This window comes from Streptoalloteichus hindustanus (genome assembly GCF_900129375.1).
Lineage (GTDB): Bacteria > Actinomycetota > Actinomycetes > Mycobacteriales > Pseudonocardiaceae > Streptoalloteichus > Streptoalloteichus hindustanus.
Map to the genome: position 1 here is coordinate 55,676 of NZ_FQVN01000005.1, position 57,671 is coordinate 113,346.

Here is a 57,671-nt window from a genome sequence, read left to right on the forward strand (position 1 = left end):
GTCAGGGGGTGACCGGCTCCCGCGTCGAAGCGCGTGCCACGAGGTCGCCGAGGACCATGCCGAGTGTCATCGCGCCCACCCCTCCCGTGCGGAACCGTCGTCGGACTCTCGCACAGCCGCGGCGAGGCGGGCAAACGAGTCTCCCGAACACCACTCCGCGCGCCGCTGGTCGTGACGCACGCCTCCCCGGCACAACGACGACCGGGACGCGGCCGTCCCAGGGTCGTGAGTTCGCTCCGCTTCGCAGCGCTCCAGCTGCTGCGCTTCGCCTGGGTGCAGGCCCGGTGCTGCGCGTTCGCCGTGACGCTGTTCGCCGGCCTCGCGGTGTCCACAGTGGTCGATCTGCCGATCGCGCGGTACGACGCGCTGCTGGCGTACGGGCTGCTGGCCACCCTGACCTTCCGGCTCCTGGGCCTGGAGACCACCAGGGAGGTCCTGCTGGTCGCGGTGTTCCACCTGATCGGTCTGGTCTTCGAGCTCGTCAAGGTGCGCCTGGGCTCGTGGGTCTACCCGGAGGACGCGCTGACCAAGATCGGGGGAGTGCCGCTGTACAGCGGGTTCCTCTACGCCGCCGTGGGGAGTTACGTCTGCCGGGCGTGGCGGCTGCACGAGCTCCGGGTGTTCGGCTACCGCCCGCTCGCGACCGCGCTCGTGGCCGCCGCGATCTACGTCAACTTCGTCACCCACCACTGGCTGCCCGACCTGCGGTGGCCGCTCGCCGTGGCGTTGGCGGCCGTGATCTGGCGCTCCCACGTGCACTTCACGGTCGGCCGGCACCGCTACCGGATGCCGCTCACGATGTCGTTCGTGCTCATCGGTTTCTTCCTGTGGGTGGCGGAGAACGTGGCCACCTTCTTCGGCGCGTGGCGGTACCCGCACCAGATGGAGGTGTGGCGGCTGGTGCACCCGTCGAAGTTCGGCGCGTGGGCGCTGCTCGTCAGCGTCGCGTTCGTGGTGGTCGCGAGCTGGCAGGCCCGGCGGGGCCGGCTGCGGCCGGAGCCGGGCGAGGTCCCCGCCCTGGTGTGGTGGCCGGGCGGCGGGTCGGGGGCGGACCGCGTCGCGGCGCCCCGCTCAGGGCAGCAGGTGGGCGGTGTAACCCGCTGAGGCGATCGCGGCGATCACCTGCTCGGGTGTGGTGCGGGTGGTGTCCAGCAGCAGGGTGGTGCGGCCCCGGCGCGCCGAGGTGCGCGGGTCGGTCACGCCGGGCAGGTCCTCCAGCACGTCGTCGATGAGCAACGCGCAACTGCCGCACCGCATGTCGGTGATCATGAACGTGTGGGTGCTGGGCACGGTTCTCCCGTCCGCCGCTCGGTGTGCTGGCCTCGGTCCGCCGGCGCGGCCGCGCCGTTGCCCCGTGGGGCAGACCCGCTGCCCGTACGGGCACCGGATCGCCCCGGCGGACCCCGGCCCCGCCGTCCGTCTCCGATCATGACGGAGTCCTCCTCCCGCCGGGGCGGTCGAGGGGGACAACAGGACGTGTCGCGTGGTCTCGACATGGGGAGAGCAGCGGTGGGAGACGTGGCGGAGCTCCGAGTGGCGCCAGGGGCGCCAGCGACGCCGGCGTCGCCGGCGACGGTCACGGCCCGCGTCGCGCTGGCGCAGGCCGTCGCGCAGGTCGACGCGCTCAAGCGGGACGTCGACGCCGGTCGGCTCTCGTTGGACCCCACGGCCGGCGAGCAGCTCAGGACCGCGTTGCGGGAGCAGGTCGACATCGCCGACGCCTGGCTGGCGCGGGCGCGCGGCATGGGGCGGCGGATTCCCCTGGGCGACAACCCGGTCGGCGCGGCCATGGCCGAGAAGTTCGAACGCCGCGCCGAGGGGCGGGACGACTCGTGCGTCGCGGTGCTGGAGCAGTACCGCGCCGTCCTGGAGGACGCGCACGACGCCGTGGCCGACGCGATGCGGCACTACCGCGAGACCGAGGACGGGCACGTCCGGACCTTCTCCAGGCTCGAAGGGTGAGGCGCCCCCGGTGCCTGTCGGCGACGGCCGAGCGGAGCACCGGGCGGCGGCAGGACCGGGTCAACTGGGCTGGGTCAACTGGGCTGGGTCAACTGGACTGGGTCGGACAGGCTGGGGCGACAGGGTTCGGGCCGCGGGCGGCGCGGCGGCTGTCGCGGGACGTCGCAGGACTGAGGGAATCGGGTGAGGGTGGGCGTGGAGCCGCAGACCGAGGCGGGCGCGAAGCCGGAGGGCGTGCTGGCCGTGGCACCGTGGGCCACGGTGGACCTGGTGCTGACGGAGAGCCCGAACTGGGCGGCCATGTCGCACCGCGAGCTGTACGACGCGGTGCACCGGGGCAACGACCCCGGGCAGGCGTACTCGCTCGCGCAGGAGTGGACCGACCTGGCCACCGAGATGCTGTCGTCCAGCCAACTCCTCGCCCAGCGGATCAGCGGCACCGAGGCCGGCTGGCAGGGTCCGGCGGCCGACGCGGCCCGGCAGGCGACGCTGCGGCTGGCCACCTGGAGCGAGAGCGCGGGGCAGACGGCGCACCAGATGGGCGCCAAGGTCGCGAACCAGGCGCAGATCGTCGAGCAGGCCAGGGCGTCGATGCCGGAGCCGGTGGACTTCGACTACGACCGGGAGCTCGCGCGGTTCGCGCCCCAGGCCGGTGGCGACCTCGCCGGGTTCCAGGCGATGACGCAGGACCTGCGGGCCCGACAGGTCGCGTCCCAGTCGGCGCACCAGCACGCGGTCGACGTGATGGTGGCGATGGAGCAGCAGTCCCGGACGGTCGACGCCACCACGCCGTTGTTCGCGCCACCGCCGGACGCCGCGCAGCGGGACCGCCAGCCCCTGGCGGAGGCGCAGGGCGCCCACCAGGGGGCTCCGGCCGGGTCCAGGGTGGAGACCGGCGGTGTCAGTCTCATGAGCGCCGCGCAGCCCGCCACCGTGCCCGGGGCCACCACGGGGTACACCCCCACGGAGGCGCGGCACCTGGTGGCCGGTGCTCCCGCCGTCCCAGGCGTCCCGGCGCTCGGTGGCGGGGCCCCGGACTTCGGCGGGCAGACCCAGACCACGCCGCAGTTCACCTCCACGCCGAAGGAGCAGCCCGGCGGCTGGTCCGGTGGCTGGTCCGGGGGTGGCGGCGGCTCCGGCCAGGACCACTACCGCCCGTCCACCACGACACCCCAGTACACGCCGGGCCCGTCGGTTCCAGCCAAACCCACCGGTCAGGACTCGCCGTACCGGCCAAGAACCGGCCAGCCCGACCCCCGCGTTCCTGGTCCCAGCACCTACGTCCCTGGCCCCGGCTCGTGGCCGGGTTCGGGGAACCCGGGGAACAACCCGCCCTCCCCGGGCGTGCCGAACGCCCTGCCTGGCGGCAAACCCGGCGGCACGCCCACGCCGTGGCAGCCCAAGGGCGGCTTCGGCCCGACCGGCACGCCGACTCCTCCGGTGGCCGGGCCGGGCACGGGGCCGACGCCCGGGCGGCCGAACGTCCCCGCGTGGTCGCCCGAGGCCGCGGCGCGCGCCGCAGGCGGCTTCGGCGGCGGCGGTGGTGGTGCCGGCGGCTTCGGCGGTGGCGGCGGTGGCGCGGCCGGGTTCAAGTCCGGTGCCGGCATCGGTGGCGGGTGGGGCGGCCCGCCCGCCGAGAGCGGACCGCGCGGCTCCACGCCGGTCGGCCCCGGGGGCAGCACCGGGATCGGCGCCCAGGGCGGCCGCCCGGCCGGTTTCGGCCCGATGGGCTCGGGTCCGACGACCGGACCGGCGTCCACCCCGGGCACCCCGATGGGCGGTGGCATGGGCGCGGGCGGGCACGGCGCGCGCGGCGAGGGCGACAAGGAGCGCCGCGCTCCCGGCTACCTCAAGGACGACGACATCTTCGACACCGACGCCGACCGCCTGCCGCCCTCGGTGATCGGCGTGACCTTCAAGAAGCGGAACTACCACGAGAAGCCGCGGGACAATGGCTGACCACGACTACCTCCTCAGCCGACACGCCTGGGACGTGCTCTGGCGGGACCGGGAACTCGGCCCGATGCCGTACCCGGTCGACGTGCCCAGCCACGGGCGCACCGCCACCGAGCGCGCCGAGCTGCGCGACGAGGTGCACGCCGACCTCGCCGACCGCGGTCTGCTGCGGCGGGGCCGGCTCGACGCCGACCTCGACGACCTGCTCCGCGTCCTGTCCACGGCGGACGTCCTGGTCGACGTGGTCGGCCACGTCGGGCGGCCGCTGCGGGCGGTGGCCGCCAGCGACGGCCGGACGGCGGCGCTGGCCGTGCTCGACGGCGACGAGGTGGGCCTGTCCGCGATCCGGCCCACCGCGCTGGCCGGCGCCGTGGTCGACCTCGTGCCGGCCCGGCCCGCCGGCCCCGGCGCGGCGATGACCGTGCCGCTGGCCGCGCTGGCGCGGGCCGTGCGCCAGGACGACGTGGACCTCGACGACCCGTTCGCCGACCCCGACGAGGACGAGCGGCAGGCGCTGGTGCGCGCCGGGGTTCCGGCGGGGCGGGCCGAGGAGCTGCTGGACCTGGCCGGCTCCCGGATCGCCGGCGGCCAGGTCGGGGTCAGCCGGGCCGAGCGGCACGGCGGCGGCCCCCGCCGGCACGGGCCGTTGGTGAGCTGGTTCGACACCGACCGGGGGCGCTACCTGGCGGTGCCGGACGGCGACTGGCTCAGCATCGCCCCCATCGACAACCCGCGGTTGGCCGCCCGCGTCGACGACCTGCTCGTCGACGCGCGGGACTGAAGGCAGGAGAGGACCTCTCGTGGAAACCCAGCAGTGGCTGACCGACTTCGAGGCCACCGTGGCCGACCTGCGTCGGAAGTCGCAGGAGCTGGAGGAGAACATCGGGGCCGCGGCCACGACCGTCAGCTCGCCGGACGGCTCGGTGACCGTCACGGTCGCGCCCAACGGCGGTCTCCAGCAGCTCGCGCTCGGGCACCGCGCCTGCGAGCTCGGTCCGGCCCGGCTCACCGCGCTCATCATGGAGACCGTCCACAAGGGACAGCGGATGGCCGCGCACAAGGTCGCGGAGGCCTTCGCCCCGCTGGGCGCCGGCACCGAGGCGATGGGCATGCTGACCAGCCACCTGCCCGAGCTGGACGAGGCCGAGGAGCGGGAGCTCGACGCGCAGCAGGCCGCCAGGGCCGCTGGCGCCCCCGTCTCGCCGCCCGCGGCGGCTCCCGCCCCGCCGGCCTCCGCGCCCGTGCCGCCCAGCCCGGCCGCGCCGCCCGTGCGGCCCGCCGCGCCCGGTCCCGGTTCCCCACAGGGGCCTGGTTTCCCGCAGACCACTTTCGAGGGGCAGGGCGGGGGTGCGGCCGGGCGTGCCCGGCCGCACCCCCAAACGAAGCCCCAGGACGACGATGACGATGACGTCGACCTGTGGTGACTCGCTGGCCGGGGCACGGCGCGCCCGGCGCGGCGCGCGACCGCCGGTCCGCGTCGTCCACCCCCTCCGTCCACAGTGGACGATGAACCGCTCGGGAGCCGACGGCTCCCTGCCGCGGTCTCCTCGTCCACTGTGGACGAGCAAGCGAGTGCTCCGCGCGACGGCGTTGTGGTCGGGGTGAGCGACCAGTCGACGACAAGCGGTCGTCGCCGCACCGCGTCCCGGTCGTGCTTCCGGCTACTCGGCCGTGCGGAGCGCGTCGGGCAGTGCCGACCGGCCGGGTACGCCGAGCTTGCGGTACACGCTGGTCAGGTGCATCTCGACCGCCCGCAGGCTGACCACCAGCTCGGCGGCGATGTCCTGGTTCGTCGCGCCGGCGGCGGCGCGCTCCGCCACCAGCCGCTCGGTCCGCGTCAGCCCGGCCAGCCCGCTCTGCCGGGGACCGCGCGGCCGGCCGCCGGCCGCCACCAGCGCGGCCCGCGCCCGCTCCGCCAGCGGGGTGGCGCCCAACCGGGCCGCCAGGTCCATGGCCGTGCGCAACATCTCGCGCGCCGGCCGCAGGCGGCCCTGCTCGGCGTGCCACCTGCCCAGGTCCAGGGTCGCCACCGCCACGTCCAACTGGGCGCCGGCCCGCTCGAACAACCCGATCGCCTCGGTGAGCAGCTCCTCCCGGCGCTCGTCCGGCCCCGTGTGGGCCAGCGACCACAACGCCCGCCCCACCGGCCGGGGACTGCCCCAGCGCCGGGCGGCGACCAGGTCCGCCTCGGCCACCTCCCTGGCCCGCTCGCGCTGACCCGCGGCCAGCAGCACCGGCACGGCCGCCGCGCGCCAGTCGTTGGCGGCCGGGTTCTGCCGGTCCCACAGCTCGCCCAGCCGGCCGGCGTCGGTGATGTCCCGCAGCGCCCCGTCGAGATCGCCGCGCGCGGCCTTCACCCGGCCCCGCGCGATGAAGTACGCCTCGCACGCCCACGTCTCGCTGACGCTGTCCTCGGTCAGCGGCGTGCTCGCGTGCGCCCACGCCTCGTCCACCCGGCCCTGGTCGAGCAGCGCGTCCACCAGCGGGCGCAGCGGGATGGCCACCGCCGGCCCCCACTGGTCGGCGGGGACGAGCTCGAACGCCGTGCGCACGCTGCGCTCGGCCTCGGCCAGCCGGCCCCGCCAGTGCAGGCTGGAGGCGTGGGCGACGTGCAGCAACGCCTCGGTGAACCCGCCGCCCTGCGCCCGCGCCTCGGCCAGCAGCTCCCGCAGCCAGCCGTCGGCCTCCTCGTGCTCGTCGGCGCAGACCAGGGCGGCCACCGCGGAGACGAGCACGGCCATCGGCCCGCTGGTGGGCACGCCGCCGGCCAACGCCGTGCGGGCCAGCTCCAGTACCACGTCCGCGCTGTGCGAGTGCAGGTAGAAGGCGGCCGCGATGCCGGCGAGCACCCGCTCCCCGCTCAGCCGGTCGGTGCGGGGCACGGCCGCCGCCGACGGCGGCGTGTAGCGGCTGCCCATCCACCGCCACTGGAGCTCCAGCGCGGCCTCGTCGTCGTACTCGGCCCAGTCCTGGTCCTGCGGCGACCCGTGCAGCCGGGCCCGGCGCAGGTGCCACAGCCCGCGCCGGAAGTCGCCGAGCGCGGTCATCGAGTCCGTGTCGAACCGGGCCACGGCCAGCTCGGCGAGCAGCACCGCCGAGGTGTGCTCGCCGCCGGACTCGGCGAGCGCGCGCTCCAGGAAGGCCACCGCCGCCGTCGAGTCGCCCCGCGCCATCGCCGTGTTCGCGGCCTGACGCAGCTGCCGCACCGCCCACGTGGAACCGGTGACCGGGCCGCGCAGCAACTGGGCGGCCACGCTCTCCGCGTCGTCGCACTGCCGCGCGAGCACGCGGGTGGCGCGGGCGAACAGCTCGGCGCGCGACGCCGCGTCGAGGTCGGCGAGCACCGCGTCCCGCAGGACGGGGTCGGTGAAGGTCGGCGGCGTGGTCGAGTGCAGCAGGCCGGCGCCGTGCAGCGCGTCGACGGCCCGCGCCGCCGCCGACCGGCTGACCTCGGCGACCGCCGCGACGTCCTCGGTCGTGATCGGGGCGCGCAGGGTCGCCAGGGCGGCCAGCGCGGACGCGACGGCGCTCGCCGCGGCCGGCGCCCGGCGCTTCCACCACTCGACAGCCCCGTGAACCAACTCGTCCGGCGGTCCGCCGTCGCCGGACGGGTGGCTGGTCAACCGGTCGGCGACCTGCTGGACCAGCAGGGGGTTCCCGCCGGTGCGCCGGGTGAGAGGGCCAGCCAGCTGGCGGGCCGTTGGGGCGTCCCAACGGCCCGCCAGCGCCTCCGCCACCTCGTCCTCGCCCAGCGCCGCCAGTCGCACCGTCCGGCTGCTGCGGGCCACCAGGTCGGACAGCGGGCGGTTGCCCAGGTCGAACGGGGTGCGCAGGGCGCACACCAGCAGCAGGGGCAACGCCTCGGACAGGGCGGCGAGCTCGGCCAGCCAGCCCAGCGAGCCGGGATCGGCGTGCTGGACGTCGTCGACGCACAACACCACCGGGCCCGCCTTGGTGAGCTCGACCACCGCCGCCGACGGCGACCAGTCGGACGCGTCCGCCGGGGCCTGCCGACCGGTGTCGGTCAGCAGGAACTGCCGGGGCACCACGAACGGCGTGCTCTCGTCGGCCACCGTCGGCTGACTGCGCCGCACGGTCAGCCCGTCGGCCAGCCAACTCCGACGCGCCGCCGAGAGCAGCGCCGACCGGCCCACCCCGGTCGGGCCCGTCACCAGCACGAACTGGCCGGCCCCCCAGCGCGCCTGCGCGCCGGCCTCCGCGAGGAGGCGTGACTCGTCGAGTCGTCCAGCGAGAGGTTTGTGTCCTGCCGAGCCCTCGCCGAGCGCCACGGCTCACCCTTCCCACGGTTGAAACACGAACGAGAGGGCAGGTTACCTCACCTCTGGTTACTCCTTGATCACCGAAGCACTGTGGTTCGGACCAAGCGCCGAAAGACTTCGGTACCGGTGACCGGGCGGTCCGCCTAACGTCGGTGTCGGCCGACGAACCCCGCCGCACCCCGGCGCCCCCAGAGCACGTCCGGCCTTGCCCCAACGCCGAAACCCCGCAGCCCACGGGGTCTCCTCGGCGTGCCAGAACGCCGCCCGGCGCGCCGGGCGGACGGGTGATGAGGAGTGACAGTGGGAGAGGTCTGCACGAGGCACGTCGCGGTGGCGGTCCACGCCTTCGACCCGATCAGCTACGTCGGGATCACCGGACTGTTCCGCGACCGACCCGAGATCCGCCTGGTCACCGACAACGACGTCCCCGACGCGGAGGTGATCGTGGTGGTCGCCGCGGGGGTCGACTCCGAGGTGTTGGCGCAACTGCGCAACCTGGCCCGTCGCACCACAGCGCGTCTGCTGCTGGTCGTCGACGAACTCCGCGAGTCGGACCTGCTCTCCGTGGTGGAGTGCGGTCTGGCCGGGGTGATCCCGCGTTCCGAGGCCACCGCGCAGCGGCTGGCCTCCTCCGTCCTGGCCGCCGCCCAGGGCCGGGGCCAGCTCCCGGACGACCTGCTCGGGGCGTTGCTGCGCCAGGTCAACCGGCTCCAGCGGGAGGTGCTGACCCCGCGCGGGCTGACCGTGTCCGGGCTGGACCCCCGCGAGGTCGACGTGCTGCGCCTGCTGGCCGAGGGGTTCGGCACGGCCGACATCGCCGAGAAGCTGGCCTACTCGGAGCGGACCGTGAAGAACATCGTCCACAACGTCCTCAACCGGCTGGGGCTGCGCAACCGGCCGCACGCCGTCGCCTGGGCCGTCCGGGAGGGGCTGATCTGATCACCCGGGTCCGCTCCCACCCCGCTCCGGTCACCGCGCTTCGATCACTCCCCGTGCCCGTCGCTGGGCCGAACGCGCGCATGCCGCCCGAAGGGGTGCGGAGGCCGGGGCGCGCCGCCGATGGGGACGTGTGGCCGCGCCAGGGACGCGGCCCAGAGCCGAGGACGAGGAGGCGGGGACGTGCCCAAGGTGCTGATCCTGACCGGTGACGCCGCCGAGGTGCTGGAGGTCATGTACCCCTACCAGCGGTTGCTGGAGGAGGGCTACGAGGTGGACGTCGCGGCGCCCACGAGGAAGCGGCTGCAGTTCGTGGTGCACGACTTCGTGGAGGGTTTCGACACCTACACCGAGAAGCCCGGCCACACCTGGCCGGCGGACCTCGCCTTCGCCGAGGTCGACCCCACCGCCTACGCGGCGGCGGTCGTGCCGGGCGGTCGGGCGCCGGAGTACATCCGCAACGACGCGGACTGCCAGCGACTGCTCCGGCACTTCATGACGGAGCAGAAGCCGGTGGCGCACCTGTGCCACGGCGTGCTGACGCTGACCGCGGCGGGGCTGCTGTCCGGGCGGCGCACGGCGGCGTACCCGGCGCTGGAGCCGGACGTCCGCCAGGCGGGCGCGGAGTTCGTGGACGGCGCGGCGGTGGTGGACGGCCTGATGGTGTCGGCCCGTGCCTGGCCCGACCACCCCGCGTGGATGCGGGAGTTCATGTCGGTCCTGCGGGCCAAGGCGCCGGTGAGTTGAGCTGTGAGCTGAGTCGCGGTCCGGGCCGGTGGACGCGGGGTTCCGCGTTCACCGGCCGGGCCCTTTTGGTCCACAGTGGACACAACATGGGTCCTCTCCGGATTCGAAGTCCGAGCGCCTGCGCGGGTGGACCGAGGCGTTGTGCGGGTTGCTGATCACCAGTTCGCGAGGGGGGCGAGCCCCTCGCCGCGCGGGAGACTTCACCTTGCCGGCAACGTGATTGCGATTTCCAGGTGGTCCAGTCCGCCTTGGCGCAAAACGACTTCCGCGTTCTGAGCCCAGGTGCCACGATCGCTCCGTGTCCACACGACTTGATCTTCTGCGGTGGCAGTTCGACCTGACCTGGTCGCTGGCGGAACTCCACCTGGACCGACTGGAACCGGCCGACTTCCGGTGGGAACCCGCGGCGCACTGCTGGACGGTGCGCCACGAGGCCGACGGCACGTGGGTGCCGGACTGGATGGAGACCGAGCCGGAGCCCGTCCCGGTGCCCACCATCGCCTGGATCACCTGGCACATCGGCTGGTGGTGGACCGTGGCCATCGACCACGTCGCGGGACGACCGCCGCGGGACCGCACCGAGATCGGGTGGCCCGGCGACGGGGAACCCGCGGTCGACTGGCTGCGCGGCCTCCGCGGCGAGTGGCTGGCGTACCTGGACCGGATCACCGACGCCGACCTGGCCGCGCCGGCGCCGTTCCCCTGGCCGGACAGCCTTGAGTACACCGTGGCCCAGATGATCGCCTGGGTGAACGCCGAACTCATGAAGAACGTCGCCGAGATCGGCCAACTCCGGCTGCTGCGGGCCGCGACCGCCGACTGACGAGACCCCGGCCGGGCCAGGAGTCCCGCGTTCGTGTTGCCCCGCCCGGCTCCGTCCGCAGGATGGGACGGGGAGGTGGTCGCGTGCCGAAGGTGCTGGAGGCGGCCGGGTGGGGGCTGGTCGCGGGCTTGGCGCGTGATCGGCGCGTTGGTCGGATACCTCGTCCGGGTCCCGGCCGCCGCGGTCGCCAGTGTGATGGCCTTCGGCAGCGGCGTGTTGCTGTCCGCCGTGTCGTTCGACCTGATCGCCGAGGCGCACGAGCGGGGCGGGCTGGGGCCGACGGCGGTCGGCGCGATCGCGGGGGCGGTGCTCTACACGGCGGCGAACGTGGCGCTGGCCCGGCGGGGAGCCCGGCACCGCAAGCGGTCGGGCGGCCAGCAGCCCTCGGAGGCGGGCCGGCCCGGCTCCGGCGCGGCGATCGCGCTCGGCGCGCTCCTCGACGGCATCCCCGAGTCAGTGGTCATCGGGGCCAGCCTGCTCGACGGCGGCGCCGTCAGCGCGGTGACCGTCGCCGCCGTCTTCGTGAGCAACGTGCCCGAGGGGCTGTCCAGCGCGGCCGGAATGCGCCGGGGCGGGCGCAGCGCTCGCTATGTCTTCACGTTGTGGGCAGGGATCGCGGTGATCAGTGGCCTCGCGGCGATGCTGGGGTACGCCGCGCTCGGCGACTCCTCCCCGGCCCTGCTCGCCGGGATCACCGCCCTGGCCGCCGGCGCGGTGCTGGCCATGATCGCCGACACCATGATCCCCGAGGCGTTCGAGGACGCCCACCTGTGGATCGGGCTCATCACCGTGCTCGGGTTCCTGGCCGCCTTCGCGTTGTCGCAGCTCTGACCGCCCATCCCCACCCGAACCACCGCCCGTCGCGCCGTTTCTGGGGCCGTGCGGGGGAATGCCGTCGGCTCCCGGTATCCGGGACGGGTGGCGGGGTCTCCTCCTCTTCGCCAGGATGTTCCGGCCGGGACGGCCGCCGGGCTCCCCGCTCCGGACGCGCGGCACCGTCCCCCGGGCGACCAGAGGGGGCACGACGTGTCCGATCACCCGCTGTGGATCGACGGAGTTCTCCCGGCGTGCGGCGAACGGCCCCCGTCGGCGCGCGAGTTGCCGGACCGGTCGTGAGACCGTCCGGCCCCGCCGTCGTCGAGTACCGGAATCCGTGGTTCCGGGTCCGGCGGCAGACCTACGTCGACGCGCTGGGCCGCCACCACGACTACCACTACGTGGACAAGGCCGACTCGGTGCTCGTCGTGCCGCGCACCGAGGACGGTCAGTACGTCATGGTCGGGTGCGAGCGGCCGACGTTTCCCGGCCACCGGGGTGTGGAGTTCCCGCAGGGCGGGGTGGAGGACGGGGAGACCGTGGAGGCCGCCGCCCTGCGGGAGCTGGCCGAGGAGACCGGGTGGGCCGGCGCGGCGCCGCGCCGGCTCGGCGTGCTCCAGGAGGCCGCCGGCTTCGCCAACGCCAGCGCCCACGTCGTCGCCGTGACGGCTCGGCGTCGGGCCGTGCGACGCGGCGAGGAGGCGTTCGAGGCGGGCCTGCGTCCGCTTCTCGTGTCGGGGGAGGAGATCGGCGCGCTCGTCTCGCGCGGCGCGGTCCGGGACGCGGCGACGCTGGCCGCCTGCTTCCTCCTCCACGTCAGCGCCGGCTGACCCGCGCCAGCTCCCGGTCGGCTGGCCCGCACGTCCGGAGGCTGGTCGTCGCCGGTTTCGGCGCGGATGCCGGCGGCGGGGTCCACTTCCGGGTGACTGCCATTCGGGGCAATGAGCCGAATCGGGCGCTCTTACCTGCGGAAACACGGTCTCCCGGCTGGTGTCTTCGGTTCCCGGAAGGAGCGGACGACAGATTTCGGACGTGCCGTAGACTGCCCCGCATGGTGATCGGCAAGGCCCCCGCCCTCGGCTCGCGGATAGTGCGTGATTTGTTGGAGAAATACCGCGAGCTGATCCGGTTCCTGGTTGTCGGGGGCATCGCCTGCATTGTTGACAACGGGACGTGGTACGCCCTCAAGCTCACCGTCCTGGACACGAGTCCGGTCAAGGCGAAGGGCATCGCCATCGTGGTGGCGACAATCGTGTCCTACGTCCTCAACCGCGAGTGGTCCTTCCGTCGGCGCGGCGGGCGGGAACGGCACCACGAGGCCGCGTTGTTCTTTCTGGTGAGCGGGTTCTCCGCCGTGCTCAACCTGGTGCCGCTGTGGATGTCCCGATATCTGCTGCACCTGCGTGTTCCGGAGGTCGACTGGCTCGCGCAGGAAATCGCGGACTTCGTCAGCGGCTCGGTTGTCGGGACCCTGGTGGCGATGGTCTTCCGGTACTGGGCGCTGCGGAGGTGGGTTTTCCCGCAGGCGAGGGAGCGGACGAGCGGGACGGAGGCGCGCTCGGAGGAGTCGACGGCTGGCCGGGCCGCGACGCGCCGGGTCGAGGTGAGCACGGTGAACGCGGTGAACGCGCAGCGGCGTCAGCCGGGCGTCCAGGTGGGTCAGGTCCGTCGGGAGCGGCGACGGCCGCAGCGGACGACGACCCGGGCGGCGAGGAGGCGCAGGAAGGCAGCGCGCCGCCGGGTGCGGGGTCGCGGGCGATAAGCGGACAAGCCGAGACAAGCGGAGACAAGCGGAGGGAACCGTCGGCGCGCCCGCCGGAGCACGGTACTTCTGCTCGTGTTGCCGAATATGCGCGACGCGCTGCGGATCTCGTTTTGTCCCGTGAGTAGGATGGATCGGTCGACAATTCGGAGAAACACCTCAACGGGTGACGTCTCCGTGTCGCACGTCTACGTATTTCGCTCGTCGGTCCGGGTGTGCGGAGCTACGGTGCCGGAATGACGCCTGAGACAGTCGTTCGGATGTTCGCCGATCCCGGCCGGCTCCGGGTCTTCGCCGCGGTGCTGCTGGGCGCGGACTCGGTGACCAAGGTCCTGGACGCCACCGGTCTGCCGGCGAGGGACGCCTCGGTGGCACTGCGGCGGCTTCGGGAAACGAATCTCGTGCACGAGGAGGGCGGGCGGCTCCTCGTGCGTGAGGAACATTTCCGGGAACTCGCGCGCACGGCGCGGTCCGCCTCTTCGGAAACGGCGGAAGGGCAGGCCGGAGAAAGCGTGGACTCCACGCTCCAGCCCTTTGTCCACGGTGATCGGCTCGTGCGGCTCCCCGCCCAGTTCACCCGGCGGGAGCTCGTGTTGCGGCACGTCGCCGCCCGCTCCTTCCAGGCCGGCGTCGAGTACGACGAACGCGCCGTGAACGACAAGCTCAGGCAGTGGTGCGAGGGCGGCGAGATCGACCACGTGGCGGTCCGCCGCTATCTGGTCGATCTGGGCGTCATGGCCCGAGCGAACGGGCGTTACTGGCGGTCACCCGAGGACTGACGAAGTGTTTCGTCCCCGACACTCGACCGCCCGACCGGGCGGGCGTCGGGGACGAAACTTTCCGCGACCCGTCAGGACCCACGGGAAGTGGGTCGAGCGGACCGTCAATGCCGTTGGTTCATCCGGGAATTCGGGGTTCGACCATCGGTCGCGCGAGCGATCCGCCCGTTCAGCGCACGCAGGTACTCGATCAGTCCGGCGGGTCGTCGCCCCAGCGCGGCGCGATCTCGGCCAGCGGCGCGTGCGGGGTCACGTTCACCGCGTACGTGGGGGCGAACGAGAACAGCTTGTCCCGGACGTAGCTCGCCGTGTCGTCGGCGGGCAGCGCGCGGGGCGTGAACCGGGCGCCCGTCGGCCGCGCTCGCTGATCCGGTCGACTCGGAAGATCCGCCAGTCCGCGCGCTCGGTGTCGTGGACGAGGTACCAGCGCCGGTCGCCCGCGACCAGCCGGTTCGGCTCCACCAGTCGCCTGGTCTCGGCGCCGTCGCGCGCCCGGTAGCCGAACCGCACGCGCTCCCGGTTGGTGATCGCGGCGGCGAGCGCGGGCAGGTGCTCGGGATCGACGTTGGCCGGCTCGCGAACGGGATCATCGGGACGGTGGCCGCGTTGCGGGCGCCCACCCGGTGCTGCAGGCGAGAGGGCAGCACCTGTTCGAGCTTGGCCAGCGCCCGGACCGCCGCCTCCCCGATCCCGCGCGACCAGGCGGTACCCGCCGGCCGTGCCCATCGTCGCCTCCACCGGGTAGCCGAGCTCCCGGAGCCGGTCGACGTCGCGCCGCACGGTGCGCGGGCTGACCTTCAGTCGTTCGGCCAGTTCGCTGCCCGGCCACTCCCGTGGCGTCTGGAGCGTGTCAGCGACCTATGCCGTGTTCTGCCTGGATCGTGTCTGGCGTTCCCGCCGTGAGCACCGAGATCAGGCCCTTCCGCGTCGACGTCCGCCAGTCCGACCTCGACGACCTGAACGACCGCCTGGCGCGGACCCGCTGGGGTGTGCGGTTGCCGGGCGAGGAGTGGAACCGCGGTGTTCCGGTCGACTACCTGCGGGATCTGGCGGAGTACTGGCGGACCGGGTACGACTGGCACCGCCACGAGGCGCGGCTCAACGACTTCCCGCAGTACGTCACCGAGATCGACGGGCTGGACGTCCACTTCCCGCACGTCCGAGCCGGACGCCCTGCCGCTCGTCCTCACCCACGGCTGGCCGAACTCGGCGGTGGAGTTCGTCCGGCTCATCGGGCCGCTGACGGATGTGGGCGGAGTTGATGCGCCGCCTCGGATACGAGCGCTACGGCGTCCACGGTGGGGACGTCGGGCCTACATCACCCCCGAGGCCGCAAAGGCCGTGCCGGAGCACGTGGTCGGCGCGCACGTCACCGGTGGGTTGGGTTTCCCCGACCAGGACGAGATTCCCGGACTGTCCCAAGAGGAGCGAGCGGCCTACGCCGAGATCGAGCGGTGGATGGGACTCGGCGTGGACCACACTCGCTCCTGCGGGTCGCCCCGCGGACGTTCAGCCACGGCTGGCACGACTCGCCGGTCGGCCTGCTGGCCTGGATGGCGCAGAAGTTCCAGGAGTTCACGGTCACGGTGGACCTGCCGGAGAAGGCGATCGACCGAGACCTGATCCTCACAACGTGACCCTGTACTGGCTGACCGGGGCGACGGGCACCTCGTCGTGGTTCATGTACGACAACCCGCGCTTCGCCTGCCCGAAGGGGCAGAAGCTCGTGCCGCGAAAGTCCACTGAGGACGGACGCTTCTTCTTGCCGCGCAAGCGGAAGGCAGTGCTGGTCCCCGCACCCACCGGCGCGGGGATCAGTTCTGCTGGTCGATGTTCGTGAGGACGTCGACGGCGCGGTCGAGCAGCTCGCGGAGCAGGGCGGCCTCCTCGGGCGTGTAGGCGGCCACCAGCCGGCGCTCCACGGCCACTGCCGCGGCGTCGGCCCGCTCCAGCAACGCCTGGCCGGTCGGGGTGAGCCGGGTGACCAGGACCTGCGCGTGGTCGGGCGAGGGGCGCCGCTCCACCAGCTCGCGGGACTCCAGCGTCCTGAGCACGGTGGTCATGGTCTGGGGCGTCACGGCGCAGAAGCGGGCCAGTTTCGCGCCGGAGATGCCCGGCGCGAGGGAGAGCGCGTACATGGCCGCGTACTGCGGCACGGTCAGCCCGAAGGGGCGCAGCGCGCGCGTCTTCTCCGCGATGAGCGCCTGTTCGGCCCGCTTGATGGCGTTGCCGGGACGCCAGGCCACGGCGGCGTTGATCTCCTCCTGGTCGCCCACGGGCCGCCGTCCTCCCTCGTTCCGTCAGGGCTCTGATGTGTCGATGAACACTACCACTCGCGTTTGACGTGAGGTCGGTTCTGTCATCATGCTCTGATTCACATCAGGGTCCTGATGGTTCGCAGAGCTCATTGGCAGAGCTCATTGGCAGAGTTCATTGGCAGAGCTCGTTGGCAGAGTTCGAGAGGACGAGACCATGGCGGAGGCGCGAGCCCCGTTCCCCTCACCCGGCCGCACGTCGTTGGCCGTCGTCTGCTCGGCGGTCCTGGTCATGCCGGTCACCGCCACCGGCGCTGCGGAGGCGATCGCCGCCGTCGGCGCCGACCTGCGGACCGACCTCGCCGCCGCCCAGTGGGTGGTGAACGCCTTCTTCCTGACCTTCGCCGGGCTCATGGCCACCACCGGGGCGCTCGCGGACCGGGTGGGACGGCGGCGGATGTTCACCGCCGGACTGGTGGTGTCCACGGCCGCGATGGTGCTCGCCGCGCTCGCCCCCACCATCGACGTGCTCATCCTGGCCAGGGCGCTCGCCGGGGCCGGCTCGGCCGCGGTGGCCACCGGCGGCAGCGCGCTGCTGGCCGCCGTCTTCCCCGAGGGGCCGGCGCGCGCCAGGGCGTTCGCGATGTACGGCACGTCCCTGGGCATGGGCCTGGCCTTCGGGCCGGTGATCTCCGGCCTGCTGGTCGGCGCGCTGGGCTGGCGGGGGTTGTTCGGCGCGGTCGCCGTCCTGTCGCTGCCGTCCCTGCTGGGCGCCCGCCGGCTCCCCGAGTCGCGGCTGACCGTCACCCACCGGATGGACTGGGGCGGCGCGGTCTGCTTCACCCTGGGCCTGACCGCCTTCGCCCTCGGTGTGGTGGAGGGACCCGCCCTGGGCTGGGCGCACCCCACGGTGCTGGTCGGCTTCGCGCTCTGCGTCGTCCTGCTGGCGGTCTTCGTCGTGATCGAGCGCCGCCACCCGGCGCCCATGGTGGACCTGTCGCTGTTCGCCCAGCCCCGGTTCATGGCGCTGTGCTCGATGCCGTTCGTCCTGGCCTTCGGCTTCGTGGCACTCCTCATCGTGGTGCCGCCCTACCTGATGGCGACCCTCGGCTACAACGCGCACGAGGCCGGGTTGGCGTTGTTGCTGCTCACCGGCCCCACTCTCGTCCTTCCCCCGATCACCGGGGTGCTGGCCCGACGGCTGTCCCAGCGCGGGCTGCTGGTGGTCAGCCTCCTCCTCGTCGCGGCCGGCACCGCCCTGCTGGCGTTGGTGCCCGGCGGCGTCGGACCGGTGGGGCTGGCCGGGCCGCTGCTGCTCGTCGGCTCCGGGTTCGGCGTCTCGCTGGCCGTCCTGGACGGCGCGGCGGTCTCGTCGGTCGACCCGTCGCGGGCCGGGATGGCCGCCGGCCTGTTCAACACCGTGCGGGTCGCCGGAGAGGTGGTGGCCATCGCGGTGCTCGGCGCCCTGCTCGCCGCCCTGACCCAGTCCGACCTGGCGAGCCGGTACGGCGACGCGGCGGCCACCGCCGCCACCTCCCGGCTGCTCCAGGGCGACCTGCCGGGCGCGACGCCCGCCGGCGCCGACCCGGTGGCCTTCGCCTCCGCCGCCACCACCGCCTACACCGGCGCGCTGCACGTCGCGCTCTGGGTCCTGGCCGCCCTGTCCGTGCTCGGCGCGGTCCTCGTCGGCCGGCTCATGATCGAACGCCGCGCAAACACCGGTCCCGATACGGTCCCGCACCAGCGGGCGCACACCGCCTGATGATCGAAAGGAACAACACGATGCCCTCCGTTGAGGTCCCCGTCACCGGCGGCACCAGCACGGTCAACTACCTCGTCACCGGCAGCGGCCCCGGGCTGGTGCTCGTGCACGGCACCGGCGCCAACGCGGAGAGCAACTGGGCTCCCCTCGTCGAGGCCGTCTCCGACCGGTTCACGGTCGTCGCGCCGGACCTGTCCGGCTCCGGGGCCACCACCGACCCCGGCGGGCCGATCCTGGTGCCCGACCTGGTCGCCCAGGTCCTCGGCGCCGCCGACCACGCCGGGCTGGCCGACTTCCACCTCGTCGGCCACTCGCTCGGCGCCGTGGTGGCCACGGCCCTGGCCGGCGCCCGGCCGGAGCGGGTGCGCTCCCTGGTCGCCCACGCGGGCTGGGTCAGAACCGACCCGTGGATGGCCCATCAGTTCGACCTGTGGGCGCGCATGGCCCGCGTCGACCACGAGTTGGTCTCCCGGATGCTCCAGGTGACCGCGATGGGCGACGACACCCTGCGGAGCCGCAGTCACGCCGACTTCGCCGAGGCCACCGCCGGGTTCACCGCGATGCTGGGCGCGTCGAAGAGCGGGTTCATCCGGCAGTCGGAGGCCGACGTCGAGGTGGACATCACCGCGTCGCTGCCGAACATCACCGCGCCGACCCTGGTCTTCTCCAGCGAGGGCGACCGGATCGCCCCGCCGCACCAGCAGCGGGAGCTGGCCCGCCTGATCCCGAACGCCGAGCTGGTGGTGGTCCCCGGCGGCCACGGCCTGCCGTTCGAGAACCCCGACCTCTTCGTCGCCACCGTCGTCGAGTACCTGGACCGGCAGACCGCGTTCACCCCGGCCCCCTGACCACCCCTCAGACGGCGCCCCGCCACTGGCGGCCTGGTGGGGCGCCGCCCTGTCTGTCGCGAGTGGACTGTCCACATCGGACCAGAAGTGCGGCGGCGCCGGGGAGGTCGAGCGGACGGGCTCATCCCCGGCCGAGAGCGGCGGGCCTGAGCTCGCGGAGGATCTTCGTGGCCTCCTGCGCGCTCCGGCGGACGGCGGCGCCGAGCTGGTGCTGGCGACGCCGGAACTGGTCGGTGGCCACGGCGACGGAGACGGCGGCCACCACTCGGCCGTCGGGGGCGTGTACGGGGGTGGCCAGGCAGGCCATGCCGGGCGTCACCTCCTCCACCTCGGTGGCCAGTCCCGCGTGGCGGACCTGGCGGAGCTGACGCTCCAGCTCCGACGTCGAGGTGATGGTGTTCGGGGTGAGCCGCCGCATTCCGGCGTCGGCCAGGTAGCGCCGCCGGGCCGCGGCCGACAGGGAGGACAGCAGGACCTTGCCGTGCGCCGTGGCGTGCGCGAACCGCTCGCTGCCCAGGCTGATCCCCCACGAGTCGCCCTGGTCTCGGGGCGCGGTCATGTCCACGACCACGATGTCGCCGTCGCGGAAGATCGAGTAGCAGGCGGTGGCGCCGGCCGCCCGCCGGAGGTGGCCGAGCAGACCGCGCAGGTCGTCGGTGACGCTCATCTGCCGCGAGAAGGCGCGGTTCAGCCCGGACACCTGGTGGCCCAGCACGTAGCCGGCGGAGGTGCGGGCCAGGTAGCCGCGCCCGGTCAGCACGGCGATCAGGTTGTACACAGTGGACAGTCCACAGCCGACCGCGCGGGCCAGGGCCTTGGCCGAGATCGGCTCGTCGGCCGCCGCCACCGCCTCCAGCACGTCCATCGCCCGGTCCACGGTCCGCACCGCGCCCACCTCCTCGGCACCATCGTCGCCGCCGCGCGGGCGGCTCCCACCAGCGACCCCGGGACGCTGTGGCGCGCGTCACCGGTGCGTCGAGGCGGTGGGGCCGCCCGCGCGGGCGCGGGGAGAGGGGACGCGCTCAGCTCGTGCCGGCGGCCCGGCGCGGCGCGCGGTCCCGGCGGCTCACGCCTCGACCGGGGTCAGCTCCGCCATCTCGCTCCAGCCGTCGCCCGGGATCTCGACGTTGATGATGTCCGGCCTGGTCGCGATCACCTCGGGCATCCACGCCATGGCGGTCCGGAAGTGCTCCGAGTTCACGTGCTCCTCGCCGGCGGCCGGGGAGGCGAAGCCCTCCAGCAGCACGAACTGGTTCGGCGTCTCGGCGCTGCGCGACCACTCGAAGAAGACGTTGCCCGGCTCGTTCCGCGTGGCGAGGGTGAACTCCTCGACCAGCGAGAGCCACTCCTCGGCCCGCTCCGGGCGGACGGTGAACCTGACGGCGATGAAGATCACGGGCTGGTTCCCTTCGGTGCGTTGACGGTCTGGTCGCGGCCATCGTGACGGCGTCCCCCGCCTCGGCCGCCAGTCGTCCGCCGCCGGATTCCAGCCATCCTGGAAAACCCGTCGATCCGGCCGGTCCCGCCTGGCGTCAGGTCGCCGGGACCAGCTCGGCCAGGAGCGCGCGGACCCGCCGGTCGATCTCGTCGCGGATCGGCCGGACCTCCTCGACGGAGCGGCCCGCCGGATCGGGCACCTGCCAGTCGAGGTAGCGCTTGCCGGGGAACACCGGGCACGCGTCCCCGCAGCCCATGGTGATCACGACGGTGGCGGCGCGCACCGCCTCGGTCGTCAACGGCTTGGGGAACGCGGCGGACAGGTCGATGCCGACCTCGGCCATCGCCTCGACGACCGCCGGGTTGACGGTGTCGGCGGGGGTGGAACCGGCGGAGCGCACGGTGACGCGCCCCCGGGCGTGGTGCTGGAGCAACGCGGCCGCCATCTGGGACCGCCCCGCGTTGTGCACGCACACGAACAGGACTTCCGGTGTCTGGTCCATACGAGCTCCCGAGTTCGCGGTGAGGGACTCCAGGCGTTGCCGGGCGGCGCGGGCGGCGAGCACCGGCAGGTGCGTGTGGACGCGTGCGGAGGCGACGAGCTCGTCGTAGCTGGCCCGCACGTGGGCGCGCACGGTCTCCGGCGGGACGGCGTCGGCGAAGCGGCGGGTCAGTTCCGTGGCGGCGTGGTCGAGCAGCCGGTCGACATCGGCGGTGACGCCGACACCGGCGTTGGCGCCGAAGCCGCGCGCCGGGGACGGCTCGTCAGGGGGCAGGTGGGACATCGGCGTCCTCTCCGCGGGCGGGGAACCAGGGGCGGGCGGCCAGTGCCGCGTGGACCAGGGCGACCAGGACCGGGACCTCGACCAGCGGGCCGACCACCCCGGCCATCGCCTCGCCGCTGGTCGCGCCGAACGTCGCTACCGTGACCGCGATCGCGAGCTCGAAGTTGTTGCCGGCGGCGGTGAAGGCCAACGTGGTGGTGCGGGAGTAGCCGAGCCCGAGCCACCGGCCGACGGCGAACGAGCCCGCCCACATCACCGCGAAGTAGACCAGCAGGGGCAGGGCGATCCGCGCGACGTCCAGCGGCCGGTCGGTGATCTCGCGGCCCTGGAGGGCGAACAGGAGCACGACGGTGAACAGCAGCCCGCGCGGCGCCCACGGGCCGAGGCGGGGGAGCAGGCGCGACTCGTACCAGTCCCGGCCCCGCGCGCGTTCGCCGAGCCGGCGGGTGAGGTAGCCGGCCACCAGCGGGACCCCGAGGAAGACCAGCACCGACCGGGCGATCTCCCACGCGGAGACGTCGAGCTCGGCGCTCGGCAGCCCGAGCCAGCCGGGTAGCACCGACAGGGAGAACCAGCCCAGGCCGGCGAACGCCAGGACCTGGAAGACCGAGTTCACGGCGACCAGCACGGCCGCCGCCTCGCGGTCCCCGAACGCCAGGTCGTTCCAGATGACCACCATGGCGATGCAGCGGGCGAGGCCGACCACGACCAGTCCCGTCCGGTACGCCGGCAGGTCGGGCAGGAACAGCCAGGCGAGGGCGAACATCACCGCCGGGCCGACCAGCCAGTTCAGCGCGAGCGACGCCACCATCAGCCGGCGGTCCCCGGTGACGCCACCGAGCTGGTCGTAGCGCACCTTCGCCAGGACCGGGTACATCATCACCAGCAGGCCGACCGCGATCGGCAGGGAGATCCCGCCGATCTCGACCGCGCCGAGCAGGCCGCCCAGCCCGGGCACCCACCGGCCGGCCAGCAGCCCCACCGCCATCGCCGCGCCGATCGACACCGGCAGCCAACGGTCCGTTGTGGACAGTCGCGGCGCCGGGGCTCCGGTGGTGGTCACGCCGGCACGGGGGCGAGCTCCCCCGGCGTCAGCGCGGAGGCCAGCCGGGCCAGCGGCTCCGGCGAAACGCGGTAGTAGACCCAGGTGCCGCGCCGCTCGGCGGTCACCAGCCCGGTGTCCCGGAGCACCTTCAGGTGGTGGGAGATGGTCGGCTGGCTCAGCTCGAACGCCCCGACCAGCTCGCACACGCACGCCTCGCCGTCGACGTGCGAGGCGATCAACGACAGCAGGCGCAGCCGCACCGGGTCCGCGACCGCCTTGAACATCCGGGCCAGCGCCTCGGACTGCTCGGCCGACAACGGCTCCCGCAGCACCGGGGAGCAGCAGAGCTCCTCGGCGCTCCCGCTCTGATTCGACATGCGTCTATGTTGACAGCCATCGATGTGGAACGGCAAGCTCTGGGGCGCTCCATTGATGAACATCGATACATGGAGGTTGTGATGTCCCGAGTGCAGCTCGCCCTGCGGGTGGGCGACCTGGACGGATCGGTGGCCTTCTACACCCGGCTGTTGGGGGTGGAGCCGGCCAAGCGTCGTCCCGGTTACGCCAACTTCGCCGTCGCCGAGCCCCCGCTCAAGCTCGTGCTGCTCGAAGGCGAGCCGGGGCAGGACACCGCGCTGGACCACCTCGGCGTCGAGGTCGACAGCACCGAGGAGGTCGCCGCCGCCACCGAGCGGCTGGCCGCCGCGGGGCTGTTCACCGAGATCGAGAACGACACCACCTGCTGTTACGCGCTCCAGGACAAGGTGTGGGCGCACGGCCCGGGCCGGGAGCCGTGGGAGGTGTACGTCGTCAAGGGCGATGCGACCACGTTCGCCGACGACGCCCACCCGGCTTCCAACTTCGCCGCTGAGGCGGCGCAGCCGGCGGGCTGCTGTTCCTGAGCTCTGCTGTTTCTGGCCCTGTTGTCCTCGGGCGCCGCCGGACCGTCAGCGCGTCGGTGGCGCCCGGTAGGGCAGGATCGGGGCATGGCGCGGTGGGTGAGCGGAGCGGGCGTCGACCTGCTCGGACTGGGTGCGGAGTTCCGGACGTTCTGGCAGGAACGGCACCTGTGCACGCTCACCACGACGCGGCCGGACGGCTCGCTCCACGTCGTGCCGGTCGGCGTGACGCTGGACCTGGCGACCGCCACCGCCCGCGTCATCTCCGACCGGGGCTCCCGCAAGGTCCGCAACGTCCTCGCGGCGGGAGCCGACGGCGGCGTCGTCGCCGTGTGCCAGGTGGACGGGCGGCGGTGGTCGACCCTGGAAGGCCGCGCGGTGATCCGCGAGGACCTGGAGTCCGTGCGCGACGCGGAACTGCGGTACACCGAGCGGTACAAGCCGCCGCGGGTGAACCCGCACCGCGCGGTGATTGAGATCTCGGTCACCCGGGTGCTCGGCAACGTCTGATCCACCCCCGCTGACCTGCGAGGACACCTCGCGTGGCCGGTTGGCGGACCGGTTGGGGAGCCGTGGTCGACTACCGTCTCCGCTCATGTGTTGTCGGGTGATGGTCACGCGCGTGCGGCGGCTCGCGACCGCCGGGAGCGGCGCGTGAGCGGGCAGCCCGTGATCACCGTGGTGGGCATCGGCGCGGACGGGTGGTCCGGACTCTCGCCCGCGGCCCGGGACGCCGTGCGCTCCGCCGACGTGTTGCTGGGCAGCGCCCGCCAGCTCGACCTGGTGCCGCCCACCTCCGCCGAGCGCGTCGCCTGGCCCTCACCCCTGCTGCCGGCCCTGCCCGGACTGCTCGCCGCCCACGCCGACCGCGCGGTCTGCGTGCTGGCCAGCGGCGACCCCATGTTCTTCGGCCTCGGCGCCACGCTCACCCGGTTCGTGCCGCCCGAGCGGCTCCGCGTCCTGCCGCACCCGTCGTCGGTGTCGCTGGCGTGTGCCCGCCTCGGCTGGGCCTGGGACACCGTCGAGGTGGTCAGCCTCGTCGGCCGCCCCGCCGAACTCCTGCACCCGGCCGTCCAGCCCGGCCGGCGCGTCCTGGTGCTCAGCGCCGACGCCGACACCCCGGCCCAGGTCGCCGACATGCTGGTCGCCCGGGGCTTCGGCGCGAGCGAGATCACCGTGCTGGAACAGCTCGGCGGCCCCGGCGAACGCCAGGTCCACGGCACCGCCGCCACCTGGACCCGCCCGCCGCTGGACGCCCTCAACATCGTCGCCGTGCACTGCCTGGCCGACGCCGACGCGGCACTGCTCCCGCGCGTCCCCGGCCTGCCCGACGAGGCGTTCGACCACGATGGCCAGATCACCAAGCGGGAGGTCCGCGCGATCACCCTGTCCCGGCTCGCGCCGGCCCCGGGGGAGTTGCTCTGGGACGTCGGCGCGGGCGCCGGCAGCATCGCCGTCGAGTGGATGCGCACCCACCCCTCCTGCCGGGCCTTCGCCATCGAGCAGCACCCCGAGCGGGCCGAGCGCATCGCCCGCAACGCCGCCACGCTGGGCGTTCCCGGGCTCCGGGTCGTCACCGGCTCCGCGCCGGCGGCCCTGGACGGGCTCGAACCGCCGCACGCGGTGTTCGTCGGCGGGGGAGTCACCGTCCCGGGCGTCGTGGAGGCGTGCTGGGCGGCCCTGCCCCCGGGCGGACGACTGGTCGCCAACGCCGTGACCATGGAGTCCGAGGTCGTCGTGGCCGACTGGTACCGCCGGCTGGGCGGCGACCTCAGCCGCGTCGCCGTCCAGCGCGCCTCGCCGGTCGGCGGCTTCACCGGATGGCGGCCGATGATGCCGGTGACGGTCTGGGCGGTCACCAAGCGATGACCGGGAAACAGGACGACGGCACGACCCGCGCGCTGCCCGCGCGAACCTGGTGTGGAGGGGCGAACTCATGACGGTGCACTTCATCGGGGCCGGGCCCGGCGCGGCCGACCTCATCACCGTGCGCGGCCAGAAGCTGATCGCCTCATCCCCGGTCTGCCTCTACGCCGGCGCCCTCGTCCCCGACGACCTGCTGGCGTTCTGCCCGCCCGACGCCCGTCTGGTCGACACCGCGAACCTCACGCTGGACGAGATCCTCGCCGAGATGCTGTCCGCCCACGCCGCCGGCCTGGACGTGGCCCGCCTGCACTCCGGCGACCCCTCGGTGTTCAGCGCCGTGGCCGAGCAGATGCGCCGCCTCGACGCGGCCGGCGTGCCCTACGACGTCACCCCCGGAGTCCCGGCGTTCGCCGCCGCCGCTGCCTCCCTGAACCGCGAGCTGACCGTGCCCGGCGTCGGCCAGACCGTCATCCTCACCCGCACCTCGGCCCGAGCAACCCCGATGCCCCCCGGCGAGGACCTGACCACCCTGGGCCGCAGCCGCGCGACCATGGTCCTCCACCTCGCGGTGCAGCGGATCGACCAGGTCGTCGAGGAGCTGACACCCAACTACGGCGCGGATTGCCCCGTCGCCGTCGTCGCCAGGGCCAGCCGCGACGACGAGCTCATCCTCCGCGGCACCCTCGCTGACATCGCCGCCCAGGTCCACGCCGCCGGCATCACCCGCACCGCCGTCATCGTGGTCGGCCAAACCCTGACGGCCTCGGAATTCCCCGACAGCCACCTCTACTCCACCGAGCGCTGCCGCTCGTAACCTCCCCCACACCGAACCCCTCTACGCCCGAGGTTCGGAACCACAAGCGCTGTCCAACATGCCGCGAGGTCCCGAACGACCCCGCCGGCGTGTCAACCCCCACGGCCACCCTCACGCAAGGCGCCTCCCCCCAAGGAAGCGCCATCCCCGCAGCTCAGGCAGGGCAGTACCGACCCCACCAGGCCGGTGAGGATCGCAACAGGTTGGCGCGGCGACCGAGAAAGGTCCTGACAGACCTCGGAACGCTGATGCCTACGCCTACGACGTCCACAATGGACGGCTCGCTGTCGCCGTCGTCGACGGCACCGGCTCCACTCCCGAGATCGCTGAGCTGGCGCAGCGAGCTGCCGTGACTGCCGCCGTCGCCGCGGCGCAGCGGACGCCTCTCCTGGGCATCGTGGCGGCGGCGGAGTTGTGCGGTGAGCCCGTGCTCGGCGAGCGTCGGCCTACGGGCGCGATCGTGGTGGCGACCGCGTGGCCGGGGCAGGGGTGGGTGGTCTCGTGGGCTGGCGACAGCGCCGCGTATTCCTACCAGCCCAAACGTGAGTGTGGGCGCGGGGTGCGGCGGCTCACCGTGCCGCACACGCACGGGCAGCTCATGCGGGAGCGGGGAAAGCCCGAGGAGGAGGCGCGACGGTGGGATAGCAGGATCTACAACAGCCTGGCGAGTTCGGTGCACGTCGGAATCCGCGCCATCAGCAGTGACGCGCCGTACCTGGTGTTGGCCACCGATGGCCTGCGACTCCCCGCCGACCGGATCGAGGCCGTGCTGCGGGAGCACCTCTCTGATCCCGTGCTGTGCGCTGACCAGCTCCTGAAGGAGGCGCGGACCCGGAGCCGGGACGACATCGCCGTGGTGGTGGTCCCGCATCCGCATCCGGTGGATGAGAGGGGGTGAACGATGGGCGGCGACGATGACTTCGAGGGTGACGACAAGACGCCGACGCGGGAAATCCCCAAGATCCCCGCAGAGGACGACAACGAGTCCTGATTTCGTTCCGGCGCTCGCCCCCGACGCACGCTGTCCACAATGGACAGCAGGGGTCAGGCGCGGCCGACGATGGTGCCGGCTCGGTCGATCACGACGACGTCGACTTCGACCGGGGCTTCGCGGAGTACTTCGGTGGCGACGTCGCGGGCCCGGGAGGCGATCAGGTCGCCGAGGGGGAGGCCGGCGGGCTGGCAGAGGTGCAGGGCGCCCAGCGCGGTGTTGGCGGCCCGGACCTGCTCGACCAGTTCGGGGTCGCCGCCGGCCTCGCGGGTGAGGTCGGCGAGGAGGTCGTGGTTGACCTGGGAGCGTCCTGAGTGGAGGTCCAGGTGGCCGTCGGCGAGCTTGGACAGCTTGCCGACGCCGCCGGCGATGGTCAGTCGGGGCACGGGGTGCCGGCGCAGGTACTTCAGCACCGCTCCCGCGAAGTCGCCCATGTCCAGCAGGGCGTCCTCGGGCAGGCCGTAGAGCTCGGTGGCCACTCGCTCGGAGGTGCTGCCCGTGCAGCCGGCGACGTGTTGGTACCCGGCGGCGCGCGCGACGTCGATGCCGCGTCGGATGCTGTCGATCCACGCCGAGCACGAGTAGGGCACCACGACGCCGGTGGTGCCCAGGATCGACAGTCCGCCCAGGATGCCCAGGCGGGGATTCCAGGTGCGGCGTGCCAGTTCCTCGCCGTTGTCCACGGAGATCTCGACGACGACGTCGCCGGTGCCACCGTGCCGGGCCGCGACCTCCGCCACGTGCTGGCTGATCATCTGGCGCGGGACCGGGTTGATCGCCGGTTCGCCCACCGGCAGCGGCAGGCCCGGCTTGGTGACCGTGCCGACCCCCGGCCCCGCCCGGAACACCACGCCCGTGCCCGGCGCGCCGTGCCGCACGGTGGACCTGATCACCGCGCCGTGCGTGACGTCCGGGTCGTCGCCGGCGTCCTTGACGATTCCGGCCATCGCCGCGTCCGCGCCCAGTTCCTCCCTGGCCAGCGCGAAGGCCGGCCGCTGCCCCTTGGGCAGCAGGATCTCCACCGGGTCGGGGAAGGAGCCGGTCAGCAGCGCGGTGTAGGCGGCGGTGGTGGCCGCGGTCGCGCACGCGCCGGTCGTCCAGCCGTAGCGGAGACCGCCGGGCTCCTCGGTGCGACGTGTGCTCATGGTGTCAGGATGCAATCGGTGGGGGCGGGCGACAGCGGCGAGGGGCGACGGTGCGGGTACTGGTGCTGGGCGGCACGGGAGAGGCGCGGCGACTGGCCGCCGCGCTGGCCGGACGGCCCGAGCTGCGGGTGGTCTCCTCGCTCGCCGGCCGGGTCGCCGACCCCCGGCTGCCCGAGGGCGAGGTGCGGATCGGCGGCTTCGGTGGCCCCGAGGGTCTTGCCGCCTGGCTCAGAGAGGAACGGGTGGCGGCGGTCGTCGACGCCACCCACCCCTTCGCCCATCGGATGACAGACTCGGCCGTGCGGGCCACCGGCGAGGTCGGACTTCCCCTGCTGGTGTTGCGGCGACCCGGATGGCAGCCCGAACCGGGTGATGACTGGCGGTGGGCGGAGACGATCAGTGACGCCGCCGGCCTGCTCCCCGGGCTGGGCGAGCGGGTGTTCCTCAGCACCGGCCGGCAGGACCTCGCGGCCTTCGCCGACCTGCGGGAGCAGTGGTTCCTGGCCCGTTGTGTCGACCCGCCCGAGCCGCCCCTGCCGCCCCGCCTGGAGGTCGTGCTCGACCGGGGACCCTTCGCCGTCGACGGGGAGCTGGCGTTGCTGCGCCGGCACCGGATCGACGTCATGGTCACCAAGGACAGCGGCGGCGAGATGACCGCCGCCAAGCTCGTCGCCGCCCGCGAGCTCGGCCTGCCGGTCGTCGTGGTGCGCCGGCCACCGCTGCCCGACGGTCCCCACGTCGAGAGCGTGGGGACCGTCGAGGGCGCGGTGGCCTGGCTGGACGCCCTGGCGGCTGCTCACGCCGGGTAGCGGCGGGGGGTGAACACCACGGTGTCGCCGTCGCTCCTGCGCACCACGCGGGTGGTCGACGAGCCGATCATCAGCAGGCAGCGCATGTCGACCTGGGCCGGGTCCAGCTCGCCCAGCGTCGTCACCCGCACCCGCTCCTCCGGGCCGCCGACGTCCCGGCCGACGACCACGGGGGTCTCCGGGGCGCGGTGCTCCAGCAGCAGGTCCCGCATCGCCGCGACCTGCCAGGTGCGGCTGCGCGAGGCCGGGTTGTACAGGGCCAGCACCAGATCCGCCTTCGCCGCCGCCGCCAGGCGCTCGGCGATGACCTCCCACGGCTTGAGCCGGTCGGACAGCGAGATCACGCAGAAGTCGTGCCCCAGCGGCGCACCGACCCGGCTCGCCACCGCCTGCGCCGCCGTCAGACCCGGCAGCACCCGCACCGGCACGTCCTGGAACCGCGGCTCGCTCGCCACCTCCAGCACCGCGCTGGCCATCGCGAACACCCCGGGGTCGCCCGAGGAGACGACCACGACCCGGGAACCGGCCTGGGCCAGCTCCAGCGCGTGCGCGGCCCGCTCGGCCTCCACCCGGTTGTCCGAGGCGTGCCGCCGCTGCCGGGGGTTGGCCGGCACCCGCGCCAGGTACGGGCCGTAGCCCACCAGGTCGTCGGCCGAGGCCAGCGCGTCCTGCGCCTCCGGCGTGAGCCACGGGCGCCCGGCCGGCCCCAGGCCGACCACGACGACCTCGCCCCGCGTCGTCCCGCGCTCGACCTCGGCGGCCGGCACCTCGGGGTTCTGTGCGTTGACCGGGCTGGGCACCAGCGCCAGCGAGAAGTACGGCACGGTCGCCGGGTCGACCTCGGCCAGCGGGGCGACCCGCTCGCCCTCGGTGGTGGCCCGCTCGACGTACCACGCCTCGTCCAGCCGGCCCGCCTTGTCCAGCGCAGCGCGGACGTTGTCGAAGGTCCGACCCAGCTTGAGCACCGCCGCCGAGTCGGTGGCGGCCAGCCGCTCGGCCAGCACGTCGGGGGGCAGCGTGCCGGGCAGGACGGTCAGCACCTCGTCCCGCTCGACCAGCGGCCGGCCCAGCACGGCGGCGGCCCCGCTGACCGACGTCACGCCGGGCACCACCTCGGTGGGGTAGCGGTGCGCGAGCCGCTTGTGCATGTGCATGTAGGAGCCGTAGAAGAACGGGTCGCCCTCGGCCAGCACGACGACGTCCCTGCCGGCGTCCAGGTGCGCGGCGAGCCGGGCGGCGCACTCGGCGTAGAACTCGTCGATCGCGCCCTGGTAGCCGCCGGGGTGGTCGGTGGTCTCCGTGGTGACCGGGTAGATCAGCGGTTCCTCGACCTGGTCGCCCCGCAGGTACGGCTCGGCCAGCGCCCGCGCGATGCTGCGCCCGTGCCGCGCGCTGTGGTAGGCGACGACGTCGGCGGCGCCGATCAGCCGGGCCGCCTTGACCGTCACCAGCTCCGGGTCACCCGGCCCCAGCCCCACTCCCCAGAGCCGACCGACCTGCGTGCTGCTGCTCACTCTTCCTCGCTTGCGATCGCGTTGACGGCGGCGGCGGTCATGGCGCTGCCGCCCCGCCGACCCCGCACGATGAGGTACTCCAGGCCCAGGTCGTTGTCGGCCAACGCCTCCTTGGACTCGGCCGCGCCGATGAAGCCCACCGGGATGCCCAGCACGGCGGCCGGCCGGCCCGCGCCCTCGGCCACCATCTCCAGCAGCCGGAACAGGGCCGTGGGCGCGTTGCCGATGGCCACGACGGCGCCGTCGAGCTGGTCGCGCCACAGCTCCAGCGCCGCCGCGCTGCGCGTGGTGCCCAGCTCGGCCGCGAGCCCGGGCACGCGGGGGTCGGAGAGCGTGCAGACCACCGGGTTGTCGGCCGGCAGCCGGCGTCGGGTGACGCCGGAGGCCACCATCGCCGCGTCGCAGAGGATCGGGGCGCCGGCCCGCAGCGCGGCCCGCGCGTCGGCGACGACGCCTGGCGACCACGCGAGGTCCGCCACCAGGTCGACCATGCCGCAGGCGTGCACCATGCGCACCGCGACGTGGGCGAGGTCCGCCGGCAGCCGACCCAGGTCGGTCTCCGCGCGGATGGTGGCGAAGGACTGGCGGTAGATCTCCGCGCCGTCCCGGATGTAGTCGATCACTGATCCCTCCGCGCCGCGTCGACCGCGGCTGCCGTTTCCTCGATGTCACCGGTCGTGCCCGGCCCGGCCGGCACGGCCAGCTCGGCCAGCACCCGGCCGTCCCTGGTCACCTCGTAGCCCGCCCCGGTGGCGACCACCTCGACGACCCGGCCCCGCGGGCGCCCGCACCGCCGGCCGCAGCCGACCCAGTGGACGGGCAGCCCGTCGGCGGTCGCGCGGGCCGCCAGGCGCGTCCACCGGCTCGCGTCGGCGCGGACGTCGGCCATGGCCTTGCCGCAGCCCGGCCGACCGGCGCACGCGCTCACCCCGACCCAGGGCGACGCCGGGTCGACGACCAGACCGTGACTGTCCATTGTGGACGACCAGTGCCGCGCCGCCGCCGGGGGCAGGTCGCGGACGACGATCCCGCGCCACGGCGTGGTCCGCAGCTCGCCGCCGCCGTCGAGCGCGGCGTCGGCGAGCGCTTCCGCCTGCTGCGCCGACAGCCGACCGAGTGGCACCACGACAGCCAGGGTGACCAGGCCGTCCTGCTGCTCGATCAATCCTACGGGACCGTGCGGGTGCGGTGAGACCACAGGGGACGGCGCGAGCTCGCCGCTCTGTGCGTGCATCGACTGGGCGTGCATCGACTGGGCGTGCATCGACTGGGCGTGCGTGGACTGGGCGTGCCCGAACTCGGTGGCGAGCCGGTCCCGCACCCGGGCCACCCCGTCGGTCAGCTCGGTGATCCGCCACGCCCGCGAGTCCTGCGCGGCCCGCTCGGCGAGGAAGGCCGAAGCCGCCGCGAGCATCACGGCCACGACCTCGGCGGCGGGCACCCGCAGGCCGATGTCCTGGCCCGCCAACCACATCGCGGCCCGCCCCGACTCCACCGCCAGCGCGCCGACGTCGCCGTCGAGCCCCGCGACGTCGCCGCGCCCGTCGTCCAGGGTGAACAGGAACCGGCCGGACAGCTCCGCCAACTCCGGGCGGGCGCACAGCTCCCGGTCCAGGTCGGCCACCAGCGGAGCCACGTCCCACGCACCGACGCCGTCCCGGCCGCTCAGCGGCGACGCCAGGATGTTGCGCACCCGCTCGTGCGTGCGCGACGGCAGCAGTCCCACCGCGGCGATCCGCTCCGCCAACCGCGGCTCGGTTCCCGAGCCCAGGCCCCTGAGCTGGATGTTCGCCCGCGAGGTCAGTTCGAGGTGCCCGTCGCCCAGCTCGGCCGCGACCGCCGCCAGCGCCCGCAGCTGCTCCGCCGCCACCACGCCGCCGGGCACCCGCACGCGGGCCAGCCCGCCGTCCGCGGCCTGGTGGACCTGGAGCGCCCCGGGGCAGGCGTCCGGCCGCGACCGGTCGGCGCCCCGGGAGCTGCCGCTCGACCCCGCGGCGGGATCACAGGTGGGGGAGACGTGGGACACGGCGGGGATGCTACTTGCGGTGTTGCCGAGATCAGGGTGCCTGTCGGTAGGGTCACCCCCGGCGGCAGAGGGAGGAAGCCGGTGCGACTCCGGCGCGGTCCCGCCACTGTCACCGGGGAGCGAACCCCACGGCACGGCCACGGCCCACCAGGGCGGGAAGGCCGGGGTGAGCGTCGATCCGGGAGCCAGGAGACTCCGGCCGCCACACCCCGACGACTCTGGGGCGAGGACCCCGAGGGAGGACCGTGTGAGCCACGACGTGCCATCGCGTCGCCCGCTGCCGCCCGCCGCCGAGACCGGGCAGCGCGCCGCCTCGGATGCCCCGGGGGATCCGGCGGCTGACGCCCCGCGCAGCCGGGTGCTGCTGCTGTCGACCTCCGACACCGACCTGCTCAGCGCCCGCGCCAGCGGCGCCGACTACCGGCTGGGCAACCCCGCCCGCCTCACCGTGGACGACCTGCCCGCCCTGCTGGCGGACGTCGACCTCGTCGTCGTCCGCATCCTGGGCGGCCGGCGCGCCTGGGAGGAGGGTCTGGACGCGCTGCTCGCCGGGCCGCGCCCGGTGGTCGTGCTCGGCGGCGAGCAGGCCCCGGACGCCGAGCTGATGGAGCTGTCCTCGGTGCCGGCCGGCGTCTGCGCCGAGGCGCACGCCTACCTCGCCCACGGCGGCCCGACCAACCTCGCCGAGCTGCACCGGTTCCTGTCCGACACCGTGCTGCTGACCGGCCACGGGTTCGCGCCGCCCGCCGAGACCCCCACCTGGGGCGTGCTCCCGCGCACCGCGCGCCGCGCCGAGGGCCCGGTCGTCGGCGTGCTGTACTACCGCGCCCACCACGTCGCGGGGAACACCGCCTTCGTCGAGACCCTGTGCGAGGCGATCGAGGACGCCGGCGGGCAGGCCCTGCCGGTGTTCTGCGCCTCGCTGCGGACCGCCGAGCCCGAGCTGCTCGACACCCTCGGCCGGGCCGACGCGCTGGTCGTCACCGTGCTCGCCGCCGGCGGCACCCGCCCGGCCGCGGCCTCGGCCGGCGAGGACGACGAGACCTGGGACGTCGGCGCGCTCGCCGCGCTGGACGTCCCGATCCTGCAGGGGCTGTGCCTGACCACGTCGCGCTCGGCGTGGGAGGAGAACGACGACGGCCTGTCCCCGCTGGACACCGCCTCCCAGGTGGCGATCCCGGAGTTCGACGGCCGGATCATCACGGTTCCGTTCTCCTTCAAGGAGATCGACCAGGACGGCCTGACCGTCTACGTGGCCGACCGCGAGCGGTCGCGCCGGGTCGCCGGCCTGGCGGTGCGGCACGGCCGGCTGCGGCACGTGCCCGCCGAGCGACGTCGGATCGCGGTGATGCTGTCGGCGTACCCGACCAAGCACTCCCGGATCGGCAACGCCGTCGGCCTGGACACGCCGGCCAGCGTCGTCCGGCTGCTCGCCGCCCTGCGCGAGCGCGGCTACGACATCGGGGCCGAGGACGGGCCGGACGCGCTGCCCGGGGTGTCCACTCAGGACGGTGACGCCCTCATCCACGCGCTGATCGCGGCGGGCGGGCAGGACCAGGACTGGCTCACCGAGGAGCAGCTCTCCGGCAACCCGGTCCGCATCTCGGCCGCGCGGTACCGCGCCTGGTACGACACCCTGCCCGAGGACCTGCGCTCCGACATCGAGGGGCACTGGGGGCCGCCGCCCGGCGAGCTGTTCGTGGACCGCTCCCGCGACCGCGACGGCGAGATCGTGCTCGCCGCCCTGCGCGCCGGCAACGTCGTGGTGATGGTGCAGCCGCCGCGCGGCTTCGGGGAGAACCCGATCGCGATCTACCACGACCCCGACCTGCCGCCCAGCCACCACTACCTCGCCGCCTACCGGTGGCTGGAGGACGAGTTCGGCGCGGACGCGGTCGTGCACGTGGGCAAGCACGGCAACCTGGAGTGGCTGCCGGGCAAGGCCGCCGGCATGTCCGCCTCCTGCGGCCCGGACGCCGCCCTCGGCGACCTGCCGCTGATCTACCCGTTCCTGGTCAACGACCCGGGCGAGGGCACCCAGGCCAAGCGGCGGGCGCACGCGACCCTGGTCGACCACCTGGTGCCGCCGATGGCCCGCGCCGACAGCTACGGCGACATCGCGCGTCTGGAGCAGCTCCTCGACGAGCACGCCAACATCGCCGCGATGGACCCGGCCAAGCTGCCGGCCATCCGGGCCCAGATCTGGACGTTGATCCAGGCCGCCCGGCTGGACCACGACCTCGGCGTGGCCGACCGGCCGCACGACGCCGAGTTCGACGACTTCCTGCTGCACCTCGACGGCTGGCTGTGCGAGATCAAGGACGTCCAGATCCGCGACGGCCTGCACGTGCTCGGCGCGGCCCCGGTCGGCGAGGCCAGGGTGAACCTGGTGCTGGCCATGCTGCGGGCCCGGCAGATGTGGGCCGGCCAGGTGGCCGCCCTGCCCGGCCTGCGCGAGGCGCTGGGCATGGCCGAGGACGGCAGCGCCGGCCGCACCGCCACCGACGAGACCGAGACCCAGGCGCACGCGCTCGTCGCCGCGATGGAGGAGCGCGGGTGGGACTCGGCTGCCGCCGACGAGGTCTGCCAGGCCGTGCTCGGCCGGGCCGACGAGCTGGTCGCCAAGGTGCTGCGCTTCGCGGCCACCGAGGTCGTGCCGCGCCTGGCCCGCACGACCGACGAGCTCGACGCGGTGCTGCACGCCCTCGACGGCGGCTACGTGCCGGCCGGGCCCAGCGGCTCCCCGCTGCGCGGCCTGATCAACGTGCTGCCCACCGGCCGCAACTTCTACTCGGTCGACCCCAAGGCCGTGCCCAGCCGCCTGGCGTGGGAGACCGGCCAGGCGATGGCGGACTCGCTGCTGGAGCGCTACCGCGCCGACCACGGCGAGTGGCCGCGCTCGGTGGGCCTGTCGGTGTGGGGCACCAGCGCCATGCGCACCGCCGGCGACGACGCCGCCGAGGTGCTGGCCCTGCTCGGTGTCCGTCCGGTGTGGGACGAGCAGTCCCGCCGGGTCACCGGCCTGGACGTGATCCCGCTGGCGGAGCTGGGCCGGCCCCGCGTCGACGTCACCGTCCGCATCAGCGGCTTCTTCCGGGACGCGTTCCCGCACGTGGTCGCCCTGATCGACGACGCCGTCCGGCTGGTCGCCGACCTGGACGAGCCGGAGGAGGAGAACTTCGTCCTGGCGCACGTCCGGGCCGACCGCGCGCGGCACGGCGACGAGCGGCGCGCCACGATGCGGATCTTCGGGTCGAAGCCGGGGGCCTACGGCGCCGGCATCCTGCCGCTGATCGACAGCCGGAACTGGCGCGACGACGCCGACCTGGCCGAGGTCTACGCGGTGTGGGGCGGCTACGCCTACGGGCGCGGGCTGGAGGGCGTGCCGGCGCGGGAGGACATGGAGTCCACCTACCGCCGGATCGCGGTGGCGGCCAAGAACATCGACACCCGCGAGCACGACATCCTCGACTCGGACGACTACTACCAGTACCACGGCGGCATGGTCGCCACGATCCGCGCGCTCACGGGCAAGACGCCGACCGCCTACATCGGCGACAGCACCCGGCCGGACTCGGTCCGCACGCGCGCGCTCACCGAGGAGACCTCCCGGATCTTCCGGGCGCGCGTGGTGAACCCGCGCTGGCTGGCCGCCATGCGGCGGCACGGCTACAAGGGCGCGTTCGAGCTGGCGGCCACTGTGGACTACCTGTTCGGCTACGACGCCACGACCAACGTGGTCGCCGACTGGATGTACGAGAAGGTCGCCGAGACCTACGTGCTCGACGAGGAGAACCAGCGGTTCCTGACCACGTCGAACCCGTGGGCGCTGCACGGCATCGCCGAGCGGCTGCTGGAGGCGGCCGACCGCGGGATGTGGGAGAAGCCGGACCAGGCCACCCTCGACGCGCTGCGCGACGTGTACCTGCGGACCGAGGGCGACCTGGAGGACGACGAGAGGTGAGCGGGCAGTCATGACCGTGGTGTTGGGCATCGAGACGTCCTGCGACGAGACCGGGGTCGGTCTCGTGCGGGACGGGGTGCTGCTCGGCGACGCCCTGTCGAGCAGCATGGACGAGCACGTCCGCTTTGGCGGGGTCGTGCCCGAGATCGCTGCCCGCGCCCACGTGTCGGCGCTCGTGCCCTGCGTCCGCGCGGCGCTCGACAACGCCCGGCTGACGCTCGACGACGTGGGGGCGGTGGCGGTCACGGCCGGTCCGGGGCTGGCCACCGCCCTGCACGTCGGGGTGGGCGCCGCGAAGGCCTACGCCCAGGCGTTGGGCGTGCCGCTGTACGCGGTGCACCACCTGGCGGGGCACGCCGCCGCCGACACCCTCGCCCACGGCGAGCTCCCGCCCCGCAGCGTGGTGTTGATCGTCTCGGGTGGTCACACCTCGCTGTTGTTGGTGCGCGACCTCGTGCGCGACCCGGTGGTGCACCTGTCGGACACGGTGGACGACGCGGCGGGGGAGGCGTTCGACAAGGTCGCCCGCATCCTCGGCCTGCCCTACCCCGGCGGCCCGGCCATCGACCGGGCCGCGCGGGCCGGCGACCCGACCGCGGTCGCCTTCCCGCGCCCGCTCACCGGGCGGAACGACCCGCCGCTGGGCTTCTCCTTCTCCGGGCTGAAGACCGCGGTGGCCCGGCACGTCGAGTCCGCCCACGCGGCGGGCCGGGAGCTGGCCGTCGCCGACGTGGCCGCCAGCTTCCAGGAGGCGGTGGCGGACACCCTCACCCGCAAGGCGATCAGGGCGTGCCGCGAGCACGACGTGTCGACCCTGGTGGTCGTGGGCGGGGTCGCCGCCAACAGCCGGGTCCGCGCGCTGGCCGAGCAGCGCTGCGCCGAGGCGGGGATCGAGCTGCGCGTCCCGCCGCCCCGGCTGTGCACCGACAACGGGGCGATGATCGCCGCCGTCGGCGACCTCCTGGTCCGCTCCGGCGCGCGGTCCTCGGCGACCGGCCTGTCGGTCCAGCCGAGCATCGAGCTGACCTGGGCGCAGCTCGACCCCACCGCGCACGAGCCCGTCCTCGCCTGACGCCTCGGCGCGCGCCGGCGCGTTGGTCGCCCGTTCCTCGTGCGATCGCTCGCGTAACGGGGAAGTCCTCGTCTGGTCCGTCGCCGTTTCGCGCTGCCTGGCGACGCCGCGGATGACACCGCGGGTGCCCCTGCCGCCGACACCGACCCGGCGCGTCGCCGATGGGGCGTGGCCCGCCCTCGGCGGGGCGACGCGCGGACGACAAAGAGCGGAATCCCGGTGTGAACCCGGGCTCGGCCGTTCGCCGCCCACCGAGTCGCGAATTAGTTGCGCGGCGTCATTCTCGAATGTGGTATGCGCGGTCGCCTCACCGGGTGGCGGCGCTCAAGCGGCCGAGACCGCGTCCCGAAGTGATGGTGATGTGCCACGACGGTGGAAGTTCACTCGGGCGAGGGGCCTGGTCTTGACCGTTCCCGGGCCCGTGTCGACGATTCCGGGCCGCGCTGTCGCGGCCCGCCTCCTCCGGTGGCGCGCCGTCCGTCGTCCGGCATCCCCGCACCCGGGTCCGAGCCCCGGGACCGCCCCGTGCCGGCCCTCCCGGAAGGTCGGGTGAACAACGGTGAGCACGAGGAACGCGCCCGCGCCGGCGACCGCCCCGCCCACGCCGCCCGGACCCGACGTCGTCGCGGCCTACGACCACCTCGCCCCCCTGGTGGCCAGGTACTGGGGCCCCGACCTGCACTACGGCTACTGGTCGGGCCCCGAGGACGACACCCCGATCGCGGCCGCCACCGCCCGGCTCACCGCGCTGGTGGTCGAGCGGCTCGGCGTCGGTCCCGGGGGCCGGGTCCTGGACCTCGGGTGCGGCCACGGCGCGGCGGCCGTCGCCACCGCCGTCCGCACCGGCGCCGAGGTCGTCGGCGTCGACGTCAACCCCCGCGCCCTGGCCGACGCGCGGCGCGCGGCCGACCTGGCCGGCGTGGCGGACCAGGTGACCCTCGTCGAGTGCGACGCGCTCGGCACCCCCTTTCCCGACGGCTCCTTCGACGCCGTCCTCGCGTTCGAGTCCACCCCGCACTTCGCGCTTTCCGAGTTGTTCCCGGAAATTGCCCGGCTCCTGCGCCTGAATGGGCGGCTCGTCATCGAGACGCCGTTTCTGCGGACCCCGATGAACGACGGTCTCCGCCGCCGGGTCGCGGAATTCTTCACGATCCTCGGGATGACCGCGCTGGAGACCGCCGACACCCATTTCCGGCTGCTCCGCGACGTCGGGCTCGACCTCGCCGAGTTCGTCGACATCACCGACCACGTGGCCGGTTCGTTCACCCGGCTGGTCGCCCGGCTGCGCGAGCACCGCCCGGACCTGGAACGCGAGTACGGAGCCGCCGAGGCCGAACGCGTGACGCGGACCTTCGCCGACTGGGCGAAGGTGCCCGAACTGGCGCACATGATCCTGGTGGCGCGGCGGGTCGATGCTGCCTGATCCCACCCCCGGCACGCCACGACCCGGGAAACCAGACCGGCACGAGGCCCGCGCGCGGCGCACCCGGGGCGGGCCGCGCCGGGGCTCGTCGAGCGAGGGGGCACGCATGGCGGATGTCGCGGTGATCGGGGCCGGCGTCACGGGGGCCGCGGTGGCCAGGGCCTGCGCCGGTGCCGGCCTGTCCGTGGTGGTGTGGAACCGGAGCCCGGCCCGCGCGGAGGCGTTGGCCGGTCCGGCGGTCACACCCCGCCGCACCGTCGAGGAGGCGGTGCGGTCCAGCCGGACCGTCGTGCTGGCCCTGATCGGCTACGACGTCTCCCGCGCCGTCCTGGAACCCGCCGAGCGGTGGCTGGACGGGCGGCTGGTGGTGCAGACGGCGAACGGCTCGCACGACGACGTCGGCCCGTTCGCGCGGTGGGTCGAGGCCGCCGGCGGCCGGTGCCTGGACGCGGCGTTCCTCGGCCACCCGCGCGCCATCGGCACCCCGGACAACCACACCGTCTACTCAGGACGGTCCGAGTGCTACGACGAGGCCGTCGCGCTCCGCGAGGCGTTGGGCGGACGCGCCGTCCACCTCGGGCAGGACATCACCCGCGCCAAGGCGTGCCTGACGGTCGCCGCCGTCTGGTACTACGCGGGCGTCAACGGCTTCCTGGAGTGCGTGACCTTCGCCCTGCGCACGGGCGTTCCGCTGGCGGAGTTCGCGAAGTCCGTGCCACTGCACCAGACGCGGGTCCAGCGGGCCATCGACGTCGGCGTCGAGCTGGTGCGGCGGGGCGACTACCGGTTCGGGCAGCAGCCCCTCACCGCGCACCTGGACGCGCTGCGCCAGCTCGCGTCGTTCGCCGAGGAGACCGGGATCACCCGGTCCTTCCTCCCCGTCCTGCGCGACCGGGTCCGACAGGCCATCGACGACGGATACCACGATGAGCACATCACCGTCCTCTGTGAACAGTTCCCGAGGCCGACGGCCGGGCGACTCGAGCACCGGTGAGACCAGGATGGGCGCGGTCGCGGCTTCCGGTGCTCCCCTGGTCGGGGGCGCGCACGAGCTCTTCGAGCGGTGGGCGGCGCTGGACCCGGACCGGCCCGCGCTCGTCGCGTCCGGCCGCGAGATCAGCTACGGCGACCTGAACACCAGGGCGGACCGGCTCGCCGCGCGCCTGCGGGCGTGCGGCGTCGGTCCCGAGGTCGTCGTCGCGCTCCTGGTGGAGCGGTCCGTTTCCCTGTTCGTCGCGGTGCTCGCGGTCTGGAAGGCCAGGGGCGCCTACGTGCCGTTGGCCGCCGCCCAACCGCCGAGCCGGATTTCGTTGGTGCTGGCCGACACCGCTGCCAGTGTCGTCGTCGCCGACCGGGACCCGCGCGGGCTGTTCTCCTTGAGCGGCAAGCACATCGTGCGGATCGACCAGGACCTCGGCCTCGCCCTCGGCGGCGACAGCACCGGCAGCGCCGACCTCAGCGACAGCGCCGACGGCACCGATGGCTCGGCGGCGACGCGGACGGACGCGCGGAACCTGGCCTACGTCCTGCACACCTCGGGTTCCACCGGCACGCCCAAGGGAGTGCTGGTGGAGCACGGCGGCGTCGTCAACCTCGCCGACGGGCTGCGCCGGCGGTTCGGCGACCTCCACGAGGCGCGGGTCCTCCAGTTCGCCCCGCCGACCTTCGACGCCTGGGTGTGGGAACTGGCCATGAGCCTCCTCAACGGGGGCGCGCTCTGCCTGCCCCCGGCGGGCGCGACCCTGTCCGGGGACGACCTGGCGCGCGTGCTCCGGGACCACCGGGCCACCCACTTCTCCGCGTCGCCGTCGCTGCTGGTCTCCCTCCCGGTGGGCGACCCGCCGCCGGTGTCCACCCTGGTGGCCGGCGGCGAGGCCCTGCCGGAGTTCCTGGCCCGGCGGTGGGCCGGGCGGGTCCGGATGTTCAACGCCTACGGCCCCACCGAGGCCACTGTGAGCGCCACGGCGGGCCGGTGCGGCGACCGCCCCGGCAAACCCGCGCTCGGCGCCGTGCTTCCCGGCGTGGACCTGTACGTGCTCGACCCGGCCGGCCGGCCCGCCGCCGTCGGCGAGCTCGGCGAGCTGTACGTGGGCGGGGCCGGGGTGGCGCGGGGGTACCTCAACCGCCCCGACCTGACGGCCCTGCGGTTCCTGCCCGACCCCTTCGCCGGCCGGCCCGGCGCGCGGATGTACCGCACCGGCGACCTCGGGCGGCGCCGGCCCGACGGCGAGGTCGAGTTCGTGGGGCGGGTGGACCACCAGATCAAGCTCAGGGGGTTCCGCATCGAGCCCGGCGAGGTGGAGGAGGCGCTGCGCGCCCACCCCCGCGTCACCGGAGCGGTCGTCACGACCGCCGAGGGGGACGGCGGGCACCGCCGGCTGGTCGCGTACCTGGAGGTGTCCGACGGCCCGCCGGTGCCCGTGCCCGACCTGCGCGCGTTCCTGGGCGCGCGGCTGCCGGACTACCTGGTGCCGTCGGTGTTCGTCGCGCTCGACCGGCTCCCGCTGACCCCGCACGGCAAGGTCGACCGCGCCGCTCTGCCCGCCCCGACCGGGAACCGCCCGCCGCTCGGCCACGACTACGTCCCCCCGCGCGGCGGCACCGAGCGCGAGCTGGCCCGGTTGTGGGCCCGCCTGCTCGGGTTGGACCGGGTCGGCGCGACGGACGACTTCCTCGCGCTGGGCGGCACCTCGCTGGACCTGGTCCGGCTGCGCGAGGCGGTCACCGAGCGGTGGGCGGTCCGTCTGTCCACAGTGGACCTCGTGCGGGCGCACAACGTCCGGCTCCTCGCCGCCCGCCTCGACGACCCCGACGGGGCCGGGCGCCAGCCGACCGGGTCGGACCCGCCGTCGGTGCGGGACCACCGTTCGCGGACGAGCCAACGCCTGCGGGCGCGTCGAGGGAAAGGATGACGGTACAGGTGGAGGACAGGGAGCAGACGGCTCTCGACATCGCGGTCGTCGGTATGAGCTGCCGGTTTCCCGGCGCACCCACCCTCGACGCCTACTGGCGGCTCATCGCGGAGGGCAGGGAGGCCATCCGCCGGCTCAGCCGGGAGGAGATGCGGGCCGCCGGCGCCGACGACGACCGGCTCGACCACCCCGACCTCGTCCCGGCCGCCGGGATCGTCCCCGACGGGGAGGACTTCGACGCCGCGTTCTTCGGCTACTCCGCGCGCGAGGCCGCCCTCGTCGACCCGCAGCAGCGGATGTTCCTGCAGGCCGCGTGGCACGCCGTGGAGGACGCCGGCCACGCACCCGACCGGTTCCCCGGCCGGGTCGGCGTCTACGCGGGGCAGACGGTCGGCACCTACCACCCGGTCGACCCTGGGTCCTTCCTCGGCACCTCCAGCGACCTGCTGATGGCCGCCAACGACAAGGACTTCCTGCCGACCAGGGTGTCCTACAAGCTCGGCCTGACCGGCCCCAGCATCGCCGTGCAGACCGCGTGCTCCACCTCGCTGGTCGCCGTCCACCTGGCCTGCCAGGGACTGCTCACCTTCGACTGCGACATGGCGCTGGCCGGCGGCGTGTCCTGGACCCCGTTGCGGCGCATGGGATACCTGCGGCAGGACAACGGGATCTGGTCCGCCGACGGGCACGTGCGGCCCTTCCACGAGGCCGGGTCCGGGTTCGTGCCCGCCGACGGCCTCGGCGTCGTGGTGCTGCGCCGCCTGGCCGACGCCCTGGCCGACGGCGACCGCGTCTACGCCGTCGTGCGGGGCGGCGCGGTCACCAACGACGGTGCGGCCAAGCTCAGCTACGTCGCCCCCGGCGTGCGCGGGCAGGCCGCGGCGGTCCGCGACGCGCTCACCGCGGCCCACGTCGCCCCGGACACCATCGGCTACGTCGAGGCGCACGGCACCGCCACCGCCGTCGGCGACGTCGTGGAGGTCGCCGCGCTCACCGAGGCGTACCGGGCGGCGGGCTCGACCCGGGTGAACTTCTGCGGCCTCGGCTCGGTCAAGGCCAACATCGGGCACACCGACGCCGCCGCCGGGGTCGCCGGCTTCATCAAGGCGGTGCTGATGCTGCACCACGGGTTCCTGCCGCCCAGCCCGCACGCCCACCGCCCGCACCCGGAGATCGACTTCGCGGCCAGCCCGTTCCGCCCCGACGTCGAGGGCGGCCCCTGGCCGCGGCCGGAGCACCCGCGCCGCGCCGCGGTGAGCGCGTTCGGCATCGGCGGCACCAACGCGCACGTCATCCTGGAGGAGGCCGCGCCGCGCCCGCCGTCGGGGCCGAGCCGGCCGTGGCAGCTCGTGACCCTGTCCGCGCGCGACACCGCCTCGCTCCAGGCCGACGCCGAGGAGTGCGCGCGGTTCCTGGACGCCAACCCGCGCGCCGACCTCGCCGACGTCGCCTACACCCTGGCCGTGGGCCGGCGGCAGTTCGGCCGTCGCCTGGCCGGGGTGTTCCCGGACCGCGAGGCGGCGGCGCGCTCCCTGTGCGCGCCGTCGGTGGACGACGCGCGGCTCGTGGTCGGCGACGCCCGACCGCCCGACGACGTCGTCTTCATGTTCCCCGGGGGCGGCGCCCAGTACCGGGACATGGGGCGGGGGCTGTACGAGCACTACCCGGTCTACCGGGCGGCCGTCGACGAGTGCGTGGGCCTCCTGGCCGATCCGGTGCTGGCCGACCGCGTCCGCGCCGCGCTGTTCTACGACGACGGGCACGCGGCCGACCCGGGCGCGGCGGCGATCGAGGACCCGACCAGCGCCCTGCCCGCGCTCTTCGTCACCGAGGTCGCGCTCGGCCGGTTGCTGCTCTCGCTGGGCCTGCGGCCCACGGTGTTCCTGGGCCACAGCCTCGGCGAGTACGCCGCGGCCTGCTTCGCCGGCGTGTTCACCCTGCCCGACGCGTTGGCCGTCGTGGTCGAGCGGGGCCGCATCCTCGCCGCGCTCACCGACGGCGCGATGCTCAGCGTGGCCGCCGCCGAGGACGAGATCCGCCCGTTCCTGACCGGAACGCTGTCCCTGTGCGCGGTCAACGCGCCGGCGCTGTGCGTGGTCGCCGGCCCGGTGGACCAGATCCGCACGCTGCGGCGTCAGCTCACCGCCCAGGGCGTGTCCTGCCACCCGCTCCCGCTCACCACCGCCGCCCACTCCGAGCTGGTGGAGTCCGGCCTGCCCGAGTTCCGCCGCTTCCTGCGCGAAATCCCCCTGCACCCGCCGACCGCGCCGCTGGTGTCCAATGTGTACGGTGGGGTGGTCGGCGACGAGGTGACCGACCCCGAGTACTGGGTGACCCACCTGCGGACCACCGTCCGGTTCGCCGACGGGCTGGAGCACGTCCTGAGCAGGGGACGGCCGGCGCTGGTGGAGGTCGGCCCCGGCACGACGCTGGCCACCCTCGCCCGGTCCACCCTCGGCCCGGTGCAGGACGTGCCGGTCGTGAGCGTGACCCGGCACCCCCAGGAGCACCGCGACGACGTGGAGGCGCTGCTCGACGCGGTCGGCCGGTTGTGGGTGTCCGGCGTGGACGTCGACATCTCGGCCCTGCACCGGGACGAGCGGCGGGCCAGGGTGCCGTCGGTGCGGTACTCCTTCGCGGCGACCCCGTGCCGGCCCGACCCGAGGGAGATCGCCGCGCGCCGGCGGTGGTCGCCGAGGCCGCCCCGCCGCCCTGCGGACCTCCTGTACACAGTGGACTGGCGGCGGTCGGTCGACGTCACCCGACCCGACATCGGCGCGGTGGTCGACGGGTGGCGGTGGCTGGTGTTCTCGGACCGCTCGCCCCTCGCCGACCGGGTGGTGGACGTCCTGCGCCGCCACGGAACCGCGCCGGTGGTGGTGACGCCCGGCGTGGACTTCCACCAGGCCGACCCGTTCCACTTCGTCCTCGCTCCGGAGAGCCGGGAGCACTACGCCCTGCTGTTGTCGTTGGCCGGAGACTCCGGGCGGCCGCTGCGGATCGTCGACTTCTGGTGCCACCCCGAGTACGCGGAGTTCGGGCCGGACCTGGCGAGCCTGATCGGCGTCGCGCACGGCGTGGCCGGCGGGACCGCGCCGGTCGAGACCTGCGTGGTGACCTACGGGGCGTTGTCGGTCACCGGCTGGGAGCGGCTGATCCCGCGCTCGGCCTGCGCGGTGGGCGCCAGCCGCGTCCTGCCCCGCGAGCTGGCCACCCTGTCGGTCACCGTCCTGGACCTCGACCCGACCGAGACCCGCGCCGCCGACCACGAGCGGCTCGCCCGCGACGTGCTGGGCGAGTTCGCCCGCCCGCGCGAGGAAGACCTGGTCGCCCTGCGCGCCGGCCGGCGGTGGGTGCGGCAGTTCCAGTCGCTGGCGTCGACCGAGCTGCCCCCGGCGCCGTTGCGGCGCGGCGGCGTCTACGTCGTCACCGGCGGCCTCGGCGGGGTGGGCCTCCGGCTGGCCGAGCACCTGGCCACCACCCACGACGCGCGGATCGTCCTCATTGGACGGTGCGCGGACGACCTCGTGGCCGACTCCGCCCCGAGCGCGACCCTGCACCGGCTGCGCGCCCTCGGCGCCGACGTGACGGCACACGCCGCGGACGTCGCCGACCGCACCCGGATCAAGGAGATCCTCAGCGAGACCCTGGACCACCACGGCGAGATCCACGGCGTCGTGCACGCCGCCGGCGTGGTCGGCAGCGGCATGGCCGAGTACCTCGGGCACGACGAGGTGGCGGACGCGGTGCGCGCCAAGGTCGACGGGGCGGCCGTGCTCCTGGACGCGGTGCGCGCGGTCGGCGCGCGCCCCGACTTCGTCGTGTTCTTCTCGTCGCTGGCCTCGTTCGTCGGCGCCCCCGGGCTGACCTGCTACGGGGCGGCGAACGCCTTCCTCGACACGCTCGCCGTCCACGCGTCCCGCGATCTCGGCGTCCCCACGCTGTCGATCAACTGGGACCGGTGGCGGGGGACCGGGATGGCGGTCGACGTCGAGCGGCGCCACCGGGAGGTCCACGGCGCGGACCTGCCGGGCGGGCTGGCCCCGGAGGAGGCGCTGGCCGCCTTCGAGGCCGCGCTGGCCGCCTTGCCGCTGGGTCAGGTCGCCGTCTCCGCCGTGCCGCCCGACGAGCTGGTCGCGTCCGGTCCGGTCGGCGACGACGAGGCGGCCGCGCCGCTCCACCCGCCCTCGGCCGCCGCCGTCGCGTCGGCCAACGCCCGCCCGTGCCTGCCCACGTCCTACCTCGCGCCGAGGACCCCGCTGGAGACGGCCCTGGTCGAGCTGTGGGAGCAGGTGCTGGGCGTGGACGGCATCGGGGTGCACGACAACTTCTTCGCCCTCGGCGGCCACTCCCTGCTCGCGTTGCAGGTCGTGCAGCGCGGCAAGGAGTTGCTGGGGCTCACGACGTCGGTGCGCGACCTGTTCGCCACGCCCACCGTGGCCACTCTGGCTCAGGCCGTGGAGGGCCCGACGGAGGAGGAGGCCGCGCCCCGGTGGGAGACCGAGGTCGTCGAGCAGGGCGAGGTCGGCGGGGACCCGTTGTCGCCGCTGGAGGAGTGGTGGCCGGGGGGCGCCGCGGTCCGGGGGGATTCGGCGTGATCGGGCCGGATCGCGCGTGGGCCCCGCGGGTTCTCGCCGCGCCGGCTGTGTTGGTCGTGCTGGTCGTGTCGGCCAGGACGGCCGAGGCGTTCGTGGGTGCGTGCTTCCCCGGCGGGAGCCGGTTTCCGAGGTCGTGAGGAGTGACCAGTATGACGGCAGAGGAGTTGCGGCGCGGGTACGGCCGCCTGTTCGACCAGATCGACACCGACAGCGACGGAGCCATCGTCCGCTCCGACCTTGAGCAGATGGCGAACTCCCTCGCGCACACCTTCGGCCAGACCGCGAGCACGCCGAAGGCCCGCGACGTGCGCGACCACTACTCGCGGACATGGGAGCTGCTGTGCGAGGACCTCGGCGTCGACGCCGGCGGCGAGATCGCGCGGGAGGAGTTCGGCGAGGCGATGGCGAACCTGTCGACGCAGGACGGGTTTCTCGCCCACGTCCGGGCCGTCGCCGCCGCCGAGTTCGCCCTCGCCGACCCGGACGACGACGGGGTCCTGGCCAAGGAGGACTTCGTCCGGCTGATCGAGGCGTTCGGCCCGTCCGGCGAGGACGCCAAGGCGGCGTTCACCCGCCTCGACCGGGACGGCGACGGTCGGATCCGGCGCGAGGAGTACGCATCGGCGCGGCAGGAGTACCTCACCAGCGGCGACCCGGACGCGCCGGGGCGCTGGCTGTTCGGCGCTCCCCAGTGACGACCGGGCAGGGGCGGTCGCCGCACCCCGCGGTCGCCGGGAACTGATCAACGCGGCGGGCTGGCGGTGGGCAGACCACCGTCAGCCCGCTTTCGCGCGTCCGGGGAAAGACACCGGAATCCGGCCGACATTCGCCGTGACGCCCTGGGCTCCGAGTAATGACGGTGAGGCTCCGGCGTGCCGCCTTCTTCTGCTGCGGCTCACTTCGCTTGTCAGCGCCGGAATATCCGAGAGAACAACGCTTTTCCCAGGGCGAAGTGCCGTGGTGGCCGGGAAAACCGAGACGCGCGACGCGTCGTCGATCAGAGTTCGTCAGGATGGGGAAAGCACAACGCCCCGGGGCGCGGAGCCGGGTGGGAAGACCCGGTCGACCGCGCCCCGAGGCCCGCCCGGTCGCCGTCTCGTCGAGGAGAGCGGAAAACCGGGCGACAGGTGTGCGGGATTTCCTCGTGTCGCTGGGAGTTGCCGGATGGTGGATCTACCGCCGAGGTGCTGGCGGCAGGGAGAACGCCGGCACGCGGGTCGGGTCGGCGTCCCGCGGGATCGGGGTCGGGGTTCCCGCGCTGGCGCCGGGATCGCCGCCGTCGCGCGTGCCGGTGGCCGGACCGGAGGACGGGGTCGCCGTTCTCCCGGTGGTCAGCGGGTTCCGGTGTTGATCACGGGCGGAGCGGTGTTGTTCTCCCGCTGCGCCGCGCCCGGCCCGTTGAGCGAGCCGAGGTTGGTGTGGGCGAGCGAGCGGGTCACGGCCGTGGCCACGACGCTGTTGCCGCCCAGGCCCCCCTGCCCGCCGACCTCGCCGGCCGGCCGGCGCTCGTCCTGCCGCTCCCTGCCCTGCGGGTGCCGCACCGGGCCCAGCGAGGTGGGGGAGACCCGGTCCCGGACCAGCGGCGGCTCCTCCGCCCCGTGCGGGTGCGCCTTGTCCTCGTAGCAGCAGAACTGCAACCGGTCCTCCAGCCGGCTCAGACCGGCGGCGGCCCGGCTGAGCAGGTCGAAGGCCTCCTCGCGGGCGCGGAGGTTGGCCTCGTCCCATGGGCTGTTCTTGTCGTCGTCCTTGGTGGTGATCTCCAGGAGGTCGGTGACCGCGGCCATGGCCTTGGTCGCCTCGGTCAGGGAGTGCACCAGGACGTCCCGGAACTTCACCTGCAACTTGCCCTGTATGGCCAGCCGACGCAGGTGCGCGGTCAGCTCGGGCAAGGTGTGCACCACCGTCAGGACGCCCTCGTCCCCCTGCTCGTCGAGGTTGGCGACGGGGGAGCACCACAGCCGAAGTGCCTGGAGGAACTGATAGGGGTGATATGCCGAACCGGGCTGTCCACCCGGGAGATGTGGAGTCACGATGTTGTCCATCGGCAGCCGAACCGAGTTCGAGCACCCCCTATCCGAGTACCACACTTGTCGTTGTTGTTGATCGCACAGCGTCATTGCCGGCGGGGTTGGCCGAGCCCGGAAACGATCTTCATCGGGCGGCTCGGCCCGGCGGGGAACGATCACGTGGGACAGATCTTCCCGACCGGCCCGGGTCCCGGCGCGTGAACCCGCGAGACAGCGGGCGCGGTGGTCGGCGTCCGGCGGTCGGTGGAAAACGTTGCCGCACTTTGCGGTGAAATGTGCGGGCAGGAATCCCACTCCGGTGTGAGCGGGGGAGAGCCGACGGGGTCGACCTCGGCATGATCGCGGGCCATGGGATCAGCCGTTCCGCCGTGTCTTCCCGAGCCGCGTTGGTCGAACGAGGGCGTGGAGATGCGTGTCGTGCTGCCGGGGCAGCGCCTGATCAGGGCGTGGTGGCAGGGGAGGTCGTGGCGGCCGAAGACGTTGCGCGCGGGCAGCGGGTGGGACGTCGCGCTGGAGGACGTCCTGGACCTGCTGTCCAGGATCGAGCAGGGCATCGTCACCGCGACCAGCGTGCGGGAGCACCTGCTCGCCGCGATCGCCGCGCAGGTGCCCGCCGGCGGGTGCTGCCCCACCTGCGCGCAGTACATCCAGCAGCACCAGGCGGCGCTGGTGCTCTACGAGCAGCAGTTGGCCCGGTCGACCGACCCGGCCCGGTGGCCCTACGCGATCGAGGACATCACCCTGCACCGGGCCACCTGCCAGCGCCTGCCCCGGTGGAGCGACGAGGCCGCGTACCCGGGAACCCTCCGCGACTGGGCGCACGGCCTCAACGAGGTCTGGCACTGGGGCCGCGCGTGGCGCGTCACCCGGGAGCAGGCGCAGCAGTGGTTGGTCGAGCACAGCGGCCCCCGGGGCAGGAAGAACTACCAGCTCTGCGACCACTGCGCCCCGGACCTGCCCAGGGCCCTCCTGCGCCTGGCGTGACCACCGACCGGGCACGTGCCGCCCGTCGTCCGGTGGCCGACGCGAGTTTTCGGCGCTGGCAAGGGATTCCGGAGTAGAGACCGCCGGTTGACGCCGTGGTGGCCACCCGCCCCGACTCGGGCGGCCACCACGGCCGTGGCGACCGACGATCCCGCTGACGTCCGTCGCCCGGTTCGCGGTCCGGGCGTCGCTCCCGCGTCGCCCGGACCGCGTGCGGTTCGAGGTGATGACGACCATGCCCCGCCGGGGCAGGCGCCGCAACTTCGAACTGTCGTCCGGATCGGTGGACCTGCCAGTCCTCACCGGAGGACAACTCCCTCGGTCACCGGGCTCGCGAGTCGTGCGGCCGCCCCGCACCCTCTGTCCACAATGGACACTCTCGGGAGACCTCGGCGAGTGTCGCGAGGACCTCGGCGTGCGGCCCGGGCGCGGCGGCCTCACCGGCGATCAGCGCGCCGGGGAGCGGGATGTTGGCGTCGTGGCCGTACTCCCAGAAGGCGTCCACGTGCCCGGAGGCCACCTGGGCCACCTGGAGCGAGGTCGGCCCGAGGTCGCGCACCGCGAGCGTGCGCCGCGGCATCGCGGCGGCCGGCTCGTCGATCGTGTCGAACACGGCGATCACCGAGGAGACGTCACTCGCGGGCACCGGTCCGGCGGGCTGCCACCCCGTGACGTGCTTGCCCACCTCGCGGGCGCTCTGGATCACCTGCGGCAGGAGGTCGGTGTACTCGTTGCTTCCACCCATGTGAGGGCTCCTCTCGGGTCGGGTTCGCCGGGGCGCCGGCCGCGCCAGGCGCGGCCGACGCGTCGCGGATCGACGGACGCGCCGAGGTCGGGCGGATCGCCGAGGTCCTGGGGGTCTCTCCCCGGACCGTGAGCCGTCGCCTGGGGTGCCCGGTCGACGCCGGGCTGCTCGCGGTGGTGCGGATGAGCGACGCCAGCGAAATCGTCGGCGCGGTGATCCTGCGCGTGAAAGTGTTGCGCGGCAAGGCCGACGCCATCGCCGGGTCGTTCGCTGCCCGCCCCGACGTGCTCTCCGCGGACGTCCTGATGGGCGGGGAGGAGCTGAGCGTCGCTCTGATGGCCGGTCCGGCGAATCGCGACCACCTGCTCTACCGCCAGCTCCCTCGCGGCCGGCGCGGTCGTCTCCACCACCGTCCTCAGTGCCCTGCACGTGTTCGCCGACGCCGGCGACTGGCGTCCCGACGTGCTCACCCCGGAGGAGGTCGCCGCGCTCACCCCGCCCACCCCCGGCGCCGAGCGACCGGCGACCGACGCGCTGGACCGGCGCCTGCTGGACCTCCGACCCGCACGCCCTCTACGAGTTCACCACCAAGGTTTTGGCCCCTCTCGGTGTTACCGGGGTGCAGCCCACGATCGTCGGTAGGACGATGCGACCGGTCGGCGTGAACATCCCCCTTCTGTCCTGAATCCACCGCGGTCCACGGGCGAGTGTGGTAGTGGGGACTGTCCGGTGAGGACAGACACCATCAGGTCACAGAACGACGTCGAAAGCCTTGCTTTTCAACGACTTTCGGTGAACGGTGCATGTCGTGTCCGGTGTGGCCTGTCTCGCGTTGCGCGGTGTTTTCCTTGCTGACCAGGCATTTCTCCCCCGCTCGATTTCCTGGGTCCGATCGGTCGCGGTGATCGTCGCGTCGGCGGGGCAACCTCGGGTCGCCCTCGTGCATCCCATGATCATGGGAAAGAGTGCTCAGCGCCGGGGCAGGAAGGTCAGGAAGTCCCGGGGCCGCCTCCGGGTCGGGGTGGTCGTGCCCACCTACAACGAGGCCGAGACGATCGGCGAGGCGCTCCGCCGGCTCGTCGAGCTGGACCTGCGCGACCTGTGCGTGATCGTCGTGGACGACGGCAGTCCGGACGGGACGGCGGATCTCGCGGAGCGGATCGGCGGGACGTGGCCGGAGGGGCGTGAGCTGGACGTCGTCCGGCGCACCAGCAAGGACGGCCTCGGGCGCGCCTACGTGGCGGGCATGCGGAGGGCGTTGGAGCTCGGCTGCGACGTCGTCGTGCAGATGGACGCCGACCTGTCGCACCCGGCCGAGGCCGTGCCCCGCATGGTCGCGGCTCTGGCGGGCTCGAACGGCCGGAGCACGGACAGGAAGACCGGGAAGGGTGCCCGGGGGAAGACCGCCGCGAAGGCGAAGGTCAAGGGAGCCAAGGGGGTCAAGGACGCCGAGGGCGCGGACGTCGTGGTCGGCTCCCGGTACGCCGAGGGCGGTGAGCTGGACGCGGACTGGCCGTGGTCCCGGCGTCTGCTGTCCAGGGCGGCCAACCTGTACGTCACGGTGCTGCTGCGGATGGGGCTGCGGGACGCCACGGCGGGGTTCGTGGCCTGGCGCGCCAATCTCCTGAAGCGCATCGACCTGTCCACCATTCGCTCGAACGGCTACGCGTTCCAGGTGGAGATGAAGTGGCGTGCGCGCCGGCTGGGGGCGCGCATGCGGGAGGTGCCGATCACCTTCTCCGAGCGGGCGGCGGGCGCGTCCAAGATGTCCCTGCGGGTCAAGCTGGAGGGCCTCGCGCTGCCGTGGCGACTGCTGTTCTCCCGTCGTCGCTGAATGCTCGATACTGAGTGTTCGTCCTCACTGAGTGTCTACATAGGACAGACGGGGGAGTCGGTCAGGGAGCGGACGGGAGCTCGAACTCGGCCCGGACGCCGAGCAGGCGCACCGGGCGCGTGAGGTCGAACCGCCGCAGGACGGACAGCGCGGCGCGTTCGATCTCGGTGGCGTCGCTGGTCGGCGCGGGCAGGGCGGCGCTGTGCGTCGAGGTGGCGAACGGGGCGAACCGCACCTTCACCGCCACCCGGACCGCCGGCCAACCCTCGGCCACCACCTCGTCGGCCACCCGCCGGGACAACGCCGCCAGGTGCTCGCGGATCGCGGCGGGATCGGTCAGGTCCTCGTCGAAGGTGGTCTCGTGGCTTCGCGAGCGGGGCACGTGCGGGGCGTCCGACACCCGGGTGTCCCCGGCCCCCAGCGCGAGCTGCCGGTACCACGGCCCCATGCGCGGGCCGAACCGGTCGGCCAGCTCGTCCGGATCGGCCCCGGCCAGGTCCGCGACGGTCCGCAGCCCGGCGGCGGCCAGCTTCGCCGCCGTCCGCCCGCCGATGCCCCACAACGCGTCGGTGGGTAGGCCTGCCATCACGGACACCCAGTTGTCCCTGGTCAGCCGGTAGACCCCGGCCGGCTTGGCGAAGCCGGTGGCGATCTTGGCGCGGAGCCTGTTGTCCCCGATCCCCACCGAGCAGGACAGCCCGGTCGCCTCGGCGACGGCCCGCCGGACCTCGGCGGCCAACGCCTCCGGGTCGTCGGTGCGCGCGCCGAGGAACGCCTCGTCCCAGCCGAGGACCTCCACCACCACCGGGAGCGTCCGCAGGGTCGCCATCACCCGCGCCGAGACCGCGTCGTAGGCCGATGGGTCCGCGGGGAGGAAGACGGCCTCCGGACAGCGTTTCGCGGCGGTACGCAGGGGCATCCCCGAGCGGATGCCGAACTCGCGCGCCGCGTAGGACGCGGTGGCCACGACCCCGCGTCGGGTCGGGTCGCCGGCCCCGCCCACCACGACGGGCCGGCCGCGCAGCTCCGGGCGGCGGGCCACCTCGACCGCGGCGACGAACTCGTCGAGGTCGACGTGCAGGACCCAGTCCCGAGTGGACACGTCCTCCAGTATTCGCCCGCACCGGGCGAGATCGCCGCTCCGAGCTCAGACCGGCCGCCGCCACACCAGTTGGTACCGCCAGAACAGGCCTCGCCGCAGCCGGGCGCCTGGCAACACTTCCCCCGCGACCGCGCGGAGATCCGCCAGCGTCGTCGTCGGTGCCTGGACGGGCATGCCCTCGTTGCCCGGTTTGCCGCCCCGGCCGCGCAGGGCGCGGAACGCGCCCACCGCCGCGTTCGCGGGCAGCGCCGCCACCTCCACCGCGCGGTCGGCGGCCGTGGACTGGCGGTACATGCCGACCACCGCGAGCGTTCCGCCCGGCCGGACCAGCTCGGCCAGCCTGGTCAGCGCGGGCCGCAGCGACATGTGGTGCAGGCTCGACAACGCGGTGACCGCGTCGTAGCCGTCGGGGTGGAGCGGGAGCACGGAGTCCAGCACGTCGCCGACGAGCCACCGCACGTGCGGGAGCGCGGGCGTCCGCGCGCGTGCGCGCTCGATCATTGCCGGGGAGAGGTCCACGGCGTCGACCTGTGCGACGCGTCGGGCGAGGTGCCGGGCGAGCGTGCCGACCCCGCAACCCACGTCCAGTGCCCGCTCGGCGTTCGCCGGGATCTGCCGCACCAGCCAGGGGTGGTAGTGCGCGTTGTGATCCCACAACAGCGACTCGGGCAACTGTGGTTTGCGCATGTCGTGAAGCCTAGGGCAGTCCCTACTTTCGTTGTTGGGCACGAAAAGTAAGGTTCGGTCGCTGTCGTTTCCCCGGCCTCACGTCTACCCGTCGCTCCGTCCCACTTCGGGTGATCTGTGGGCCTCCGGCCCCTGGCGCCGGCGTTTTTGTCGGACCTGCGTGGGATGTTTGAAGTGGGGGCTCCCCTTACTTCAGGGCAGTAGTCGCGCGCGTGACCGGACAGGCCGTACGCGTCCGGCCACCACACCTGGGCAGGAACGATCACACTTCGAGCCGCGCGACAGCTCCGATCTCCAGCGCGACGTACGGCGCCCCGTCGGGGCCGATGGTGATCCCGTGCGGTTCGGACGCCGGCGTCGGCAGGTCGAACACGTCGATCCGGCCGTCCGACGTCACCCGGCCGACGCGGTTCGCGCCCCACTCCGTGAACCAGCACGCGCCCGAGGCGCCGGCGACGATCGCGTGCGGTCGCGCGGCGCGGTCGGGGAGGGGGAACTCGGTGATCTCTCCGTCCCCAGTGATCCGACCGACCTGGCCCGCGCCGATCTCGACGAACCACACGGCCCCGTCGGTCCCGCACGTGATTCCGACCGGCGCGGCGCTCGGGGTCGGCAGCGGGTGGACGTCGACCTCGCCGTCGAGGCCCATCCGGCCGAGTGCGTTGGCCTGGTTGAGGGTGAACCAGAGCGCCCCGTCCGGACCCGAGGTGATCAGCGACGGCATGCCGCCCTCGGTCGGCAGGGCGAAGGTGGTGACCTGCCCGTCCGGCGTGATCCGACCGATGCTGTCGTTGGCGATGTGGGTGAACCACAACGCGCCGTCCGCGCCGGTGGTGATGCCGTACGGCGTGCTGTGGCCGGCGGCGACGGGGAAGGACGTGAAGCTCCCGTCCGTGGTGATCCGGCCGATGGCGTGGGACTGGTTGAGGGTGAACCACAACGCCCCGTCCGGGCCCGACGTGATCACGGTCGGCCCCAGGGAACCGGTGTCGAGCGGGAAGACGTCGACGTGTCCGTCGAGGGTCAACCGCGCGATCTCGTTGGAGTGCACCAAAGTCACCCACAACGCGCCGTCGGCGCCGGTGGTGATGCCGTACGGGCCGGCTTCCCGGCCGGAGACCGGCATTTCGCGAACCCGCGAGCGAGCGGAGTTTGGCAAGAGATCTCCTTGTGCGGCAAGAGAAAGGGAAGTGATGGTGGCGAGGAGGGTCAGCGGAGCGTGACGCTGGGTCGCTCGCCGGGAGCGCGCACGGCGAGCTGCTCTCCGCGCCACCGCTGACGGAACCGACGGTCGTGGCTGACGACGACGAGGGCTCCGGTGTAGTGCTCCAGCGCCGCTTCGAGGTCCTCGACCAGGGCCAGCGAGAGGTGGTTGGACGGCTCGTCCAGCACGAGGACGTCGGTGGGCTCGGTCAGCAGCCGCGCGAGCGCCAGCCGCTGCCGTTGCCCGGTCGACAGCGCCGTGACGGGCACGGTCAGCTGTTCCGGTGCGAACAGGCCCAACGACAACAGGTGCTCGGCGTGGTCCTCCGGCACCCCGCCCCGCCCCCGGGCGAACGCCGCCACCACGGTCTCGCCCGGAGATCCGGGCGCGACCTCCTGCGACAGGTACCCGACCCGGCCACGGCGCACGACCTGTCCGGTGTCCGGTTCGAGCTCGCCGACCAACACCCGCAACAGTGTGCTCTTGCCCGCGCCGTTCACCCCGGTGACCAGGACCCGCTGCCCGGCGTCGACGCTGAGGCTCGTCGGCGCCAGTCGCCCGTGGACGCCGACGTCCACGGCGTCGAGCACGACCCCGCGCAGCTGGCTGGCGTGCAGGGACGGTCTGAACCGCAGCGGCTGCGGCGGGGGCGGGACCGGGGCGTCCAGCAGGCGGCGCAGCCGCTCCTCCGCGTTGCGGACCCGGCTGGCCACCGACTGCTGCACCCGGCCGCCGGCCCGGTCGTAGGCCATCTTGTTCCGGTCGGTCATCGCCCGGTTCGGGGCGACCCGCCGCGCGGTGGTGGCCACCGCCTCGCGCTGTCGCGCGACGTCCTCCTGCCACTGCTCGTGCTCCTGTGCCCAGCGTTGCCGGGCCGCCGCCTTCTCCGCGAGGTAGCCGGAGTAGCCGTTGCCGTAGCGGACGAGGGCGCGCCGGTCGGCGTCGACCTCCACCAGGGTGGTGGCGACGTGGTCGAGGAAGACGCGGTCGTGGGAGACGGCAATGGTGGTGCCGCGCCGGGTCCGGAGATGGTCCTCCAGCCAGGCGACGGCGTTGTCGTCGAGGTGGTTGGTCGGCTCGTCGAGCAACAACACCTCGGGCGCGGCCGCCAGGATCGCGGCGAGCCGCAGGCGGACCTGTTCGCCTCCGGAGAGTCCGCCCAGGACGCGGTCGTGCGGCAGGCCGCCGAGGCCCAGGCCGTGCAGCGCGGCCTCCACCCGGGCGTCCGCGTCGTAGCCGCCCCGGAGTTCGAAGACCGTCAGCAGTCGGTCGTACTCCGCGAACCCGGACTCGTCGCCGTCGGCCATCGCGGCCTCCAGCTCGCGCATGCGGGCCTCCATGGCCCGCAGGTCGCTCAGGGCGGCGTCGATCGCCTCCCGCACGGTCAGGTGCGGGGGCAGCGTGGTGTCCTGCGCGAGGTAGCCCACACCGCCGTCGGCGGTGACGACGACCTCGCCGTGGTCGGCGGTCTCGCGGCCGGCCAGCAGGCGCAGCAGCGTGGACTTGCCCGAGCCGTTCTCGCCGATGACGCCGGTGCGCTCCCCGGTGGGGAAAGCGCAGGTCACGGAGTCGAGAACGATCCGGTCACCGTAGGTCCTGGTCAGGGCGCGCGTGGAGATCTGCGTGGGCATAGGGGTGCTCCTCGAAGCGATCGGTCGGACGGGCCGCGACGGGCCACCGGACGGACTGAGCGCTCGGCAGGAGCACCGGACCTCCACTAGTGCGACAGCAGTTGCATTAAGATGCTGACATGGGGACGTCCCCATCGGCAAGGGGGTTGTGGGTATGACGCGGACCACGCTGTCGGACGACGGCGTCACCGAGAGCGCCGAGAACGCTGGGAACGTCGGGAACGCTGGGAACAGCGACAACACCGGGAACGCCGAGGATCTTCCCGGCGCGCGGCGACCGGGCGGGCGCACCGCCCGCAACCGCGCGCTCGTGCACGAGGCGGTCCGCGCGCAGCTCGTCGAGCACGGCTACGACAGCCTGAGCGTGGACACCGTGGCCGAACGTTCTGGCGTGCACCGCACGACGATCTACCGGCGCTGGCGGGACGTCGGCGGCCTGCTCGCCGACGTGCTCGACGCCGCCCGGGACGACGACTGGACCCCGCCGGACACCGGCTCCCTCGTCGGCGACCTGACGGCGATCAACCGCGAGGTCCACGCCGCGCTGACCGAGACCCGGTCGGTCACCACGGCGCTCATCGCCGCGTCGTTCCGCTCCGAGCGGGCAGCCGCCGCCCTCCACGACTTCTGGGACGACCGCTACGTGCGCTGCGCCGCCGTCGTGACCCGCGCCGTCGAGCGGGGCGAGCTGGCGCCGGGGACGGACGCCCGTCGCCTGTTGGTCGCCGCCACCGCTCCGCTGTACCACCACGTGGTTCTGCTGCGTTCCACGACAACCGCGCTGCTCGCTGACCAGGCCGCGCGCGACGCGTTCCTCGCGGCGACCGCCGGAGCGTTCGCGCCGCAGGAGCAGTAGGTCGGCAGGGGAGCTGGTCAGCTTTGAACCTCCCTCCTGGTGCGTCGGCATGAGCTGACTGACAGACAGTGTCAGGACCGGTGACGTGCGGCGGGATCTGCAATCTGCACTCGCTGCGGCTTCTGAAGCGCTGTCCACACCCGGTTCTGGCGGTGGGCGCGGGACGGTGCCGTGACTCTCAGGCGACCGCACCGGGTTCGTGCGGGTCCTGGCCGTTGTTCGCATCCCCGGGATGCTCGGGCCGCCCCCCCGCGGCCGGCCGGTCGGGTGGTCGCGGACAAGGGGATGTCGGAGTCGCGCGAGCGGAAGTTGCTGTGGCGGTGGGGTATCCGGGCCACGGTTTCCGGAACGGGGTCGACCAGAAGACCCGCCGGG

48 protein-coding genes, 4 pseudogenes and 1 riboswitch are annotated in these 57,671 nt (G+C 73.9%); of the genes and pseudogenes, 33 read left to right on the forward strand and 19 right to left on the reverse strand.

Annotated features, from left to right (window positions below):
• Positions 1–225 precede the first annotated feature (225 nt).
• Complete coding sequence (locus tag BUE43_RS16260; protein ID WP_073484048.1) at positions 226–1,104, forward strand: DUF817 domain-containing protein; 879 nt, start codon at positions 226–228, stop codon at positions 1,102–1,104.
• Here the strand turns inward: BUE43_RS16260 and BUE43_RS16265 are convergent.
• The gene (locus BUE43_RS16265; RefSeq protein WP_073484050.1) at positions 1,072–1,290 is read right to left on the reverse strand and encodes a heavy-metal-associated domain-containing protein; all 219 of its coding nucleotides are present in this window, start codon (positions 1,288–1,290) and stop codon (positions 1,072–1,074) included. The two genes, BUE43_RS16260 and BUE43_RS16265, sit on opposite strands and share 33 nt — an antisense overlap.
• Positions 1,291–1,518: 228 nt before the next feature.
• Here BUE43_RS16265 and BUE43_RS16270 point away from each other — a divergent pair, with 228 nt between their 5' ends.
• The 4 genes from BUE43_RS16270 to BUE43_RS16285 all read left to right on the forward strand — a co-directional run bounded on the left by BUE43_RS16270 (position 1,519) and on the right by BUE43_RS16285 (position 5,342).
• Positions 1,519–1,962, forward strand: a complete 444-nt coding sequence (locus tag BUE43_RS16270) for a hypothetical protein (protein ID WP_234995757.1) — start codon at positions 1,519–1,521, stop codon at positions 1,960–1,962.
• 183 nt (positions 1,963–2,145) lie between these two features.
• Entirely contained in the window at positions 2,146–3,921 is a 1,776-nt protein-coding gene (locus BUE43_RS35610; protein WP_073484052.1) for a PPE domain-containing protein, read from the forward strand.
• Positions 3,914–4,699 carry an ESX secretion-associated protein EspG gene (locus tag BUE43_RS16280; protein ID WP_073484054.1) on the forward strand — a complete coding sequence of 262 codons (786 nt, stop codon included), beginning with the start codon at positions 3,914–3,916 and terminating at the stop codon, positions 4,697–4,699. The genes BUE43_RS35610 and BUE43_RS16280 overlap by 8 nt, the downstream gene beginning before the upstream one ends.
• 19 nt (positions 4,700–4,718) lie before the next feature.
• On the forward strand, positions 4,719–5,342 hold the full coding sequence (locus tag BUE43_RS16285; protein ID WP_073484056.1) for a YbaB/EbfC family nucleoid-associated protein: 624 nt from the start codon (positions 4,719–4,721) through the stop codon (positions 5,340–5,342).
• A 237-nt stretch (positions 5,343–5,579) separates the two neighbouring features.
• On the opposite strand, the gene BUE43_RS16290 is transcribed toward BUE43_RS16285, so the two are convergent.
• Positions 5,580–8,207, reverse strand: coding sequence for a LuxR C-terminal-related transcriptional regulator (locus BUE43_RS16290; RefSeq protein WP_073484058.1), 2,628 nt, complete (start codon positions 8,205–8,207; stop codon positions 5,580–5,582).
• Positions 8,208–8,498: 291 nt separating this feature from the next.
• Here BUE43_RS16290 and BUE43_RS16295 point away from each other — a divergent pair, with 291 nt between their 5' ends.
• From BUE43_RS16295 to BUE43_RS16325, 7 genes and pseudogenes are all read left to right on the forward strand, one after another.
• Entirely contained in the window at positions 8,499–9,137 is a 639-nt protein-coding gene (locus BUE43_RS16295; protein WP_073484061.1) for a helix-turn-helix transcriptional regulator, read from the forward strand.
• 180 nt (positions 9,138–9,317) lie between these two features.
• Complete coding sequence (locus BUE43_RS16300; protein ID WP_073484063.1) at positions 9,318–9,881, forward strand: DJ-1/PfpI family protein; 564 nt, start codon at positions 9,318–9,320, stop codon at positions 9,879–9,881.
• A gap of 298 nt (positions 9,882–10,179) precedes the next feature.
• On the forward strand, positions 10,180–10,704 hold the full coding sequence (locus BUE43_RS16305) for a DinB family protein (RefSeq protein WP_073484065.1): 525 nt from the start codon (positions 10,180–10,182) through the stop codon (positions 10,702–10,704).
• 83 nt (positions 10,705–10,787) lie between these two features.
• A pseudogene (locus BUE43_RS16310) lies at positions 10,788–11,535 on the forward strand (ZIP family metal transporter).
• 281 nt (positions 11,536–11,816) lie between these two features.
• Positions 11,817–12,350, forward strand: a complete 534-nt coding sequence (locus BUE43_RS34230; protein ID WP_073484067.1) for an NUDIX hydrolase — start codon at positions 11,817–11,819, stop codon at positions 12,348–12,350.
• Between the two features lie 221 nt (positions 12,351–12,571).
• Positions 12,572–13,042 (forward strand): annotated as a pseudogene (locus tag BUE43_RS16320) (GtrA family protein); the annotation flags it as partial.
• A gap of 476 nt (positions 13,043–13,518) precedes the next feature.
• The gene (locus BUE43_RS16325) at positions 13,519–14,061 is read left to right on the forward strand and encodes a DUF2087 domain-containing protein (protein WP_073484071.1); all 543 of its coding nucleotides are present in this window, start codon (positions 13,519–13,521) and stop codon (positions 14,059–14,061) included.
• Positions 14,062–14,263: 202 nt separating this feature from the next.
• Here the strand turns inward: BUE43_RS16325 and BUE43_RS16330 are convergent.
• Positions 14,264–14,907: pseudogene (locus BUE43_RS16330) on the reverse strand (helix-turn-helix transcriptional regulator); the annotation flags it as partial.
• 14 nt (positions 14,908–14,921) lie between these two features.
• Here BUE43_RS16330 and BUE43_RS35775 point away from each other — a divergent pair.
• From BUE43_RS35775 to BUE43_RS35785, 3 genes and pseudogenes are all read left to right on the forward strand, one after another.
• Positions 14,922–15,222, forward strand: a pseudogene (locus tag BUE43_RS35775) (epoxide hydrolase N-terminal domain-containing protein); the annotation flags it as partial.
• 293 nt (positions 15,223–15,515) lie between these two features.
• Positions 15,516–15,698, forward strand: a complete 183-nt coding sequence (locus BUE43_RS35780; RefSeq protein ID WP_073484076.1) for a hypothetical protein — start codon at positions 15,516–15,518, stop codon at positions 15,696–15,698.
• Positions 15,695–15,901, forward strand: coding sequence for a hypothetical protein (locus BUE43_RS35785; protein ID WP_327083458.1), 207 nt, complete (start codon positions 15,695–15,697; stop codon positions 15,899–15,901). The genes BUE43_RS35780 and BUE43_RS35785 overlap by 4 nt, the downstream gene beginning before the upstream one ends.
• On the opposite strand, the gene BUE43_RS16345 is transcribed toward BUE43_RS35785, so the two are convergent.
• Positions 15,876–16,337, reverse strand: a complete 462-nt coding sequence (locus BUE43_RS16345; RefSeq protein WP_073484078.1) for a MarR family winged helix-turn-helix transcriptional regulator — start codon at positions 16,335–16,337, stop codon at positions 15,876–15,878. The genes BUE43_RS35785 and BUE43_RS16345 overlap by 26 nt on opposite strands.
• A gap of 196 nt (positions 16,338–16,533) precedes the next feature.
• Between BUE43_RS16345 and BUE43_RS16350 the strand changes: the two genes are divergently transcribed.
• Together BUE43_RS16350 and BUE43_RS16355 are read left to right on the forward strand one after the other, a co-directional pair.
• A complete protein-coding gene (locus BUE43_RS16350; RefSeq protein ID WP_073484080.1) occupies positions 16,534–18,078 on the forward strand; it encodes an MFS transporter in 1,545 nt (514 codons plus the stop codon).
• A gap of 20 nt (positions 18,079–18,098) precedes the next feature.
• Positions 18,099–18,926 (forward strand): alpha/beta fold hydrolase, encoded by an 828-nt coding sequence (locus BUE43_RS16355; protein WP_073484082.1) that lies wholly within the window; start codon positions 18,099–18,101, stop codon positions 18,924–18,926.
• Between the two features lie 121 nt (positions 18,927–19,047).
• Here BUE43_RS16355 and BUE43_RS16360 read toward each other — a convergent pair whose 3' ends face one another.
• From BUE43_RS16360 to BUE43_RS16380, 5 genes are all read right to left on the reverse strand, one after another.
• Complete coding sequence (locus BUE43_RS16360; protein ID WP_143174203.1) at positions 19,048–19,812, reverse strand: IclR family transcriptional regulator; 765 nt, start codon at positions 19,810–19,812, stop codon at positions 19,048–19,050.
• A 180-nt stretch (positions 19,813–19,992) separates the two neighbouring features.
• Complete coding sequence (locus tag BUE43_RS16365) at positions 19,993–20,322, reverse strand: putative quinol monooxygenase (RefSeq protein WP_073484084.1); 330 nt, start codon at positions 20,320–20,322, stop codon at positions 19,993–19,995.
• Between the two features lie 136 nt (positions 20,323–20,458).
• Complete coding sequence (locus tag BUE43_RS35180) at positions 20,459–21,148, reverse strand: arsenate reductase ArsC (protein ID WP_083959743.1); 690 nt, start codon at positions 21,146–21,148, stop codon at positions 20,459–20,461.
• On the reverse strand, positions 21,129–22,211 hold the full coding sequence (gene arsB, locus BUE43_RS16375; protein ID WP_073484086.1) for an ACR3 family arsenite efflux transporter: 1,083 nt from the start codon (positions 22,209–22,211) through the stop codon (positions 21,129–21,131). The genes BUE43_RS35180 and arsB overlap by 20 nt, the downstream gene beginning before the upstream one ends.
• Entirely contained in the window at positions 22,208–22,570 is a 363-nt protein-coding gene (locus BUE43_RS16380) for an ArsR/SmtB family transcription factor (RefSeq protein WP_073484088.1), read from the reverse strand. Before BUE43_RS16380 ends, arsB begins: the two co-directional genes overlap by 4 nt.
• Positions 22,571–22,651: 81 nt before the next feature.
• Here BUE43_RS16380 and BUE43_RS16385 point away from each other — a divergent pair, with 81 nt between their 5' ends.
• The 5 genes from BUE43_RS16385 (at position 22,652) to BUE43_RS16405 (ending at position 26,670) form a co-directional block, all read left to right on the forward strand.
• Complete coding sequence (locus BUE43_RS16385) at positions 22,652–23,095, forward strand: ArsI/CadI family heavy metal resistance metalloenzyme (RefSeq protein WP_073484901.1); 444 nt, start codon at positions 22,652–22,654, stop codon at positions 23,093–23,095.
• 84 nt (positions 23,096–23,179) lie between these two features.
• Complete coding sequence (locus BUE43_RS16390; protein WP_073484091.1) at positions 23,180–23,602, forward strand: TIGR03618 family F420-dependent PPOX class oxidoreductase; 423 nt, start codon at positions 23,180–23,182, stop codon at positions 23,600–23,602.
• A gap of 144 nt (positions 23,603–23,746) precedes the next feature.
• Entirely contained in the window at positions 23,747–24,961 is a 1,215-nt protein-coding gene (gene cbiE, locus BUE43_RS16395) for a precorrin-6y C5,15-methyltransferase (decarboxylating) subunit CbiE (protein ID WP_073484093.1), read from the forward strand.
• A gap of 67 nt (positions 24,962–25,028) precedes the next feature.
• Entirely contained in the window at positions 25,029–25,772 is a 744-nt protein-coding gene (gene cobM / locus BUE43_RS16400; protein WP_073484095.1) for a precorrin-4 C(11)-methyltransferase, read from the forward strand.
• Positions 25,773–26,121: 349 nt separating this feature from the next.
• Entirely contained in the window at positions 26,122–26,670 is a 549-nt protein-coding gene (locus BUE43_RS16405; protein ID WP_073484097.1) for a PP2C family protein-serine/threonine phosphatase, read from the forward strand.
• A gap of 146 nt (positions 26,671–26,816) precedes the next feature.
• Here the strand turns inward: BUE43_RS16405 and BUE43_RS16410 are convergent, their stop codons facing one another.
• Positions 26,817–27,908: a cobalt-precorrin-5B (C(1))-methyltransferase gene (locus BUE43_RS16410; RefSeq protein WP_073484099.1), complete on the reverse strand. Its 1,092-nt coding sequence runs from the start codon at positions 27,906–27,908 to the stop codon at positions 26,817–26,819.
• 50 nt (positions 27,909–27,958) lie between these two features.
• Here BUE43_RS16410 and BUE43_RS16415 point away from each other — a divergent pair, with 50 nt between their 5' ends.
• On the forward strand, positions 27,959–28,717 hold the full coding sequence (locus tag BUE43_RS16415) for a cobalt-precorrin-6A reductase (RefSeq protein WP_234995758.1): 759 nt from the start codon (positions 27,959–27,961) through the stop codon (positions 28,715–28,717).
• On the opposite strand, the gene BUE43_RS16420 is transcribed toward BUE43_RS16415, so the two are convergent.
• From BUE43_RS16420 to cobG, 3 genes are read right to left on the reverse strand one after another with little or no spacing between them, the layout of a single operon-like run.
• A complete protein-coding gene (locus BUE43_RS16420; protein ID WP_073484102.1) occupies positions 28,705–30,231 on the reverse strand; it encodes a precorrin-2 C(20)-methyltransferase in 1,527 nt (508 codons plus the stop codon). The genes BUE43_RS16415 and BUE43_RS16420 overlap by 13 nt on opposite strands.
• The gene (locus tag BUE43_RS16425; protein WP_073484104.1) at positions 30,228–30,854 is read right to left on the reverse strand and encodes a precorrin-8X methylmutase; all 627 of its coding nucleotides are present in this window, start codon (positions 30,852–30,854) and stop codon (positions 30,228–30,230) included. Before BUE43_RS16425 ends, BUE43_RS16420 begins: the two co-directional genes overlap by 4 nt.
• Complete coding sequence (cobG, locus tag BUE43_RS16430; RefSeq protein WP_083959744.1) at positions 30,851–32,257, reverse strand: precorrin-3B synthase; 1,407 nt, start codon at positions 32,255–32,257, stop codon at positions 30,851–30,853. The genes BUE43_RS16425 and cobG overlap by 4 nt, the downstream gene beginning before the upstream one ends.
• 72 nt (positions 32,258–32,329) lie before the next feature.
• Positions 32,330–32,452: riboswitch (cobalamin riboswitch) on the forward strand.
• A 163-nt stretch (positions 32,453–32,615) separates the two neighbouring features.
• On the opposite strand from cobG, the gene cobN reads away from it, so the two are divergent.
• The 7 genes from cobN (at position 32,616) to BUE43_RS16465 (ending at position 46,921) form a co-directional block, all read left to right on the forward strand.
• On the forward strand, positions 32,616–36,221 hold the full coding sequence (gene cobN, locus BUE43_RS16435) for a cobaltochelatase subunit CobN (protein WP_073484906.1): 3,606 nt from the start codon (positions 32,616–32,618) through the stop codon (positions 36,219–36,221).
• 10 nt (positions 36,222–36,231) lie between these two features.
• Positions 36,232–37,293 (forward strand): tRNA (adenosine(37)-N6)-threonylcarbamoyltransferase complex transferase subunit TsaD, encoded by a 1,062-nt coding sequence (gene tsaD, locus BUE43_RS16440; protein ID WP_073484106.1) that lies wholly within the window; start codon positions 36,232–36,234, stop codon positions 37,291–37,293.
• Between the two features lie 559 nt (positions 37,294–37,852).
• Positions 37,853–38,716, forward strand: a complete 864-nt coding sequence (locus tag BUE43_RS16445; protein WP_073484108.1) for an SAM-dependent methyltransferase — start codon at positions 37,853–37,855, stop codon at positions 38,714–38,716.
• A complete protein-coding gene (locus BUE43_RS16450; protein ID WP_073484110.1) occupies positions 38,706–39,710 on the forward strand; it encodes an NAD(P)-binding domain-containing protein in 1,005 nt (334 codons plus the stop codon). The genes BUE43_RS16445 and BUE43_RS16450 overlap by 11 nt, the downstream gene beginning before the upstream one ends.
• Positions 39,711–39,717: 7 nt before the next feature.
• Positions 39,718–41,628, forward strand: a complete 1,911-nt coding sequence (locus BUE43_RS16455; RefSeq protein ID WP_073484112.1) for a non-ribosomal peptide synthetase — start codon at positions 39,718–39,720, stop codon at positions 41,626–41,628.
• A complete protein-coding gene (locus BUE43_RS16460; RefSeq protein ID WP_083959746.1) occupies positions 41,625–46,226 on the forward strand; it encodes a type I polyketide synthase in 4,602 nt (1,533 codons plus the stop codon). The genes BUE43_RS16455 and BUE43_RS16460 overlap by 4 nt, the downstream gene beginning before the upstream one ends.
• Positions 46,227–46,375: 149 nt before the next feature.
• Entirely contained in the window at positions 46,376–46,921 is a 546-nt protein-coding gene (locus tag BUE43_RS16465; protein WP_073484116.1) for an EF-hand domain-containing protein, read from the forward strand.
• Positions 46,922–47,557: 636 nt separating this feature from the next.
• On the opposite strand, the gene BUE43_RS16470 is transcribed toward BUE43_RS16465, so the two are convergent.
• Positions 47,558–48,256, reverse strand: coding sequence for a hypothetical protein (locus BUE43_RS16470; RefSeq protein ID WP_143174204.1), 699 nt, complete (start codon positions 48,254–48,256; stop codon positions 47,558–47,560).
• Positions 48,257–48,661: 405 nt separating this feature from the next.
• Between BUE43_RS16470 and BUE43_RS16475 the strand changes: the two genes are divergently transcribed.
• Entirely contained in the window at positions 48,662–49,237 is a 576-nt protein-coding gene (locus tag BUE43_RS16475; RefSeq protein WP_143174205.1) for a hypothetical protein, read from the forward strand.
• Positions 49,238–49,559: 322 nt separating this feature from the next.
• Here the strand turns inward: BUE43_RS16475 and BUE43_RS35185 are convergent, their stop codons facing one another.
• Entirely contained in the window at positions 49,560–49,982 is a 423-nt protein-coding gene (locus tag BUE43_RS35185) for a hypothetical protein (protein WP_073484122.1), read from the reverse strand.
• Between the two features lie 955 nt (positions 49,983–50,937).
• On the opposite strand from BUE43_RS35185, the gene BUE43_RS16485 reads away from it, so the two are divergent.
• Positions 50,938–51,816 carry a polyprenol monophosphomannose synthase gene (locus tag BUE43_RS16485; RefSeq protein ID WP_073484908.1) on the forward strand — a complete coding sequence of 293 codons (879 nt, stop codon included), beginning with the start codon at positions 50,938–50,940 and terminating at the stop codon, positions 51,814–51,816.
• Positions 51,817–51,877: 61 nt separating this feature from the next.
• On the opposite strand, the gene BUE43_RS16490 is transcribed toward BUE43_RS16485, so the two are convergent.
• The 4 genes from BUE43_RS16490 to abc-f all read right to left on the reverse strand — a co-directional run bounded on the left by BUE43_RS16490 (position 51,878) and on the right by abc-f (position 56,440).
• Positions 51,878–52,918 carry a DNA polymerase IV gene (locus tag BUE43_RS16490; protein WP_073484124.1) on the reverse strand — a complete coding sequence of 347 codons (1,041 nt, stop codon included), beginning with the start codon at positions 52,916–52,918 and terminating at the stop codon, positions 51,878–51,880.
• Between the two features lie 45 nt (positions 52,919–52,963).
• Positions 52,964–53,605, reverse strand: coding sequence for a class I SAM-dependent methyltransferase (locus tag BUE43_RS16495; protein ID WP_073484125.1), 642 nt, complete (start codon positions 53,603–53,605; stop codon positions 52,964–52,966).
• Positions 53,606–53,867: 262 nt separating this feature from the next.
• Positions 53,868–54,731: a Vgb family protein gene (locus tag BUE43_RS16500; RefSeq protein WP_073484126.1), complete on the reverse strand. Its 864-nt coding sequence runs from the start codon at positions 54,729–54,731 to the stop codon at positions 53,868–53,870.
• 83 nt (positions 54,732–54,814) lie between these two features.
• Positions 54,815–56,440, reverse strand: a complete 1,626-nt coding sequence (gene abc-f, locus BUE43_RS16505) for a ribosomal protection-like ABC-F family protein (protein ID WP_073484128.1) — start codon at positions 56,438–56,440, stop codon at positions 54,815–54,817.
• A 154-nt stretch (positions 56,441–56,594) separates the two neighbouring features.
• Here abc-f and BUE43_RS16510 point away from each other — a divergent pair, with 154 nt between their 5' ends.
• The gene (locus tag BUE43_RS16510; RefSeq protein ID WP_083959747.1) at positions 56,595–57,296 is read left to right on the forward strand and encodes a TetR/AcrR family transcriptional regulator; all 702 of its coding nucleotides are present in this window, start codon (positions 56,595–56,597) and stop codon (positions 57,294–57,296) included.
• Positions 57,297–57,671 lie beyond the last annotated feature (375 nt).

Bases quoted from the DNA above. Each gene is read 5' to 3' on its own strand.
- BUE43_RS16280 (WP_073484054.1), top strand. From the start codon at position 3,914: ATGGCTGACCACGACTACCTCCTCAGCCGACACGCCTGGGACGTGCTC.
- BUE43_RS16325 (WP_073484071.1), top strand. From the start codon at position 13,519: ATGACGCCTGAGACAGTCGTTCGGATGTTCGCCGATCCCGGCCGGCTC.
- BUE43_RS16350 (WP_073484080.1), top strand. From the start codon at position 16,534: ATGGCGGAGGCGCGAGCCCCGTTCCCCTCACCCGGCCGCACGTCGTTG.
- BUE43_RS16355 (WP_073484082.1), top strand. From the start codon at position 18,099: ATGCCCTCCGTTGAGGTCCCCGTCACCGGCGGCACCAGCACGGTCAAC.
- BUE43_RS35180 (WP_083959743.1), bottom strand. From the start codon at position 21,148: ATGTCCCACCTGCCCCCTGACGAGCCGTCCCCGGCGCGCGGCTTCGGC.
- BUE43_RS16380 (WP_073484088.1), bottom strand. From the start codon at position 22,570: ATGTCGAATCAGAGCGGGAGCGCCGAGGAGCTCTGCTGCTCCCCGGTG.
- BUE43_RS16385 (WP_073484901.1), top strand. From the start codon at position 22,652: ATGTCCCGAGTGCAGCTCGCCCTGCGGGTGGGCGACCTGGACGGATCG.
- BUE43_RS16390 (WP_073484091.1), top strand. From the start codon at position 23,180: ATGGCGCGGTGGGTGAGCGGAGCGGGCGTCGACCTGCTCGGACTGGGT.
- cobM (WP_073484095.1), top strand. From the start codon at position 25,029: ATGACGGTGCACTTCATCGGGGCCGGGCCCGGCGCGGCCGACCTCATC.
- BUE43_RS16410 (WP_073484099.1), bottom strand. From the start codon at position 27,908: ATGAGCACACGTCGCACCGAGGAGCCCGGCGGTCTCCGCTACGGCTGG.
- tsaD (WP_073484106.1), top strand. From the start codon at position 36,232: ATGACCGTGGTGTTGGGCATCGAGACGTCCTGCGACGAGACCGGGGTC.
- BUE43_RS16450 (WP_073484110.1), top strand. From the start codon at position 38,706: ATGCTGCCTGATCCCACCCCCGGCACGCCACGACCCGGGAAACCAGAC.
- BUE43_RS16455 (WP_073484112.1), top strand. From the start codon at position 39,718: ATGGGCGCGGTCGCGGCTTCCGGTGCTCCCCTGGTCGGGGGCGCGCAC.
- BUE43_RS16460 (WP_083959746.1), top strand. From the start codon at position 41,625: ATGACGGTACAGGTGGAGGACAGGGAGCAGACGGCTCTCGACATCGCG.
- BUE43_RS16465 (WP_073484116.1), top strand. From the start codon at position 46,376: ATGACGGCAGAGGAGTTGCGGCGCGGGTACGGCCGCCTGTTCGACCAG.
- BUE43_RS16475 (WP_143174205.1), top strand. From the start codon at position 48,662: ATGCGTGTCGTGCTGCCGGGGCAGCGCCTGATCAGGGCGTGGTGGCAG.
- BUE43_RS35185 (WP_073484122.1), bottom strand. From the start codon at position 49,982: ATGGGTGGAAGCAACGAGTACACCGACCTCCTGCCGCAGGTGATCCAG.
- BUE43_RS16485 (WP_073484908.1), top strand. From the start codon at position 50,938: ATGGGAAAGAGTGCTCAGCGCCGGGGCAGGAAGGTCAGGAAGTCCCGG.
- BUE43_RS16495 (WP_073484125.1), bottom strand. From the start codon at position 53,605: ATGCGCAAACCACAGTTGCCCGAGTCGCTGTTGTGGGATCACAACGCG.
- BUE43_RS16500 (WP_073484126.1), bottom strand. From the start codon at position 54,731: ATGCCGGTCTCCGGCCGGGAAGCCGGCCCGTACGGCATCACCACCGGC.
- abc-f (WP_073484128.1), bottom strand. From the start codon at position 56,440: ATGCCCACGCAGATCTCCACGCGCGCCCTGACCAGGACCTACGGTGAC.
- BUE43_RS16510 (WP_083959747.1), top strand. From the start codon at position 56,595: ATGACGCGGACCACGCTGTCGGACGACGGCGTCACCGAGAGCGCCGAG.